The 56,709-nt window shown below is 48.2% G+C and carries 60 protein-coding genes, 1 pseudogene and 1 riboswitch (1 of these 62 only partly in view); of the genes and pseudogenes, 27 read left to right on the forward strand and 34 right to left on the reverse strand.

Translation table 11 applies throughout. From position 1 onward, the window contains the following. Nucleotides 1-241: 241 nt before the first annotated feature. Nucleotides 242-345, forward strand: a riboswitch (SAM riboswitch). Nucleotides 346-407: 62 nt separating this feature from the next. Further along, nucleotides 408-1,166 (forward strand): alpha/beta hydrolase, encoded by a 759-nt coding sequence (locus tag ABIC15_RS13290; protein ID WP_251138838.1) that lies wholly within the window; start codon nt 408-410, stop codon nt 1,164-1,166. Between the two features lie 67 nt (nt 1,167-1,233). On the opposite strand, the gene ABIC15_RS13295 is transcribed toward ABIC15_RS13290, so the two are convergent. Continuing rightward, nucleotides 1,234-1,854 carry a thymidine kinase gene (locus ABIC15_RS13295; RefSeq protein ID WP_131502427.1) on the reverse strand — a complete coding sequence of 207 codons (621 nt, stop codon included), beginning with the start codon at nt 1,852-1,854 and terminating at the stop codon, nt 1,234-1,236. Between the two features lie 177 nt (nt 1,855-2,031). Between ABIC15_RS13295 and ABIC15_RS13300 the strand changes: the two genes are divergently transcribed. After that, complete coding sequence (locus ABIC15_RS13300; protein WP_214855864.1) at nt 2,032-2,682, forward strand: DedA family protein; 651 nt, start codon at nt 2,032-2,034, stop codon at nt 2,680-2,682. Between the two features lie 35 nt (nt 2,683-2,717). Here ABIC15_RS13300 and ABIC15_RS13305 read toward each other — a convergent pair whose 3' ends face one another. Both ABIC15_RS13305 and rho read right to left on the reverse strand, forming a co-directional pair. Then, nucleotides 2,718-2,963, reverse strand: coding sequence for a type B 50S ribosomal protein L31 (locus ABIC15_RS13305; RefSeq protein WP_012371588.1), 246 nt, complete (start codon nt 2,961-2,963; stop codon nt 2,718-2,720). A gap of 97 nt (nt 2,964-3,060) precedes the next feature. Then, complete coding sequence (rho, locus tag ABIC15_RS13310; RefSeq protein WP_131502429.1) at nt 3,061-4,425, reverse strand: transcription termination factor Rho; 1,365 nt, start codon at nt 4,423-4,425, stop codon at nt 3,061-3,063. A gap of 360 nt (nt 4,426-4,785) precedes the next feature. On the opposite strand from rho, the gene ABIC15_RS13315 reads away from it, so the two are divergent. Together ABIC15_RS13315 and ABIC15_RS13320 are read left to right on the forward strand one after the other, a co-directional pair. Then, nucleotides 4,786-5,469, forward strand: coding sequence for a C40 family peptidase (locus tag ABIC15_RS13315; RefSeq protein ID WP_131502430.1), 684 nt, complete (start codon nt 4,786-4,788; stop codon nt 5,467-5,469). Nucleotides 5,470-5,541: 72 nt separating this feature from the next. Continuing rightward, the gene (locus ABIC15_RS13320; protein WP_354020914.1) at nt 5,542-6,315 is read left to right on the forward strand and encodes an SDR family NAD(P)-dependent oxidoreductase; all 774 of its coding nucleotides are present in this window, start codon (nt 5,542-5,544) and stop codon (nt 6,313-6,315) included. A 648-nt stretch (nt 6,316-6,963) separates the two neighbouring features. On the opposite strand, the gene glpX is transcribed toward ABIC15_RS13320, so the two are convergent. From glpX to ABIC15_RS13345, 5 genes are all read right to left on the reverse strand, one after another. Continuing rightward, the gene (glpX, locus tag ABIC15_RS13325) at nt 6,964-7,929 is read right to left on the reverse strand and encodes a class II fructose-bisphosphatase (RefSeq protein ID WP_114597299.1); all 966 of its coding nucleotides are present in this window, start codon (nt 7,927-7,929) and stop codon (nt 6,964-6,966) included. Nucleotides 7,930-7,960: 31 nt separating this feature from the next. After that, on the reverse strand, nt 7,961-9,208 hold the full coding sequence (gene murA, locus ABIC15_RS13330) for a UDP-N-acetylglucosamine 1-carboxyvinyltransferase (RefSeq protein ID WP_114597298.1): 1,248 nt from the start codon (nt 9,206-9,208) through the stop codon (nt 7,961-7,963). Between the two features lie 27 nt (nt 9,209-9,235). After that, complete coding sequence (fsa, locus tag ABIC15_RS13335) at nt 9,236-9,883, reverse strand: fructose-6-phosphate aldolase (RefSeq protein ID WP_012371594.1); 648 nt, start codon at nt 9,881-9,883, stop codon at nt 9,236-9,238. Between the two features lie 164 nt (nt 9,884-10,047). Beyond that, nucleotides 10,048-10,902, reverse strand: a complete 855-nt coding sequence (gene fba / locus ABIC15_RS13340; RefSeq protein ID WP_012371595.1) for a class II fructose-1,6-bisphosphate aldolase — start codon at nt 10,900-10,902, stop codon at nt 10,048-10,050. Between the two features lie 132 nt (nt 10,903-11,034). After that, on the reverse strand, nt 11,035-11,409 hold the full coding sequence (locus ABIC15_RS13345) for a response regulator (protein WP_026827306.1): 375 nt from the start codon (nt 11,407-11,409) through the stop codon (nt 11,035-11,037). Between the two features lie 93 nt (nt 11,410-11,502). Between ABIC15_RS13345 and ABIC15_RS13350 the strand changes: the two genes are divergently transcribed. Beyond that, entirely contained in the window at nt 11,503-12,012 is a 510-nt protein-coding gene (locus tag ABIC15_RS13350; protein ID WP_354020915.1) for a DUF2529 family protein, read from the forward strand. A gap of 80 nt (nt 12,013-12,092) precedes the next feature. On the opposite strand, the gene ABIC15_RS13355 is transcribed toward ABIC15_RS13350, so the two are convergent. Together ABIC15_RS13355 and rpoE are read right to left on the reverse strand one after the other, a co-directional pair. Beyond that, nucleotides 12,093-13,688, reverse strand: coding sequence for a CTP synthase (locus tag ABIC15_RS13355; protein ID WP_114597297.1), 1,596 nt, complete (start codon nt 13,686-13,688; stop codon nt 12,093-12,095). A 254-nt stretch (nt 13,689-13,942) separates the two neighbouring features. Next, entirely contained in the window at nt 13,943-14,467 is a 525-nt protein-coding gene (gene rpoE, locus ABIC15_RS13360; RefSeq protein ID WP_114597296.1) for a DNA-directed RNA polymerase subunit delta, read from the reverse strand. Nucleotides 14,468-14,637: 170 nt separating this feature from the next. Between rpoE and ABIC15_RS13365 the strand changes: the two genes are divergently transcribed. The 4 genes from ABIC15_RS13365 to ABIC15_RS13380 all read left to right on the forward strand — a co-directional run bounded on the left by ABIC15_RS13365 (nt 14,638) and on the right by ABIC15_RS13380 (nt 16,431). Next, entirely contained in the window at nt 14,638-15,087 is a 450-nt protein-coding gene (locus tag ABIC15_RS13365; RefSeq protein WP_354020916.1) for a GNAT family N-acetyltransferase, read from the forward strand. A gap of 36 nt (nt 15,088-15,123) precedes the next feature. Continuing rightward, nucleotides 15,124-15,441 carry an ArsR/SmtB family transcription factor gene (locus tag ABIC15_RS13370; protein WP_012371601.1) on the forward strand — a complete coding sequence of 106 codons (318 nt, stop codon included), beginning with the start codon at nt 15,124-15,126 and terminating at the stop codon, nt 15,439-15,441. Between the two features lie 69 nt (nt 15,442-15,510). Next, nucleotides 15,511-15,939: a DMT family transporter gene (locus ABIC15_RS13375; RefSeq protein WP_026827301.1), complete on the forward strand. Its 429-nt coding sequence runs from the start codon at nt 15,511-15,513 to the stop codon at nt 15,937-15,939. 12 nt (nt 15,940-15,951) lie between these two features. Further along, nucleotides 15,952-16,431, forward strand: a complete 480-nt coding sequence (locus ABIC15_RS13380) for a DMT family transporter (protein ID WP_026827300.1) — start codon at nt 15,952-15,954, stop codon at nt 16,429-16,431. A gap of 57 nt (nt 16,432-16,488) precedes the next feature. Here ABIC15_RS13380 and ABIC15_RS13385 read toward each other — a convergent pair whose 3' ends face one another. From ABIC15_RS13385 to ABIC15_RS13395, 3 genes are read right to left on the reverse strand one after another with little or no spacing between them, the layout of a single operon-like run. Next, nucleotides 16,489-16,941 (reverse strand): heme-degrading domain-containing protein, encoded by a 453-nt coding sequence (locus tag ABIC15_RS13385; RefSeq protein WP_354020917.1) that lies wholly within the window; start codon nt 16,939-16,941, stop codon nt 16,489-16,491. Beyond that, the gene (locus ABIC15_RS13390; protein ID WP_354020918.1) at nt 16,938-17,978 is read right to left on the reverse strand and encodes a Gfo/Idh/MocA family oxidoreductase; all 1,041 of its coding nucleotides are present in this window, start codon (nt 17,976-17,978) and stop codon (nt 16,938-16,940) included. The genes ABIC15_RS13385 and ABIC15_RS13390 overlap by 4 nt, the downstream gene beginning before the upstream one ends. A 2-nt stretch (nt 17,979-17,980) precedes the next feature. Beyond that, the gene (locus ABIC15_RS13395; protein WP_354020919.1) at nt 17,981-18,736 is read right to left on the reverse strand and encodes a DeoR/GlpR family DNA-binding transcription regulator; all 756 of its coding nucleotides are present in this window, start codon (nt 18,734-18,736) and stop codon (nt 17,981-17,983) included. Nucleotides 18,737-18,867: 131 nt separating this feature from the next. Between ABIC15_RS13395 and ABIC15_RS13400 the strand changes: the two genes are divergently transcribed. The 5 genes from ABIC15_RS13400 to ABIC15_RS13420 all read left to right on the forward strand — a co-directional run bounded on the left by ABIC15_RS13400 (nt 18,868) and on the right by ABIC15_RS13420 (nt 22,761). Continuing rightward, entirely contained in the window at nt 18,868-19,707 is an 840-nt protein-coding gene (locus ABIC15_RS13400) for an SDR family NAD(P)-dependent oxidoreductase (protein WP_012371607.1), read from the forward strand. Nucleotides 19,708-19,726: 19 nt separating this feature from the next. Then, on the forward strand, nt 19,727-20,116 hold the full coding sequence (locus ABIC15_RS13405) for a diguanylate cyclase (protein ID WP_354020946.1): 390 nt from the start codon (nt 19,727-19,729) through the stop codon (nt 20,114-20,116). Continuing rightward, nucleotides 20,113-20,439 (forward strand): potassium channel family protein, encoded by a 327-nt coding sequence (locus tag ABIC15_RS13410; protein ID WP_071500571.1) that lies wholly within the window; start codon nt 20,113-20,115, stop codon nt 20,437-20,439. The genes ABIC15_RS13405 and ABIC15_RS13410 overlap by 4 nt, the downstream gene beginning before the upstream one ends. 14 nt (nt 20,440-20,453) lie before the next feature. Then, nucleotides 20,454-21,086 carry a hypothetical protein gene (locus ABIC15_RS13415; protein ID WP_131502443.1) on the forward strand — a complete coding sequence of 211 codons (633 nt, stop codon included), beginning with the start codon at nt 20,454-20,456 and terminating at the stop codon, nt 21,084-21,086. A 106-nt stretch (nt 21,087-21,192) separates the two neighbouring features. Continuing rightward, the gene (locus ABIC15_RS13420) at nt 21,193-22,761 is read left to right on the forward strand and encodes a glycosyltransferase (protein ID WP_354020920.1); all 1,569 of its coding nucleotides are present in this window, start codon (nt 21,193-21,195) and stop codon (nt 22,759-22,761) included. A 71-nt stretch (nt 22,762-22,832) separates the two neighbouring features. Here the strand turns inward: ABIC15_RS13420 and mgtE are convergent, their stop codons facing one another. Beyond that, nucleotides 22,833-24,185 carry a magnesium transporter gene (mgtE, locus tag ABIC15_RS13425; protein WP_131502445.1) on the reverse strand — a complete coding sequence of 451 codons (1,353 nt, stop codon included), beginning with the start codon at nt 24,183-24,185 and terminating at the stop codon, nt 22,833-22,835. Nucleotides 24,186-24,420: 235 nt separating this feature from the next. Here mgtE and ABIC15_RS13430 point away from each other — a divergent pair, with 235 nt between their 5' ends. The 4 genes from ABIC15_RS13430 (at nt 24,421) to ABIC15_RS13445 (ending at nt 27,523) form a co-directional block, all read left to right on the forward strand. Then, on the forward strand, nt 24,421-25,161 hold the full coding sequence (locus tag ABIC15_RS13430; RefSeq protein ID WP_131502446.1) for a metal ABC transporter ATP-binding protein: 741 nt from the start codon (nt 24,421-24,423) through the stop codon (nt 25,159-25,161). Beyond that, the gene (locus ABIC15_RS13435) at nt 25,158-26,018 is read left to right on the forward strand and encodes a metal ABC transporter permease (RefSeq protein ID WP_131502447.1); all 861 of its coding nucleotides are present in this window, start codon (nt 25,158-25,160) and stop codon (nt 26,016-26,018) included. The genes ABIC15_RS13430 and ABIC15_RS13435 overlap by 4 nt, the downstream gene beginning before the upstream one ends. After that, the gene (locus tag ABIC15_RS13440) at nt 26,015-26,932 is read left to right on the forward strand and encodes a metal ABC transporter substrate-binding protein (RefSeq protein WP_354020921.1); all 918 of its coding nucleotides are present in this window, start codon (nt 26,015-26,017) and stop codon (nt 26,930-26,932) included. Before ABIC15_RS13435 ends, ABIC15_RS13440 begins: the two co-directional genes overlap by 4 nt. Before the next feature lie 93 nt (nt 26,933-27,025). Continuing rightward, on the forward strand, nt 27,026-27,523 hold the full coding sequence (locus ABIC15_RS13445; RefSeq protein ID WP_354020922.1) for a PCYCGC motif-containing (lipo)protein: 498 nt from the start codon (nt 27,026-27,028) through the stop codon (nt 27,521-27,523). Nucleotides 27,524-27,576: 53 nt separating this feature from the next. Here ABIC15_RS13445 and ABIC15_RS13450 read toward each other — a convergent pair whose 3' ends face one another. Beyond that, entirely contained in the window at nt 27,577-28,014 is a 438-nt protein-coding gene (locus ABIC15_RS13450) for a hypothetical protein (RefSeq protein ID WP_354020923.1), read from the reverse strand. Nucleotides 28,015-28,194: 180 nt separating this feature from the next. Between ABIC15_RS13450 and ABIC15_RS13455 the strand changes: the two genes are divergently transcribed. Next, nucleotides 28,195-29,208, forward strand: coding sequence for a zinc-binding alcohol dehydrogenase family protein (locus ABIC15_RS13455; RefSeq protein WP_354020947.1), 1,014 nt, complete (start codon nt 28,195-28,197; stop codon nt 29,206-29,208). A gap of 55 nt (nt 29,209-29,263) precedes the next feature. Here ABIC15_RS13455 and ABIC15_RS13460 read toward each other — a convergent pair whose 3' ends face one another. Then, the gene (locus ABIC15_RS13460; protein WP_188004817.1) at nt 29,264-29,437 is read right to left on the reverse strand and encodes a hypothetical protein; all 174 of its coding nucleotides are present in this window, start codon (nt 29,435-29,437) and stop codon (nt 29,264-29,266) included. A gap of 253 nt (nt 29,438-29,690) precedes the next feature. Here ABIC15_RS13460 and ABIC15_RS13465 point away from each other — a divergent pair, with 253 nt between their 5' ends. Next, nucleotides 29,691-32,129: an ATP-binding protein gene (locus tag ABIC15_RS13465; RefSeq protein ID WP_354020924.1), complete on the forward strand. Its 2,439-nt coding sequence runs from the start codon at nt 29,691-29,693 to the stop codon at nt 32,127-32,129. Between the two features lie 44 nt (nt 32,130-32,173). Here ABIC15_RS13465 and wrbA read toward each other — a convergent pair whose 3' ends face one another. The 3 genes from wrbA to ABIC15_RS13480 form a co-directional block, all read right to left on the reverse strand. Continuing rightward, nucleotides 32,174-32,776: an NAD(P)H:quinone oxidoreductase gene (gene wrbA, locus ABIC15_RS13470; protein ID WP_131502452.1), complete on the reverse strand. Its 603-nt coding sequence runs from the start codon at nt 32,774-32,776 to the stop codon at nt 32,174-32,176. 105 nt (nt 32,777-32,881) lie between these two features. Continuing rightward, entirely contained in the window at nt 32,882-33,916 is a 1,035-nt protein-coding gene (locus ABIC15_RS13475) for a DUF2332 domain-containing protein (protein WP_354020925.1), read from the reverse strand. Nucleotides 33,917-34,023: 107 nt separating this feature from the next. Next, the gene (locus ABIC15_RS13480; RefSeq protein WP_188004819.1) at nt 34,024-36,057 is read right to left on the reverse strand and encodes an acyltransferase family protein; all 2,034 of its coding nucleotides are present in this window, start codon (nt 36,055-36,057) and stop codon (nt 34,024-34,026) included. Nucleotides 36,058-36,328: 271 nt separating this feature from the next. On the opposite strand from ABIC15_RS13480, the gene ABIC15_RS13485 reads away from it, so the two are divergent. Beyond that, nucleotides 36,329-38,131, forward strand: a complete 1,803-nt coding sequence (locus ABIC15_RS13485; protein ID WP_354020926.1) for an LTA synthase family protein — start codon at nt 36,329-36,331, stop codon at nt 38,129-38,131. 142 nt (nt 38,132-38,273) lie between these two features. On the opposite strand, the gene ABIC15_RS13490 is transcribed toward ABIC15_RS13485, so the two are convergent. From ABIC15_RS13490 to groES, 10 genes and pseudogenes are all read right to left on the reverse strand, one after another. After that, entirely contained in the window at nt 38,274-39,056 is a 783-nt protein-coding gene (locus ABIC15_RS13490; protein ID WP_114597274.1) for an SDR family NAD(P)-dependent oxidoreductase, read from the reverse strand. A gap of 26 nt (nt 39,057-39,082) precedes the next feature. Continuing rightward, nucleotides 39,083-40,084 (reverse strand): NADP-dependent oxidoreductase, encoded by a 1,002-nt coding sequence (locus ABIC15_RS13495; protein ID WP_354020927.1) that lies wholly within the window; start codon nt 40,082-40,084, stop codon nt 39,083-39,085. 33 nt (nt 40,085-40,117) lie between these two features. Beyond that, on the reverse strand, nt 40,118-40,966 hold the full coding sequence (locus tag ABIC15_RS13500; RefSeq protein WP_354020928.1) for an alpha/beta fold hydrolase: 849 nt from the start codon (nt 40,964-40,966) through the stop codon (nt 40,118-40,120). Between the two features lie 71 nt (nt 40,967-41,037). Then, nucleotides 41,038-41,613: a TetR/AcrR family transcriptional regulator gene (locus ABIC15_RS13505; RefSeq protein ID WP_354020929.1), complete on the reverse strand. Its 576-nt coding sequence runs from the start codon at nt 41,611-41,613 to the stop codon at nt 41,038-41,040. 194 nt (nt 41,614-41,807) lie between these two features. Next, a pseudogene (tnpB, locus tag ABIC15_RS13510) lies at nt 41,808-42,980 on the reverse strand (IS200/IS605 family element RNA-guided endonuclease TnpB). A gap of 161 nt (nt 42,981-43,141) precedes the next feature. After that, entirely contained in the window at nt 43,142-44,077 is a 936-nt protein-coding gene (locus tag ABIC15_RS13520; protein WP_354020931.1) for a HEAT repeat domain-containing protein, read from the reverse strand. Next, on the reverse strand, nt 44,064-44,639 hold the full coding sequence (locus ABIC15_RS13525) for a GNAT family N-acetyltransferase (RefSeq protein WP_354020932.1): 576 nt from the start codon (nt 44,637-44,639) through the stop codon (nt 44,064-44,066). Before ABIC15_RS13525 ends, ABIC15_RS13520 begins: the two co-directional genes overlap by 14 nt. Before the next feature lie 85 nt (nt 44,640-44,724). After that, nucleotides 44,725-45,270, reverse strand: coding sequence for an ATP-binding protein (locus ABIC15_RS13530; RefSeq protein ID WP_354020933.1), 546 nt, complete (start codon nt 45,268-45,270; stop codon nt 44,725-44,727). Nucleotides 45,271-45,584: 314 nt separating this feature from the next. After that, complete coding sequence (gene groL / locus ABIC15_RS13535; RefSeq protein ID WP_214855828.1) at nt 45,585-47,222, reverse strand: chaperonin GroEL; 1,638 nt, start codon at nt 47,220-47,222, stop codon at nt 45,585-45,587. Nucleotides 47,223-47,241: 19 nt separating this feature from the next. Then, the gene (groES, locus tag ABIC15_RS13540) at nt 47,242-47,526 is read right to left on the reverse strand and encodes a co-chaperone GroES (protein ID WP_012371631.1); all 285 of its coding nucleotides are present in this window, start codon (nt 47,524-47,526) and stop codon (nt 47,242-47,244) included. Between the two features lie 220 nt (nt 47,527-47,746). Here groES and ABIC15_RS13545 point away from each other — a divergent pair, with 220 nt between their 5' ends. Continuing rightward, a complete protein-coding gene (locus tag ABIC15_RS13545; protein WP_214855826.1) occupies nt 47,747-48,439 on the forward strand; it encodes a CPBP family intramembrane glutamic endopeptidase in 693 nt (230 codons plus the stop codon). Between the two features lie 21 nt (nt 48,440-48,460). Further along, nucleotides 48,461-48,694: a DUF4305 domain-containing protein gene (locus ABIC15_RS13550; RefSeq protein WP_026831839.1), complete on the forward strand. Its 234-nt coding sequence runs from the start codon at nt 48,461-48,463 to the stop codon at nt 48,692-48,694. Between the two features lie 50 nt (nt 48,695-48,744). Here ABIC15_RS13550 and ABIC15_RS13555 read toward each other — a convergent pair whose 3' ends face one another. The 4 genes from ABIC15_RS13555 to ABIC15_RS13570 form a co-directional block, all read right to left on the reverse strand. Next, nucleotides 48,745-49,038 (reverse strand): DUF2089 family protein, encoded by a 294-nt coding sequence (locus ABIC15_RS13555; protein ID WP_354020934.1) that lies wholly within the window; start codon nt 49,036-49,038, stop codon nt 48,745-48,747. 20 nt (nt 49,039-49,058) lie between these two features. Continuing rightward, nucleotides 49,059-49,346 (reverse strand): hypothetical protein, encoded by a 288-nt coding sequence (locus tag ABIC15_RS13560; RefSeq protein ID WP_114597265.1) that lies wholly within the window; start codon nt 49,344-49,346, stop codon nt 49,059-49,061. A gap of 366 nt (nt 49,347-49,712) precedes the next feature. Continuing rightward, nucleotides 49,713-51,008, reverse strand: coding sequence for a cation:dicarboxylate symporter family transporter (locus ABIC15_RS13565; RefSeq protein WP_214855822.1), 1,296 nt, complete (start codon nt 51,006-51,008; stop codon nt 49,713-49,715). A 156-nt stretch (nt 51,009-51,164) separates the two neighbouring features. Beyond that, a complete protein-coding gene (locus ABIC15_RS13570) occupies nt 51,165-52,223 on the reverse strand; it encodes an NAD(P)/FAD-dependent oxidoreductase (protein ID WP_354020935.1) in 1,059 nt (352 codons plus the stop codon). Nucleotides 52,224-52,407: 184 nt separating this feature from the next. On the opposite strand from ABIC15_RS13570, the gene ABIC15_RS13575 reads away from it, so the two are divergent. The 4 genes from ABIC15_RS13575 to ABIC15_RS13590 all read left to right on the forward strand — a co-directional run bounded on the left by ABIC15_RS13575 (nt 52,408) and on the right by ABIC15_RS13590 (nt 56,190). Then, nucleotides 52,408-53,199, forward strand: coding sequence for an ABC transporter ATP-binding protein (locus ABIC15_RS13575; RefSeq protein ID WP_354020936.1), 792 nt, complete (start codon nt 52,408-52,410; stop codon nt 53,197-53,199). Nucleotides 53,200-53,203: 4 nt separating this feature from the next. Further along, nucleotides 53,204-54,115, forward strand: coding sequence for an iron-hydroxamate ABC transporter substrate-binding protein (locus ABIC15_RS13580; protein ID WP_012371637.1), 912 nt, complete (start codon nt 53,204-53,206; stop codon nt 54,113-54,115). A gap of 63 nt (nt 54,116-54,178) precedes the next feature. Beyond that, nucleotides 54,179-55,186: a FecCD family ABC transporter permease gene (locus ABIC15_RS13585; RefSeq protein ID WP_354020948.1), complete on the forward strand. Its 1,008-nt coding sequence runs from the start codon at nt 54,179-54,181 to the stop codon at nt 55,184-55,186. Further along, nucleotides 55,183-56,190 (forward strand): FecCD family ABC transporter permease, encoded by a 1,008-nt coding sequence (locus ABIC15_RS13590; RefSeq protein ID WP_012371639.1) that lies wholly within the window; start codon nt 55,183-55,185, stop codon nt 56,188-56,190. Before ABIC15_RS13585 ends, ABIC15_RS13590 begins: the two co-directional genes overlap by 4 nt. Before the next feature lie 251 nt (nt 56,191-56,441). Here the strand turns inward: ABIC15_RS13590 and ABIC15_RS13595 are convergent, their stop codons facing one another. After that, nucleotides 56,442-56,709: the 3' portion of a hypothetical protein gene (locus ABIC15_RS13595; protein ID WP_354020937.1), read on the reverse strand. 218 nt of this gene lie beyond the right edge of the window; only the last 268 of its 486 coding nucleotides appear in the window; its start codon lies beyond the right edge, outside the window; its stop codon occupies nt 56,442-56,444.

The raw sequence follows: 56,709 nt of genomic DNA on the forward strand, positions 1-56,709 counted from the left end.
CAACAATTACGATACCGGGGTTTTCGCTTTTTTTCTATGTTCGATTTAAAATCCGATGGATTTTATGTGTCAACCACACCTTATGGTGATGAGCCAAAATAAACCATATGACCCATATCGATTTTTGTCCCGGGACAAACCGGATCGTTGTCTGAATTTTGACGCCTGTTCAAGAGAGTTTGACAATTCATTTCCGCCAATGCTATCATCTTCTCAATGATTAATCCGACAATTCCTATACGATATATCAAGAGTGGACGAGAGACCTGGCTCTAGGACTCCACGGCAACCTGCTGTTATGCAAGGTGCTCCGACCAGCAAAGCGGTTGCTTTGGATGATACACACGAGAAACTCGTTTGCGTCCAAAGCCAAACGGGTTTTTATTTTTGAAATGGAGGACGAGATGATGAGTATGGTTTATCCTGTTATACCGGGTGCGGAAGCCTTTTCCTTAGGACGCGGATCCGTCGGCATTTTGCTCTGTCATGGTTTTAACGCAACGCCGCAAAGCGTTCGGGCTGTAGGAGAACAGTTCGCAGAACAAGGTTTCTCCGTCTATGCCCCTCGCCTGCACGGTCACGGGACCGATGTCCGGGAATTCGAAGCGACGACGGCAGATGACTGGAAACAGAGCTTGCGTGACGGCTTCGAACAGTTAGCCGGACGGTGCGAATCGATCTTCATCGTCGGACAATCGATGGGGGCGACACTTGCCCTGTCACTTGCCGCTGAAGGTCTCCCGATTGCAGGAATCATCACGATAAATGCCGCCTTGTCCGTCCCTGCTTACGAAGCCTTATCCTTCACCGATTGTCCGGTCTATCTGCCGGAAAGCACCCCTGATATCAAGCAGACCGCTTTTGAAATCATCTATGATCTTGTCCCCGCAGTTTGTGCTTCGGAACTGTTACGACTCATTGATGACACGCGACTACACTTAGCGACGATTCAAATTCCGACACTTATTTTATATTCTGCTGAGGATCACGTCGTCCCGCCGGCCTGTTCCGATTATTTGTACCGGACGATTGGGGCAACAGATAAACGCAGTTATTGTCTGCTCGACTCGTACCATGTCGCGACGCTTGACCATGATCAAAAGACGATTGTCCGTGAGACCTTACAATTCATCGAACAGTTCAGCCGGTTGACACGAACCGGTTGATAAAAAAAAGCGAACGATTCCCGGCCGTGAGGCCAAAGAATCGTTCGCTTTTTCAAATCGTCTATTCTCAATTTTGCTGTTGTTTTTTCCATTCCTGTAACGGTTGCGGTTTGCCCGGAACTTGATGACAATGACGGCAACGCGGTTCATAGGATTCAGACGCCCCGACGAGAATGATTGGATCATTGTAGTTTGCCGGCTTCCCGTCAATCAATCGTTGTGTCCGTGACGCCGGATCTCCGCATGACAGACAAATCGCCTGTAATTTCGTCACGAATTCCGCACGTGCCAGTAATTCAGGCATCTTGCCGAATGGCTCGGCCCGAAAATCCTGATCGAGTCCCGCACAAATAACGCGTTTGCCATCTTGAGCCAGTGCTTCGATGACTGCGACAATCTCATCGTCAAAAAATTGAACTTCGTCAATCGCGACGATTTGCGTCTCTTCCGCCACTGCTGCATAGACATCACGGCTCGTCGCCATCGGAATCGCAATGACCGAGTTGCCGATATGCGACACGACATGCTCTTCATGATACCGGTCATCGATTGCCGGCTTGAACACTTGAACCGGTAACTTTCCATACTGTGCCCGTCTGACACGACGGATCAGTTCTTCTGACTTGCCGGAAAACATACTTCCGCAAATCACTTCAATCCAACCATATTGATTGATCACATGCATCATCGTAAACACCGTCCTCTAAATTAGTCACTTTAACGAGTATAGCCCGAATCTAAATTGAGAAAAAGGATTGACTTCTAAAAATCAAAAACCCTTGCCAAATTCGCCACTTTCTTCATCTTCTCATTTCAACTGGTATGTATTTCCTGTACACTGAAAGAGAAGTTTCTTTGAAGGAAGGTGACTCCGATTCATCACATATTACATGAAGTCCTCCATCAATATGGAGCGTTCGGACTCGCAATTCTTCTGGCCGGTGGAATCGTCGGTCTTCCGGTTCCAGACGAGACGTTACTCGTCATGTCAGGATTCTGGATGCATCATGGTGATTTGCCGCTCGTCGGGACAATTCTTGCTGCCTATGCCGGCAGTTGTATCGGAATGACAATCAGCTATGTGCTCGGTCTGAAACTTGGAATGCCGTTGCTCCATCGAATGGCTCCGAAGTTACGTATTTCTGAAAAACATATTTTCAAAGCAGAAGCCGGATTTTTACGTTACGGAAAAACGGTTTTAATCATCGGTTATTACATACCCGGTCTCCGGCAACTGTCCGCTTTTTTTGCCGGCGTCTCGAAAATGCCGTTCCGGATCTTCGTTACTTATGCCTATACCGGTGCTTTAATTTGGATCAGTGTCTTTTTAGGAGCAGGTTATTTCCTAGGTCGTCATTTTTCCTTCAGTCTTTTACTCGAACATTTTGCGAACAATCCGGATACACTTCCGTATCTGATTGGTGCTGCCGGTGGAATCGGTCTATCCTTCGTTTTAAAAACGTATCTGGCGTACCGTGCCAAGTTCTGTCTATACAAAAACAGCCTGCTCCAGTAATGGAGACAGGCTGTTTTTTAATACTGAAGTCGCAATTACTTGCGGCCGTATTTTTTGTTGAAGCGATCGACACGACCGTCTGCAGCGTTGAACTTTTGACGACCAGTGTAGAATGGGTGCGAGTCCGAAGACACATCCACACGGATGAGTGGGTACTCGTTTCCATCTTCCCAAGTGATTGTCTCGTTCGAAGAACGTGTAGAACCAGTCAAGAATTTGTACTCAGTAGTTGAGTCCATAAATACAACTTTGTTGTAGTTTGGGTGAATTCCTTGTTTCATGGTTGTTTTCTCTCCTTCCGCCCTGGTTCATTTGCTGAGCCAGAGTAAGTTACCTTCCTATACTAAACGATTTTTTCATGTCCCGCAATACCTATTTTCAAGTCGTTGTGTCGGTTTTCGTCACACGTGGTTTAACAGGTGCGCGCCGTACGGGTTTCTTCTTTTCTTTCTCCAGTTCGACAAAAAATTCTTCGTTATTTTTCGTGTCCCGAATCTTGCGTAAGAAGCTGTCGACGAACTCATTGGACTCGTTCATCGTCCGGCGGATCGTCCACAAGGCATCGAGCTGATCTTGCGGTAACAGCAACTCTTCTTTCCGTGTTCCGGATTTCCGGATATCGATGGCCGGGAAGATCCGGCGCTCGGATAATTTTCGGTCCAGATGCAGTTCCATATTGCCGGTTCCTTTAAACTCTTCATAGATGACATCATCCATCCGTGAACCGGTTTCGACGAGTGCCGTCGCAAGAATCGTCAGACTGCCACCGTGTTCGATATTCCGGGCGGCACCGAAAAAGCGTTTCGGTTTGTGGAAGGCTGCCGGGTCAATCCCTCCGGACAATGTCCGACCGCTTTGCGGAACAGTTAAGTTATAAGCCCGCGTCAACCGTGTAATCGAGTCCATTAAAATAACGACATCTTTTTTATGTTCGACGAGACGCATCGCCCGCTCAAGGACAAGTTCCGAAATCCGGACGTGGTTGTCCGGTGTTTCGTCAAACGTTGAACTGACGACATCCGCTCCGGGGACAGAACGTTCGATGTCCGTCACTTCTTCCGGCCGTTCGTCAATCAACAGAATAATCAATTCAACATCCGGATGATTCACCTGGATCGAATTGGCGATTTCTTTTAATAGAGAAGTCTTACCTGCTTTTGGCGGCGCGACAATCAAACCGCGTTGGCCAAATCCAACCGGGGCAATCATATCCATCACCCGGACCGACAAATGACGCGGTTCTGTCTCAAGACGCATCAGACGATCTGGATAGATCGGTGTCAATGCCGGGAAGAACAGACGATTGCGCGCCGTATCCGGTGCTTCTCCATTGACGGCTTCCACACTTAAAAGACCTTGGAACCGTTCATTTTCTTTTGGCGGCCGGACTTTTCCAGTCACGACGTCTCCGTTACGGAGATTAAAGCGGCGGATTTGTGAGGCGGCGATGTAGATATCTTCAGAGGATTGCGAATAGTTGATAGGACGAAGGAAGCCGAAGCCGCCATCATTTTGCATTTGTGGGTTTCCGGGGATAACTTCGAGTACCCCTTCGAGGAAATAAAGACCGGTGGATTCTGCTTGCGCTTTAAGAATCTTGAACATCAATTCACGCTTACGCGCCTCTCGGTACTGTGGTACGTTTTTTGTTTTTGCAATCTCATATAAATCTTTTAATGTCAGGTTGCTGAGTTGAGCGAGTGTATAGGAACGTTCTGGTTTGTCAGTTTTTTCAGTTGGCATATGCATTCACCTATTCTTCGTATAAATTCAGGAGCAAAGGATGTAATCATCATGGTGCGATGATCATGTTGTATATTCTTCGTGAATTAAAGGTATCACATTTCATCCATTTCGTCGTGATTTAAGAAATGGGAATTTCTTCTTTGTAATATTCGAGTATATTATTGCATTTATGTTACAAAAACGTCATGTTTTGTAGCGGAACTGAAAAAACGTTTTCATGTCTCCGCATGCTAAGATAATCGTGCAGAGAAAAACTTACACAGTTGTAAGGCAAACTGCTTAAACAAACACTTAATGAGATACATCATATAACTCGGTTTTCAAAACTACTTTAAAATGACATGGAGGATTTCACATATGAAACGTTTTCTAGCATCGGTCGCAACGGCAGCATTAGTGGTTTCAGGATTTGCATCAGTGGGAACAGATAAGGTTGAGGCAGCTTCTACAGTAACGAAAGTTAAAATCACAGACAGCGGATTACGTGTTCGGACGGGTCCTTCTACAAAAGCAAGCATCGTTGGTAAAGTAAACGCAGGCCAAACATTTACATACAAAGGTAAATCAGGCAGCTGGACTAAAATTTCATACGGTGGAAAAACACGTTATGTTTCTACACAGTATACGAAAACATACAAGTCTTCTACTTCAACGGCTAAAAAATCAACAACTTCATCTTCAACACGTACACGCCTTCTAAGCGAAGCAGCTAAACATAAAGGAACTCCTTATGTATGGGGCGGAACGACAACTCGTGGATTTGACTGCTCTGGTTTCACAAGCTACGTCTACAAAAAAGCAGCGGGCAAAACATTGCCACGTACGTCTTCTTCACAATATTCTTCTTCTAGAAAAGTAAGTGTCTCAAACGTTCAACCTGGAGATCTTGTTTTCTTCTCACACGGTAGCGGCATTCAACACGTCGGTATGGCAACAAGCAAAACAAGCATGGTGAACTCAGAAACAGGTGGCGTCAAGTACTCAAGCTTCAAATCAGGTTACTGGGGTTCACGCCTTGTCGGCGCGGGTTCATACCTATAATTGAACAAACCAAGCGGTTGAGCATCGGCTCGATCGCTTTTTTTCTACCCTATTACATAAGGAGGACGGATCATGAACGTATTAATTACCGGCGCTTCTGCCGGAATCGGGCGCGAACTGGCCTATCTGCATGCCGAACAAGGACATCACCTGTTACTGGTCGGACGGAACGTCGAACAACTTTTCGAAACGAAACACTTTGTCGAACAACGCGACGGATCTGCCGTCGTGCTTCCGTATGATATCGGGCAAACCGTTCAAATCGAAGCCTTGTTACGTGCGACAGAAAACATTCCGGTTGATATCTTGATCAATAATGCCGGGTTTGGTCTGTATGGGGAGTTTGTCGAAACTGATTTATCCCGTGAACTTAACATGATTGACGTCAATATTCGGGCACTGACGCATTTGACGAAAGCGTTTGCCCGACGGATGAAAGTTCAAGGTAGCGGACGGATCATTCAGATTGCTTCGACTTCTTCTTTTCATGGCGGTCCTTTCATGAGCGTCTACTATGCGACAAAAGCGTACGTCCTCAGTTTTTCAGAAGCTTTGGCCGATGAACTCGCTCCTTACAATATTCAGGTGACGGCTGTTTGTCCGGGCGCAACGCATACGGACTTCGCTAAAACAGCCGATCTTGCAACATCCGGATTGTTTAAACGACCGGGTATCATGGATGCCAAAACAGTTGCAAGGCTTTCCTTCACCGGATACATGAAAGGAAAAACGCTTGTCATCCCCGGTCGCAGTAATGCAGTGTATGTCTTTATGACACGTTTTTTCACACGTCGTAAACTCGTCCAGATGACACATCAATTGCAGGCTCCGACAGACAGTCTTTAATACAGTTTTATAATTTCCATGCGATTGGACTTTTATAAATTTGATATCAGAGCCTGACTCATCCGTCACTCCAAAATCAATTCTCATGACGAACGTTTCCTACATCCTCGCTTTCCACGGGCGGGAGACAAGCCGCGGCAGCTCGAATTAATATGCAATAATCTGCCGGGTCTTCCCTATCCCTGACGGAAGTACTAATCGCGCTTCCTTTTCCCGTAGGAGTCGAGAATGTATGTCTTCGTTCTACAGGAATCAAATAGCCGATGATCCTTTTCATGGGACCATCGGCTGTTTCTATGCTCATTTACGACAGTTTGGTGAGTAATTGAGATACCTCATACAAATGCTCTTATTTCTTGTACAACAAGAAAAAAGAAGCAGATTTCCGGATTAAATACCGAAAATCTACCTCCCTCCATTCATTTTTTGAATCACGACTCGCATACAGCATCAAACTGCATTCCCTTTTCGAAAAGAATTACGTTCTTCACTCGACTCCTACGGGAAAAAGCGTGGTGTTCCGCGCTGTCAGAGACAAACAAGACCCGACTACTTGTCCATTTGGACAAAGTAGGCGCGGCTTGTGTCTCGCCCGAGGAAAGCGGGTGAAGAAAATGTAGATTCTTTTGGATAAGCCCGTCATCCCAATTACTTAATAACGAGTTTCGGTTTTTTCTTGAACGAGTGAATTCCTTCAACGAAACGAACTGTTCCCGACTTCGCACGCATGACGACCGAGTGCGTTTGACCGCCTTGTGCCGTGAACTGAACACCTTTCATCAACTCGCTGTCCGTGACACCGGTTGCTGCGAAGATGCAGTCATCTCCCGTGACAAGATCATCCATCATGAGGATTTTCGACGGATCTTCAATCCCCATCTTCTTGCATCGTGCGACTTCCGCTTCATCTGCCGGTAAGAGCCGGCCTTGAAGTTCTCCGCCGAGACATTTTAACGCAACGGCTGCCAGAACACCTTCCGGCGCTCCGCCTGAACCGAGCAGAATATCAATCCCTGTGTGCGGGAAAGCCGTATTGATGGCTGCTGCGACATCTCCGTCCCCAATCAGACGAATCCGTGCCCCTGTTGCGCGAATCCGTTGAATGATTTCTTCATGACGTTCCCGGTCAAGAATCGAGACGACGACGTCTTCGATTTCTTTGTTTTTCGCTTTTGCGACGGCCGCGATGTTTTCTTCAATCGTCGCATCCAGGCTGACGTGTCCTGCTGCTTCCGGTCCGACAGCAATCTTATCCATGTACATATCCGGTGCATGTAATAAGTCTCCCGCATCGGCGACCGCAAGAACTGCGAGTGCGCCCCATGTTCCTTTAGCGACGATGTTCGTGCCTTCGAGCGGATCGACGGCGACGTCAAGACGGGGTCCGTATCCATTTCCGAGTTTCTCACCGATATAAAGCATCGGTGCTTCATCCATTTCCCCTTCGCCGATGACGACCGTTCCTTTCATCGGGATCGTATCAAATACATCACGCATGGCGCTTGTTGCTGCGTCATCTGCCTCGTTTTTCAAGCCCTTCCCCATCCAGCGTGCCGAAGCCAGTGCTGCTGCCTCCGTTACGCGTACGAGTTCCATTGATAAACTTCTCTCCATGTGTATAATCCCCTCTCCCTAACTGAAAACCTTAAACCGTTTCGCGCCAAACAAGAGCCCCGAGTCCTTTTAACTTCTCGACGAACTGTTCATAGCTTTGATCAAGTACTTCTGCATGGTGTAATGACGTCTCACCGGAAGCAAGCATTCCACTTAACACGAGTGCCGCTGCACCGCGCGGATCATGAGCTTCAATTTCCGTACCACGTAACGCTTCACCACCACGGATGATGATCGAAGCGTCTTCGTGGGTAATTCGTGCATTCAACCGCCGCATCTCCTGGACATGCCGGAAACGTTGAGGATACAACTTATCGACGACGACACTCGCGCCTTTCGGTTTCAACAGGACAGCCGAGATGACCGGTTGCAGATCGCTCGGAAAGCCGCCGTAGTGAAAAACACGAATATCGATCGGTTTCGCCATATCGATGGACGCTGTGACCGAATCATCCGCCAACTCGATGTTAGCCCCGAACCGTTCCAGCTTTTGAATGATGCTTTCAAGATGTAACGGAATGACGTTATCGACGGTCACACGACCGAGGACTGCTCCCATTGCCAGGAACGTACCCGCTTCCATCCGGTCGGGAATCAAAGTATGGCGGCATCCTTGAAGCGTCTTGACGCCTTTGATTCGAATCTCATCGGTCCCTGCACCTTTGACACTCGCACCCATATTCGTCAACATCGTACTGACGTCGATGACTTCCGGATCACACGCTGCATTTTCAATGACCGTCGTCCCTTCCGCCATGACGGCGACCAGCAAAGCACTGATCGTCGCACCGAATGAAGGAAGATCCAAATAGATTCGGTTTCCCTTCAACTCTTCGACATGCATGTAGTAAACCCCTTGTTCATTTCGCATCGCGACACCAAGTCGTTCCAGTGCCTTGATGTGTAAATCAATCGGTCGAGGACCGATGGCATAACCACCGGGCAGACCGACGACCCCCTGTTTGAATCGCGCCGCGAGGACACTCATCAGATAAATCGATCCACGTAACTTTCGTGTATCTGTCCCTGTGAGCGGCATCGGTTCGACATGACTCGGGTCAATCGTCACCATATCGCCTTGACGTGTTACGACGGCTCCAAGCATCTCAATGATTTGGATCATCGTCGCAACGTCGCCAATGTCCGGTACCCCCTCAAGAATGACCTGTTGATCGGTCAGTAATGCTGCCGCGAGACACGGAATCGCACTCTGTTTCGATCCACTGATCATGACGGTTCCTTCAAGACGTTGTTGTCCTACGATATGCAAAATGTCCACATTCCATCAACCTTTCTCTACAATCTATTATTGCTGCGCTTTTTCCCAGTCAGCAAGGAAACGTTCGATCCCCTGTGTCGTTAACGGGTGTTGCGTCAGTGACTCAATGACATTGAGCGGAATCGTCGCGATGTCAGCTCCGGCGAGTGCCGCATTCGTGACGTGCACCGGATTACGGACAGAAGCCGCGATGATTTGTGTCGGAATATCATGAATGACGAAAATTTGAGCAATCGTCTCGACCAGTCCCATTCCATCTTGACCGATATCATCCAGACGACCGAGGAACGGTGATACGTATGTCGCACCGGCACGTGCCGCGAGCAAGGCCTGGTTCGGGTTGAAAATCAATGTGACGTTCGTCGTGATGTTTTCTTTCGAAAGAGCTGCGACGGCTTCGAGTCCTGCCGGTGTCATCGGAACCTTTACCGTAATGTTCGGTGCAATCTGAGCAAGTTCCTTCCCTTCCCGAATCATTCCTTCTGCATCAAGCGCAATGACTTCGGCACTGACGGAGACGTCTCCGACGATCTCACAAATTTCGCGCAGTCGTGTATGGAAATCGACGCCTTCTTTCGCGACGAGTGACGGGTTTGTTGTGACCCCGTCCAAAATCCCCATTTTATGTGCTTTTTTAATATCCTCTACGTTTGCTGTGTCGATAAAAAATCTCATCTCTCTCTTTCCCCTTTCATCCCTTAAAATATCCCTTGAAATCGCTTACTCTTCCATTATAAATTTTTTCGCTGAGAAGTCCTAACGTTTTCCAAAACAATCTGCTGATTTAGATGAAAAAAAGCACGATAGACGAGTGTCTACCGTGCTTTAGGCATGGAAAATTAAGCTTTGTTGCTTGAACCGAACTCACGCATCTTACCGATGACAGTTTGTTTGATTGCTTCGCGACCTGGTGCGATGAATACGCGTGGGTCATATGCTTCTGGTTTCTCAGCTAAGACTTCACGAACCACTTTCGCGAACGAAATCTGGTTTTCCGTGTTGACGTTGATTTTCGAAGTACCAAGCGAAATGGCTTTTTCGATATCGTGTGTCGGGATTCCTGTTCCACCGTGAAGAACGAGTGGAAGGTTTGTTGCGTTACGGATTTCTTCCATTTCAGTGAAACCAAGGTTTGGTTCACCTTTGTATGGTCCGTGAACAGAACCGAGTGCAGGAGCAAGCGTGTCGATTCCAGTTTCTTTGACGATACGAACGCAGTCGTCAAGTTTCGCGTACATGACATCACCGATGACGTCGTCTTCTTGTCCGCCAACTGTACCAACTTCCGCTTCGACTGAAACACCTTTCGAATGCGCATACTCAACAACAGCTTTTGTTGTTTCGATGTTTGTGTCGATCGGGCTATGTGAATCGTCGATCATTACAGATGTAAATCCAGCGTCGATCGCTTCTTTACATTTTTCAACGCTCGAACCGTGGTCGAGGTGGATTGCAACAGGAACTGTTACTTTCATGTCGTGAACGAGACCTTCTACCATTTTAACAACAGTATAGAATCCGCCCATGTGACGTGCTGCACCTTCAGATACTCCAAGAATAACCGGCGACTGCTCTTCTTGAGCCGCACCGAGTACTGCTTGAGTCCACTCGAGGTTGTTGATGTTGAATTGACCTACTGCGTACTTACCTTCGAGAGCTTTGTTTAACATGTCTGTCATAGATACTAATGGCATAATGACATCCTCCTCTGTTTTGATCGCTACTTACACGTAAACGTGCATTTTCAGACTGATTATAACACACTGATTCACCGGAACGTACAGCATTTCACTCCGAATTTAGGATTGTGACGACGACGTGAAGGATTAACCGCTTACATCGTTCGAAATTTGCACAGTCACTTCTTTTTTTAATTCAAAGATGTCAAACGGCTTTCCGAAGAAGGCGACGACACCGAGTCGTTTCGCTTCTTCCATCGCTTCTGTTTCGTCCAAAGCGGTCATCAGAATCGTCCGGATCCGTCGTCCGACCTCGTCCTGATGACGCAATACTTCAAGACCGGTTCGGCCCGGCATATTGACATCCATCAATAATAAGTCGTATTCCGTCTCTTTCAGCCGTTCGATCGTCTCAAGACCATCGACAGCGACATCGGTCGTATATCCTTGCGCCCGAAACAATTGTGCCAGTAAATTCCGAATCCCCGGTTCATCTTCCGCGATGAGTAATCTTCCTTTCATCTCCCACACTCCTCCTCTAGTTATTTCCATTCTACATGAAAGCAAAACTTGCTATATACTGTGTGTGAGAGAAATTTAGAGAGGATGTTAGAAATGCTGAAAATTTTAGCGACACAATTCAACGGAAAACTACAAACGCTTACAAAACAGGAAGACGAATTGTTCGATGTCGTCCGCCTGCTTGCACAGGCACTCGTCGGTCAAGGAAAAGTCTATCTCGATGCCTATGGCGAGTTTGAAGGACTGTATCCAATGCTGTCCGACGGTCCGGACCAGATGAAGCGTGTCACGAAAATTAAGGATCATAAAACCCTCCATGCGGTCGACCGTGTGTTGATTTTCACACCGGATACGGAACGCTCCGATCTGCTCGCCTCACTCGCCCGCTATGACGCCTGGCACACACCGTATTCAATCATCACGCTCGGCGACATGACCGAAACACTCGAACGTTCGATTGCACCGCTTGCCTTAAAATTCGATAAGGGACTGCTTCCGGCTGAAGACGGTTCCCGTCACGGGTTGCCGAGTCTCGCGCTTGGCGCCTTCTTGTTAACGCACATCCTGACGCAGTTACAGGAGATGACGGAAGAGTGGGAATGACGCTTTTCTTCTATAATAATAAACAGAACACCCCTGTCTCCAATTTGGAAACAGGGGTGTTTAATCGTTTGCTTTATTCCTTATTCACCAAGTGATGCTTGGATGAAGTCATGGAACAGAGCTTGCGGACGCTCTGGACGCGAAATCAATTCCGGGTGGAACTGACATGCGACGAACCATTTGTGTTCTGGAATCTCGATGATTTCAACGAGACGGCCATCCGGGCTTGTACCGGAGAAGATCATGCCGTTTGCTTCGAACTGCTCACGGAATTCGTTGCCGAACTCATAACGGTGACGGTGACGCTCGTACACGAGTTCGCTTGAATACGCGGCACGTGCTTTTGAACCGTCTTCGAGCTTACACGGATACAGACCAAGACGAAGTGTTCCGCCGAGATCCTCGATGTCTTTTTGTTCCGGAAGCAAGTCGATGATCGGATACGGTGTCGCCGGATCGATTTCTGCCGAGTGCGCTCCTTGTAAGTTCAGGACGTTACGGGCGAACTCAACTGTCGCCAATTGCATACCGAGACAAATACCGAAGAACGGTACATTGTTTTCACGGGCAAAACGTGTTGCTTCGATTTTCCCTTCGATTCCACGCTCTCCGAATCCACCCGGGACAAGGATTCCGTTTGCTGAACCTAGGAGTTCTTGAACGTTTTCACGTGTGACGTCTTCTGCATTGATCCAGTCGATTTCAATGTCGCTGTTAAATGCAAAACCGGCATGCTTCAACGCTTCTGCAACCGAGATGTACGCATCACGCAATTCAACGTATTTCCCGACAAGTGCGATTTTCGTTTTCTTCTCGAGATGTGTCACCGTGTGGACGAGTTGTTTCCACGCTGTCATATCAGCAGCCGGTGTATCGAACTTGAAGTAGTCACAGACAAGCTGGTCCATACCTTGACGTTGCAGGTTAAGCGGTACTTCATAGAGTGTCGATGCATCCTTCGCTTCGATGACGGCTTCCGGACGTGTATCACAGAAGAGAGCAATTTTATCTTTCATTTCTTGTGGTACATCATGCTCGGCACGAAGCACGATGATATCCGGCTGAATACCGTAGCTGCGGAGTTCTTTGACACTGTGTTGTGTCGGTTTTGTCTTCAGCTCGCCTGCAGCTGCAAGATAGGGAACAAGCGTACAGTGAACGTACATGACGTTCTCTTTTCCGATATCGTTTTTCACCTGACGAATGGCTTCGATGAACGGAAGCGATTCGATATCCCCTACTGTTCCACCAATCTCCGTGATGACGACATCTGCACCTGTTTCTTTTCCGGCACGGAAGACACGGTCTTTGATTTCATTCGTGATGTGCGGAATGACCTGAACCGTTCCCCCGTTGTAATCACCGCGACGTTCTTTTTTAAGAACCGTCGAGTAAATCCGGCCGGATGTCACGTTCGCATTCTGGCTGAGATTGATGTCGATGAACCGTTCGTAGTGACCAAGGTCAAGATCGGTTTCAGCGCCATCATCCGTGACGAATACTTCCCCGTGCTGGTACGGGCTCATCGTTCCCGGGTCGATGTTGATGTACGGGTCGAATTTTTGGATTGTGACGTTGAGGCCACGGTTTTTCAAGAGGCGGGCGAGTGATGCTGCCGTGATCCCTTTACCGAGTGAAGATACTACCCCACCGGTTACGAAAATATACTTTGTCATGATTAAATTGCTCCCTTCCCGAGTCCAAAAATCTGTCAGAGGTCGTTAAAAAATAAAAAAGCAAAAGTGCCCCCATTCACAGGAGACACTTTTGCTGAAATTAAGCACGTTGCTTAAAGAAGCCCATGACTAACTTACGTCATTCCGAAAACTTCGTCAAGCAGATTTTTTAAAGAAAAAAATCACACGTACTTGTGTCAGCCGTCAACGAAAAAACTACCATTTTCATGTTCAAAAATGGCAGGTTGCGGTTGTTAAACTTCTTCGTCATCTTCCTCGAAATCTTCGAGGTCTTCTTCATCCAAATCGTCTTCAAGGTCATCAATGACCGCAACTTTTTTGAATGTGTCTTCTTCGCTGTCGTCTGCTGCATCGTAATCAGCTGTTTTCGCGAACGTATCGAGATCATCTTCGATCGTCTCGAATTCATCTTCTTCTGCATCGTAGTTGAACTCTTCTTCGAACTCATCGAGTTCACCACGTTGACGGGCTTCGATGACCAAATCCTCATCGGATTTATCAAACGGGTACCAAGCACGAAGCGACCAACGGTTAGCTCCGACGTTAACGAAGTTCCCATCGATGTTCATATCCGTATAGAGTTGGGCAAGTTTCTCGAACTTATCCTCTTCATTTGTAAACGTATGATATTTTTCGATTTCTTTCGTGATGTCATCGAAAGTGATAGGCTGTTCGCCCGCTTCTTGCAGCATTTCATTGACGAAGTTAATCAGTGAAAGATCAGTAATTTCTTCTTTACTTAAACGGCTGAGGCTCATTGTGACGGCCACTTCCTTTCATTTGCGTTCAATCCATTACTTCTCATTATACGCAAAAGGGCTTTTAAAAATCCAGTCCCTCGCAAAAAAAGATTCATCAAAAAAGAAAATCGGGTTTTTGACAGGGCCGAAAAAGGAATAATCCAAAAGAAAAGAAGGAGGAATCGCGGATGGATGTGACAATCGAACGGGTGAACGATTTTGATGGATACAACTGGCTTCCGTTGCTCGCTAAAAGTTCCCAGGAAGGATTCCAACTCGTCGAGCGGATGTTACGAAACCGTCGGGAGGAATCATTTCAAGAAGACGGGGAAGCGATGTTCGTCGCCCTGTCGACGACTAATCAAGTCCTCGCGTGCGGCGGATATATGAAGCAAGCCGGTCAAGCCCGAACAGGCCGGATCCGTCATGTCTATGTATTGCCGGAAGCCCGGTCGCACGGAATCGGGACTGCCTTACTGGAAAAAATCATGTCTGAAGCATTTTTGACGTATGACCGACTCGTATTGTACAGCGAACAGGCTGATCCGTTTTATCAAGGTCTCGGATTTCAGCTCGTTTCCGGCGAAAAAATCACGCACACTCTGGATAAAACATCTTTTGCGAAGACAAACCGATGAATTGACATATCGGAAAGTATCGATTAGATTGATGGCATGACACAACAAGTAGATCTTTTTAAAGCGTTGTCGAACGAAGTCCGACTCGACATCCTGCGCTGGCTCAAAGATCCAGAGACTCATTTCAATAAACCGGCTGCCCACTTGTCAACGAATCTCGCTGAAAAAGGAGGCGTCTGTGTCGGTGATATCCAGGAGAAGGCGAATTTGTCCCAATCCACGGTATCCCAGTACTTGGCGATGTTACAAAAAGTCGGATTGCTCGAATCCGAACGTCACGGCAAGTGGACGTATTACCGTCGAAATGAAGAAAAGATCAACGAGCTGGCAGAGTATCTAAAAGGAGAACTCTAAGGGGTTTTCCTTTGTTCATGTATCGACAATTCTCGATATATAGATTCGAAAAGAAAGAAGGAACGGATTGTGAAATTTATTTATTACCTGCTCGCTTTACTCGCCGGTATCGCACTCAGTATTGAAGGCGCGATTTATGGGGAGCTTGGCAACAGCATCGGGAAACTCGAAAGCAGTTTTTATAATTTCTTCGCCGGTACGATCATCATTGGCATCATCACGCTTTTTTTCGGAAAGGGTTCGCTCGGCTATACATTCAAGGCACCGAAATGGACGTTGCTGGGCGGATTACTCGGGAGCATCTATTTGACAATCCTGATCATCAGCATCCCGCTTGTCGGTGTCGGACTCGCCATGATCAGTGTCATCATCGGTCAGATGATTGCCAGTATGATCATTGAACATAAAGGCTGGCTCGGGAGTCCCCGTGTCGCCATCAACAAAGACAAATTGATCGCATCCGGCCTGATGGTCATTGCGCTATTTTTGATTTTCTAAGGAGGAAACTTGATGAATATCGCATTACTCGGCATGACGCTGCTCGGAGGAATTCTTCTCAGCGCCCAGTCTTCAATCAACGGTGCCTTCGGTCAAAAAGCCGGCGCACTCGAAAGTACGTTTTTAACTTTTTTCACCGGCATGCTCCTGCTTGCACTCGCTGTCCTCTTTTTCGGACAAGGAGATGTCCTGCTGATTCTTGATGCTCCCCGGTGGCAACTCAGTGCCGTCTGGTTTGGTGTCAGTTATCTCTTCCTGACCATCCTCGCTGTTCCGAAAATCGGGGTCACGGCAGCCAGTATCGCAACCGTCATCGGACAGTTGTCAGCCGGAATGGTGCTGGATCACTTCGGGACATTTGGTGGCGTCGAAGTGGCGTTTGATCTGAAACGTTTTGCCGGTCTGTTGTTTATGCTCGCCGCCTTGTTCTTTATCTATCGCGGGAACAAGCGACGTGTCGAGGCACCCGCCTCCGACTCGATGGCTTCTTGAGACCATACAAAACCGGGAGTGTCTTCAACTCGAAGGCACTCCCGGTTTTTCGTCTGCTTACTTTTTTAAAAAGGCTAATGCATCAACCGCCAGCTGATGATCGGCTTCCTGCGACAAACCGGATACGGTAATCGTTCCGATGACACCAACACCTTCGACCCGGACCGGAAATGATCCGCCGGCATCGGCATAGTCGGCCGGATCGACGGCATACATTGTATGGTAGGAGCGGTTTTTACTTTCGTTATATAGCCGCATGTAGAGTGAGCTGTGTCCGTGCCGGAGGACGACGTTTGATTTTCGCCGGATCCACTCTTCCTGATCCGGTGCCGTCCCATCAAGTGCCGCATAAAACAGTCGTTGTCCGTTCCGTTTCAACTCGACGGCGACGCTGAGTTGCTCCTGCATGGCCCGGTCGATGACATACTGTCCGGCACGAAGCGCATCCTGATTCGTAAAGCTGCGCAACGTCAGTGTCTCTTCTTGCGCCAATAATTCCGTCAGATTCATTGATCCCACTCCTTCCGGAAAACTTTCCGTCCCGTCTCACTGCTCAAGCGAACGGCCTCGATGAGTTGCATCGTCTTGAGCGCATCCGTCAAATCGACCGGCATGTCACCCGTCTTCAGCCCTGCAGCAAGTGCTTTGTAAAACCCAAGATAATTCCCCGAAAGTGTCGCCAATCGTTCAGCCGGATGATCCGCAATTTGCAGACATCCGTAATTCACAGCTTCCTCTTGACCGATCGCGGCATCAACCGTCTGTCCGGACGCGAGGCGTGCTTCCTGCGGATCCATTCCGTATTTGATGTAACTGCCGCGTGTGGCATGCAGTTCAAACCGTGGTGTTGCTCCTTGGATAAAGGAATTCGACCGTAAGATGACCCGGCGTTTCCCGTAACATAACGTAATGTGGAATCCGTCATCCGTCTCCGCTCCGTCACGCTGGAATAAAACATCGCCGACGACCGCATCCGGTTCACCGAACAAAGCGAGTGCCTGATCAATCAGGTGTGAACCGAGATCAAATAAAATACCGGAACCCGGTCCTGCCTTTTCCCGCCAGCGATCCCGTACGACCGGACGATAGCGGTCAAACCGTGATTCGAACAATTGCCAATCTCCGATTTCATTCATCTCGATCAATTGTTCCACCGTCAGGAAATCGCCGTCGTAACGGCGGTTTTGATAGACGGCGACATAGACGCCGTGATGCGTCGCGAGACGTTGCAGTTCAATCGCTTCTTCCATCGTCACGACCGCCGGTTTTTCGAGCAGGACATGTTTTTTGGCTTCGATGGCCTGTTTCGTCATCTCGAAATGTAAAGCTGTTGGTGTCGTGATGATGACAAGTTCCGTCTGTTCATCCTGTAAGGCCTCTTCAAGTGTCCCAATCACGTCGGCTTCCGGGAAAACGGCCGCTACTTTATCGGCTTGGCTGGATACGACTTGCCGAACCGTATATTCGGGCAACGCCTGAATCAACGGCGCGTGAAACGTTACGGCTGAAAATCCGAATCCGACCAATGTCGTTTGAATCGTCGTCATGTTTATTCCTCCTCTGCTGTTTCGAGCAAGATATCGGCTTCTTGCAGCCACTTTTGCCATTGTTCGGTTGGACGTTCATCCGTAATCAGGACATCGATCTGATCCAGATCACAGACTTTGTGCAGAAAACGTTTCTCGAACTTCGTATGGTCCGCCAGTACGATCACTTCCGCGCTACTGCGGATCATCGCCTTTTTCACGATTGCTTCTTCCAGATTTTCCGCGAATATCCCCTGTTCCGTCAGCCCGCATGCTCCAAGGAATACACGGTCGACCTGATAGTTCAAAATATCATCCGCTGTCTTAATCCCGACGAGACTGCGTGCATGCCGGTCCCATTTTCCTCCGGTCACATACAAATCAATTTCCGGACGGGCCTCCAGTTGTTCGACGACAGCTAGTGCATTCGTAATGATTTGGAGCGGTTGCGCCGGCAGATGAACCGTCATCCGGGCGACCGTCGAAGCTGCATCGAGGATGATTGTTTGGTCCGGCTGAACGTACCGGACGGCGTGTTTCGCAATCCGGTTCTTTTCCGGCTGTTCGGTCCGCCGGTCATACTGAACGGTCGTATTTGTCCCGACACGGATCAAACCGTTTTTGACCCGGATGATTTTCCCTTCTCGCTCGAGCTGAATCAAATCACGCCGGGCTGTGTCCCGGGAAATCCGGTACTCTTCCATCAGCTGATCAAGTGAAATTTCAGGTGTCGTCTTGATCCATTCGCGCATTTGTTGAAGTCGATCCTGTTGAGCCATCTTCCTTTTCCTCCTGCTCTTTTTCTTCATTTTAAGTTTTTACATTACATAATGCAATTTTTACTTAAAATAACTTCGCTCAATTCGGGTAAAGAATGGTATAGCCTGGAATTCAAGAGGAGGAATGACGCATGCGTACGATTTTCATTACCGGTGCTTCGTCCGGGATCGGTCTCGCGACGGCGACACGTTTTGCTGAAGAAGGATGGACGGTATATGCCGGAACCCGTGAACTGACTCCGGCACTGGAAAAAGCCGCCTTACCGCATTTGCATTTCCTTGAAGTCGATGTCACGGACCTGATGAGTTTAAAACAGGCCGTCTCCGTCATTGAGCAAGAAGTTGGTCATTTGAATGCTTTATTCTGCAACGCCGGACAAGGCTTGTTACGCGCACTCGGACAAGCGACGAGTTATGAAATCACTCAGCTGTTTGATATCAATGTGTTTGGTGTCATGCGGACGATTGAATGTTGTCTGCCGCTCCTGAAAGCCGCTCCGAACGGCAGTCATTTATTAGCCACCTCGAGCATCAGCGGACTGGTCGGTCAGCCGATGAACGAAATCTATTGTGCCAGCAAGTTTGCACTGGAAGGGTTGTTCGAAAGCTTAGCTACTTATTACAAACCGTTTTTCTCGATCGATGTCACGTTGATCGAACCGGCTGCCGTCGAGACGAACTTCACAGCAAGCGTCCTCGACCGTCTTGAGCAGACAGGCGGATTGCACGAAGATGATTTCAAACCGATCATCGAAAGTTATTTACGGACGTACCGCGTCCGGCACGCCGAGCGCCAGTCGCCGGAAACGATCGCCGAGTTGATCTTTAAACTCGTCCATGCCGATGAGAAGCCGTTGCGTGTCCGGACCGCTCCGGAAGACGAAGCCTTCGTCGCCCATAAAACGGCAAACGATCCGTCCGGTCTCGTCGGGACACTCAAAACCCGGCAACTGACACTAAATTTAGACTGATTCCCCTTTTGTTCAAAACATATCAGATTCGTCCTTTTCTTCTTTTTATGAACGGACCGGGCAAGCGATTCTCAAACAAGACAGTATCATGGTCGTCGTCGTTGACCTGGATGGTTGCAAAGGCATCAATGATACGTACGACCATCAAATCGGCGATGCCTTTTTGATTCACTTAACCCGGTTGCTCGAACAGACCGTTAAACCACTCGGTTTCGCTGCCCGCGTCGGCGGCGATGAATTCTTTTTGCTACTGCAGAATCAAACACCGGACCATGGCATTAGTTTGGATACACTGATTCATCATGCCGATCAGGCCATGTATCATATCAAATACAATGGTAAAAACGGATACCGGATTCATGATACACTCTATTCGGTCCAGCGACCGTCCGAAGGAGGTACACGATGATTTCGATGCTTGCGATTTTTTCACGGTTATTCAAAGGATTACGCCATGCTTTCCAGTTATCATATTTCCGTGGTCTATTGATCCTTTGTCTGTTGACATTGCTGTCCGGAACGATTTTTTACAGCACTCAGGAAAATTTAACCGTCATCGATGCGCTGTATTTTTGTATCACGACGCTTAGCACGGTCGGGCATCCGACGTTTGCTCCTGTCACGACACTCGGGAAAGTCTTTACGATGGCTTATATTACAATCGGATGTGGTTTATTCCTTACGTTGATTGCCACACTCGCCTATGTCTTAATCAAGGAACAGGAAGACTGAAAGGAGATGTCGGGATGCGGCAAGCAGCCATTCAAAATAACTTCGATTGGTGTCGCCTGATTTGTGAACTGAACGGATGTACCGTCACGGAAACACTCGACAGTTGGAAAGCGACAGGTAACGTCCCGCCGCTCTATCCGGAAATGATGGTCCGGGCGCATCAACAGCAGCTCGATCTGACTGGCGTCATGAGTATCAAGGACTGTACCGCCAGCTATGATTTTTCACTTGCGGGACTGACACATCTGTTCACAGCGGAATGGATCGTCCGTCCGCCGATTCTCGACCGGCGCGCACTGCCGGCAGACTGGACCGTCGTGACGACTTCCGAGGACGCGGCACGTTTCTTCGCCCTCATCGAAACGCATGACTTGCCGGATACGTTATTCGAACGAACAGATGTCCGGCTCTTCTTTTCTGATGCCCAACAGGCCGGTTTCATTGCCTATTCCAACGGTCAAACGACCGGACTGTCGCATCTGACATCCGACTATCTCGATGAACGGTTGTGGGATGACATCATTCGTCTCAGTTCCGCTCACTTTCCGGGACAACACCTCGTCGGCTATGAGTATGGCGACCAATTGATTACGGCACTTGAAGCCGGGTTTGATGATATCGGTCCACTCGCCGTCTGGATGCGTTGAACATGTTCTTTTACTCACGTCCTATTTTTAGGATGTTATGCTATAGGGAAAAGAAAGGAGGTGAAGGCTAACCACATATTCCATATGTCCGTTAGCTGATATACCTATGAAAAGAACTACTTTTTTCACATTGAATACACTGGGAACCAAACGCGGCGGTCTCGTCAAAGCCGTCATCAAGCGGGCGAATACGATTGCGGCTGCCGAAACGGACCGCTCAGTCCACCTCCTGACGATTGGATTGCAGACACAAATCGACAGCATCCGAGAAGAGATGATACAGCTTGACCTTCTAAATCCGAATGTCCAGGTCACGAACCTGATCCATACATTAGGACAGCAGAAGGCAAACGAAAAGCAGACGAAAACTCGTCTCTTGAAACAACTGAACCGGCAATTCGTCGTCTTTGATGACGCCAGCCGGACAGAAAACGACTCCTATCGTGTTTTCGACAACGGAGTGTACGTTCAGTATCTTCGTTTTGATGCGATGGATCGCCTTCTTTTCATTGATTACTTCTCAGAGACACGTCATCGTCTGAAACGGGAAGAATATTTGGAAAACGGACAACTGTTCCAAATCATTCATTATTCCACGACGACGAACAAACCTGTCTCACGCCAGTTTCTTCATGGTAACGGTACCTGTTATTTAACGCTTTGGCACAAGATGAATTCCGTGGACTGGAGTCATCTGTTCTATTTCGGAAAAAACGAACAGCTCCAATTCAATGACCCTGCTGCTTTTTATACCTTTGCGCTCAATCGTTTGTTGGGGCAATATCCGGCCGTCATGCTGTCGTCCGAATTCCGGGACCGTCTGCCGAACTTACCGAAACAGAATTTAGATGCCGTCGTGCTTAACGTCAATCATCCAAACATCCGAAAAGTTGCGTTTGGACACAGTAACCACTTTGTCTCACCTTTTGATGAAACCGCCACAGTCAGTGGTGTCTGGAATACTTTGTTCAAACGGATTGATGAGTGGAGCGCTGTCATTACAGCGACATCCCGACAGGCCGACCATATGAAACAGCAGTTTGGTCACGCGTCCCTGTTCCATTCCATCCCTCATGCGTTTACGAACACAGCCTCGGGCGAACTTGTTGATCCCGTCAATCCGAATCGGTTTGTCGTCGTATCACGGATTCAAGTCAAAAAAGATGTCGCAGAAAGCGTTCGAGCGATGCGCCGGATCGTCGATCACAATCCAAACGCTTTCCTTGATTTTTATGGGTTTGGTTATAACGACCAACTCGAAAAAGATCTTTTGGCATTGATCAAGGAATTGGCTTTGACCGATCACATCCATTTCAAAGGATTCGTCACTGATATGCGGGAAGCGTATGCCGGTGCCGTCGCCACACTCTTCACTTCACAATCCGAAGGGTTTGGGATGGCAATTCTTGAGAGCATGAGCTATGGTATCCCGGTCATTGCTTACGATATTTGTTACGGTCCGGCGGAAATCATCGAGGACCGGGTGACGGGACGTCTCATTCCTAAACGAGATACGGCCAAGTTCGCCGAAGCCGCAATCGACTTGATGACACATCCCGATGCCCGACAACTGATGGGATCACGTGCCGCTAAAGCACTTGAACCGTTCTCGGATCAACACTATGAAACGCGTTGGGTGAACTTGTTAGAGACACTTGATGCCCAGACCGACTGATTTCCAGTCGATAAAAAAAGTATCGTTCTGCCGAATCTGTTGAGATCCGGCGAAACGATACTTTTTTTGTGTTACATCAAACGGCTGATAAAGGCTGTCGCAATCCCGAAATAGACGAGCAACGACAGGATATCGTTCAGCGTCGTGATGAGCGGACCGGATGCAATCGCCGGGTCGATGTTCAGACGATGCAAAATCAACGGGATGATCGTTCCGGCCAATGTCCCGAAAATCAACGTGATAATCAGTGAACTGCCGACGACGAGACCAAGAATCGGATCCCCTTGCCAGACATAGGCGATGATGGCAATCAAGATTCCACATGTCACACCGATGATCAGACCGACACGTAACTCCCGGAGAATCAGCCGGGTGACGACTTTTTTGTCGACTTCACGCGTAATCAAACCACGAACGACGACAGCGAGCGACTGCGTCCCGGTATTTCCGGTCATCCCGGCAATCATCGGCATGAAGAATGCCAACGCGACCACTTTGGATAACGTTTCTTCAAACTGACTGATAATCGATCCGGAAACCAGTCCAATGAATAATAACAAAATCAACCACGGCAGACGCCGGGTCGCGGCCACCCAGGGCTTCGTATCAAAATCAATCGATTTACCGGACGCGGATAACTTCTCGATGTCTTCGTTGGCTTCTTCCCGTAAGACGTCGAGGGCATCATCGACCGTAATCAATCCGACGAGGACGTCCCCTTCGACGACCGGCAACGAAACTAAGTCGTAGCGTTCAAACATTTTCGCGACATCTTCCTGATCGGTCTCGGACGAGACGCTGATCACTTTTCGGTCCATGACGTCCGCAATCCGCTCGTCGTTACTCGCGAGAATCAAATCACGGTACGAGATGACGCCGACGAGCTGACTCAGCTGATTGACGACATAGACGTAATTGATTGTCTCCGAGTATTCGATATAGTCCCGCATCTTCTCGATCGTCTCGCCAATCGTCGACTCCTCCGTTACCCAGATGAACCGGTTCGTCATCAGGCGGCCTGCTGTCTCTGCCGGGTACGTCAATAAATTGCGGACGACAAGTGCCTCATCCTGACGCATGCCGGACAACAATCGGTCGACTTCTTCTTTTGGTAATTCTTCCAGTATGTCCGCTAAATCATCATTTTCCATCAAGTCCATCACATGACCGGCATGCTCGACATCAAGGCGTCGTAACACCTCGAGTTGCTGTTCAAGTTCAAGTTCCTCGATGACGTCTGCCAAACGCTCATGATCGAGATAACGGAGGAGCCGTTCTTGCTCTGTCGCACCGAGCTCACCATACCAGTTCGCTAAATCGTATGGATAGACTTCTTCAATCACTTGCTGCGCATCTTCACGCCGCTCTTTTACCAATGCCTCAAGTAACAGCAACTTCCATTGTTGTTCCTCTGACTGACTCATCCTCTCACCCCCGCGTTTTTCTCCTCTTCCATCTTAGCACGATGTTTTCAAAAGCACTTCTACGAAAGCAGTTGACATTTATTTCGTCTCACCTTAAAATTTGCCTAAAGGAAACATTATTAGTTAGTAGAACAATATATGCGATAAGGCAATCTCTTTTTTTAGACTTTTTCTTTCCCTAAGGAAACATTTGTTTTCACACTAAAATTCAAGCAGTTGAAAGGAGTGTCTTCACATGTACGCAATAGAAGTAGAACAATTAAACGTTTCGTATTTCGAAAACATCGCCTTAGAAAAAGTGTCGGTTCGCTTCACGCCGGGTCAACTCATTGGAATCATCGGTCCGAACGGTGCCGGGAAATCAACCTTCATCAAAGCAATCATGGGCTTGATTCCGGCAGAAGCAACTACGATCCGTTTGCTTGGTCAATCGATGAAAGAGGCTCGGACGCAGGTCGCTTATGTCCCGCAACGCAGTGCGATCGATTGGGATTTTCCGATCCGCGTCATCGATGCCGTTCTGATCGGCTGTTTTCCACAACTTGGTCTATTCAAGCGTCCGACGAAGCACCATCGGATGCATGCCCGCTCCTGCCTCGAACGGGTCGGGATGCTCGATTACGCTGACCGTCAAATCGGGGAACTGTCCGGCGGTCAACAACAACGTGTCTTTTTGGCCCGTGCCTTAGCGCAGGAAGCCCACCTGTTATTGCTCGACGAACCGTTTGTCGGCGTTGATGCCGGCAGTGAAGGAGTCATCATCGACTTGTTACGCACGTTGCGTGAGGAAGGAAAGACAATCATCGTCGTCCACCACGACTTAAGTAAGGCGGCCGATTACTTTGATACACTGTTACTCCTCAATCGACGGGTCATTTCAGTAGGTCCGCCAACCGATGTCCTGCAGCCGCATATCATCGAAGGCGCATACGGCAATCCGCTTGCCTTCCTTCAGAAAGTGGAGGTTTCGTCATGAATGTCCTTGATTTCATTCAAGCTTTGACCGAATATGATTTTCTCCAGAAAGCACTTGTGACGTCCGTTATGGTCGGCATCATCTGTGGTGTCATCGGCTGCTTCATCATTTTACGCGGGATGTCGCTGATGGGGGACGCGATCTCCCATGCTGTCCTGCCGGGTGTCGCCATCTCGTACCTGCTTGGGATTAACTTCTTCATCGGCGCCGTCGCGACCGGTCTTCTGACCGCACTCGGGATCGGTTTCGTCAGTCAAAACAGCCGGATTAAAAATGACACGGCCATCGGCATTTTATTTACGTCAGCCTTTGCGCTCGGGATCATCCTGATTTCTTTTTTACGCAGCAGCAGCGACCTGTACCATATTCTGTTCGGAAACGTCCTTGCCGTCCGTCCAAGCGATATGTGGATGACGCTCGCCATCGGTCTGATTGTCCTTGGGGCAATTTTTCTATTCTACAAAGAATTGCTTGTCACCTCATTTGATCCGACGATGGCGGCAGCATATGGTCTGTCGACCCGATTAATTCATTACCTGCTGATGACGATGTTGACGCTCGTCACGGTCGCATCGCTTCAGACAGTCGGTATCATTCTCGTCGTCGCGATGTTGATTACACCGGCGGCGACCGCCTATCTGTTAACGAACCGGTTGTCGCGGATGATTTTTCTGTCTGCCGGTCTCGGGACGATTTCTTCCGTCGTCGGTCTATACTTCAGCTTCACCTATAACCTGTCGTCCGGAGCCTCGATCGTCTTGGTCGCGACCGCCTTGTTTGCGCTGGTCTTCATCTTCTCACCGCGCCACGGATTGCTCCGGAAATGGAAATTACCGAAAAAGGAGCTCACGCCATGACCTTCAAACGATTCATCCCCTTAGCCGGTCTCGCCGTTTTGCTGGCCGGCTGTTCTACCGATTCTGCCGACGACGACAAAATACAAGTCGTTACGACCTATTCGATTTTAGAAGACATGACCCGGGTCGTCGGCGGTGAACACGTCGACGTCCACAGCATGGTCAAGATCGGCAAAAATCCGCACGAATACGAGCCGTTGCCAACCGATGTCCGGAAGATGGCGGATGCCGATGTCGTCTTTTACAACGGTCTGAATCTCGAAGCCGGCGGATCCTGGTTCAATAAACTCCGCTCGAGTACGAATAAGGACGAGAAAGATGCTCCGGTCTATGCTTTAAGTAAAGGGGTCGAACTAAAGTATTTGACGGCAGCCGGAAAGGAACAGGAAACCGACCCGCATGCCTGGCTCGATCTCAGCAATGGCATCCAATACGTTGAAAATGTCAAAGACGCATTGATTAAAGAAGACCCGGCGAACAAAGCGGATTATGAGAAAAATGCGTCGGCTTATGTTAAAGAACTGCAAACACTCGACATGAAAGCAAAAGAACGCTTTACTGCGATACCGGATGCCGAACGTCATCTGATTACGAGTGAAGGCGCCTTTAAATATTTCAGCTCTGCCTATGATTTTAAAGCGGATTATATTTGGGAAATCAATTCCGATAACCAAGGGACGCCCGACCAAGTCCGGCGGATTGTTGATTTAATCAAACAACAGGACATTCCGGTGCTGTTCGTCGAAACGAGTGTCGACCGGCGCAGCATGGAGACGGTCTCCCGTGAAACCGGCATTCCGATCGGCGGAACCCTCTACACCGATTCCCTCGGGGCAAAAGGAACAGACGCCTCAACATACTTGACGATGATGGAAACGAACTTCGAGACAATCGAACAACAGTTAACGCGATAAGAACTGTCATCGAATCGCCATTACCTCCTTACCTGCCGTTGAACCTTCCACCGTATACTAAGGAAAGAATCAACGAGTGATGGAGGAATGAAGATGCCTGGGAAAACCGGATGGATGATCATGACACTGTCGGCGACGCTTGTCCTCGGTGCGTGCGGACAGACGGAACAAAAGAGTGCGCCGCATACTGACCACGAGGCCCATGCGACGCACACAAGTGCCGATCAGCTGGAACAGACGACGTCGTCGGCGATTGCACCGGCGTTCTTAAAAGAAACGGATTCTTCGATTCAGACGATTTACCTGTCTGTCGCCAAACATCAGGATCTGTTGGAAAAGATGCCGTGTTATTGCGGGTGCGGGGAATCGGCCGGACACACGAGTAACTATGATTGCTTCATCGCTGATCAAACAGCAGATGGAAAAACGACTTGGACGACACACGGCATTACGTGCGGAACGTGTCTCGATATCGCCGCCCAATCAATCGTCGCTTACCAACAAGATACTCCGGTCAAACAAATCCGTGCTGACATTGATGCGGCCTATGCAAAGACGGGTGCCAAGCCGACACCGACAACGGCCCTCTAAATCAAAAAGCTGCTTCGACATCACGTCGAGGCAGCTTTCTTTGGAGTAAAGACTTATCCTTGTCGGCGAGCCGTCGCATGGAGAACAAACGTTTTACCGGACAGCAATTCCTCCAGCTGATAATACGTATGGGCCCGAAGCGGTTGACTTGTCCGCGGAAGATGCCGTAATTCATAAGCGATTTCGAGCAGATAAAATTTGTATGTCTCGGCCTCGCCAAACCCGAAACTATTTTTTCGGGCTTCCATATAACCAATCAAACGCTGTTGTTGCTCAAGCGACAGGCGCTGGACTTGCGGAGCAACCGATTCGCTCGGACGGAGAACCAGTTCCCGTTCTGTTCGGTACAACCGGTTCATGACCCCTCGTTCCCGTCGAAGCGCAATCAATTTCGCCGGTTGATACGAACGGGGATAGGGATGCGCATGGACTAAATACTGTTCAATGATCGATTGTGTCGGGGCAGCCGGAAAAGAAATGACATCATGCATACAATTCGACTCCTTTTAATAAGATCTACACTCTGCATTCTACTACAAATTTCCAATTCAACGCATGGACCTTACAGGAAGGAAACGGGTTTTCTAATTTTGGACGGGTTTCGTTTTTCATGACGCGTGGAAAAGTTCAAAAGATACTTATCTCTGAAAGGATGTTTTGTCATGCAACAGATGAAAGCCATTGGATTCCACAAACATTTACCGATTACGGAAGCCGACAGTCTGATTGATCTTGAACTGGAACGTCCCGTCGCAAAAGGACACGATCTGCTAGTCGAAATTAAAGCCGTTTCCGTCAATCCGGTCGATACGAAAGTCCGGGCTAAGGGCGCGGACGAACAGGAACCGAAAATCATCGGCTATGATGCAGCCGGCGTCGTCGTTGAAGTCGGTGATCACGCCTCCCTCTTTTCCGTCGGGGATGAAGTCTACTACGCCGGTGCCATCAATCGTCCCGGTTCCAACAGTGAATTCCAGCTCGTCGACGAACGGATTGTTGCGAAGAAGCCGGAACGTTTGACGTTCAGCGAGGCGGCGGCGCTTCCCCTCACTGCCTTGACGGCTTACGAAGCTTTAACTGACCGGATGCATATCACGTTTGATGCCAAATCAAATCTCGAGAAGACGATTCTAATCATCGGTGCAGCAGGCGGTGTCGGATCGATCGCGACACAACTTGCGAACCATGCCGGCCTGACCGTCATCGGGACCGCTTCCCGTCCGGAAACGATTGACTGGGCGAAAGCACACGGCGCCCATCATACGATTAACCACCACAAAGATTTCCGGGAACAACTCGAACAACTCGGTTATTCGTACGTCGACTACATTTTTTGTCTGAATGCGACCGATCAGCATTTTGATGCGATGGTCGATGTCATCACACCGCAAGGGACCATCTGCAGTATCGTCGAGACGGAGCAGGCACTCAATCTCAGCGCTTTGCAACAAAAGAGTGCCACTTTCGCCTGGGAGTTCATGTTCACCCGCTCCCTGTTCGGGACACCGGACATGATTCGCCAACATGAAATTCTGACCCGCATCGCGACTTGGCTCGAGGAAGAAACACTTGAGACGACTGTCACTCAGACGTTGATCGGACTGAATGCAGAGAATTTAAAAGAAGCCCACCGTCTCGTCGAAAGTGGCAAGACGATTGGTAAGATTGTCGTCGAACAGCATTAATCTAAAAAAAACAGGACGTTCTTCTCGAAAAGAGAAAGAACATCCTGTTTTTCGATTATCTGCTTTTTTGACGTTTCATTGAAAAGACGATGGCAGCAAGCAATGACAGGAGTCCTCCCGCCCAGCCGATGACCGGTGCGTACTGAAATGTATCGCGCAGCAACATTCCTCCGATAATGAGGATGGCAGCATCCGCTGCAAACAGCACCGCTAAAAATCGATAATTCATCCTTCTTCTCCCCTTTCATTTCAAAATGTTAATACTTCTGCATTCTTCCTGCCAAAGGACATCTGCCCTTCAACTTCTTAATCCTTACCCTTGATTTAGCACTTTCTGGTATGAATTTCTTGTATTTAAGATAATTTTCTAATAACACTGTATTTCTGAGTCTAAAAAATGTACGATTACGGTAAGAAATAAGTATAGTAATTACATCTATGTTCAATACGGAACGCTGAAGCAAAGGGGCATCCACAATCATATGAAAAAATGGTTCAATCAAAAAATCAGCCGGCAAATCATGTCCGCTTTTTACCTTATACTGATCACGTTATCAGTCTCTTCGATTGCCGCTTACTTTTATACGAATCATCAGGTGATAAGCGCCAAGACAAGTCTCGATGCGATCAGTGAACGGCAGGAACGGGCGACGTCCTTATGGGACGATTGGCAGTCCTTACAATATGAAATGCGCGGATATATCGTCTTCGGTGATGACGCCGTTCTTGAAACCATTAATGAAAAAAAATCATCTCTTGAACAGCAAACCAAATGGTTCGAGAAAAACGGAAAATATCAAGCGGATCAGATTTACGCGTCTGATGTCCGCTCCCTGTACACGTCCTACACGACATTCGTCATGCCGAGCCTGATTAAATATGTCAAAGCCAAACAGGACGGTACCGTGGACGAAACGTTTTTACAGATGCCGAGTTTGAAATCGATGATGCCGCAGGTCAAGCGGGATCCGAACCGGAAATTCAAGATGAATGCATCGAACAGTGAAACGATGCGCAAAAGCGTTAATACGATGGAGAGTGTCTTCACCAGTTACCGGACGAGTCTCCAGGCGAAAGAAGAAATGGCGAAAGAGAAACTGATCAAACAAACGAAATACGCGGAATGGATTTGGCTCATCAATCTGTTGGTCCTGTTCCTTGTCATTCTGTTGATCATTCGACCGTTCATCGCACGGACGACACGTCAAATCCAGCTCCTCAGTAAAGAAAGTAAACTGCTTGCCCAAGGGCAACATACCGCACCGCTGATTCCCATGAATCGGACCGATGAAATCGGTGAGCTCAGCAAATCTTTTCATCAAATGGCGACGGCCCTGACCGACAATAAACACCGGTTGATGTCATCCAATGATAATTTAGAACAAGCGTTGCGAATCACTTTACGGAACGAAGCACACTTGAAAATCCGGAATCAGCTGACGGAAACTCTTGCTTCCCGTGATACAGTCACCGCTTATCCGGCCGTCATCGAAAAAATGGTCGAGATTACCGATTCAACGAACGGTTCCTTGATTTTTAAGGAAGGAACAACGGTGACGAATATCATTTCCTACGGTCTGACGGAACAAGAACAAGACGATTTAATTGCGACAATCGAACCTGTCATCCGCCGAGCACGAAAGGATAAAGTCCCGCACATCGCTCAGTTTGCCCAACGCGCGATTGCCGTCACACCGGTTCTTGATGCCAGCACTGATGAGATCATCGCCTATATCTACCTGATGCGTCTCCATCATCCATTTGACCCGCAGGAACAAGAGGAGCTTGCTGCCTTTGCACGTCAGCTGGCCTTATCGTTACTCCGGATGCGGACGTTTGACGAGATTGGACGGGAACGGGAAAAAACGGCACGCTTGCTGAACTCGATTCGCGAATCGATTGTCTACATCGAACCCGACGGACCGATTCAATTAATCAATCGTCCGTTACTCGATTTATTCGATCATCCATCTGCCGTCGACTCGAAAGCAGAATGGTTGATTGAAATCGATGACTCGATCACCTATCTGAAAAATCGAGTGGATCAGCTCTCTGAATTCGAACGATATCTGCACCAAACATTCATTAATCGTGAAACCGGAGAAGGTATTACCTTTTCAATCGATCGTGAAAAACGTTTCATCAAGACATACTCGGAAGAAATCCATTACGGCGGAAAATTCCGCGGGATTCTTCTCGTTTTACGTGATGTGACGAATGAAGTCGAAATTGACCGAATTAAAAACGAACTCGTCTCAACAATTTCCCATGAATTACGCACTCCGTTATCCTCAATCTACGGGTTCACGGAACTGATGATCCAACGTAATTTACCGCCACATCGTCAAAAGAAATATCTAGCAGCCGTCCATTCGGAGACGGAACGATTATCACTTTTGATCAACGATTTTCTTGACCTCCAACGCATGGAGGCGAATCACCAAAAGTATACGTTCGAACCATTTGACTTGATTCCGGTGATGCAAGATTTGAGACAACTCCATAGCCTGTCTTCGTCCGATCATGATATCCAGATTTTCTCAGATATCCCGGTTCAGGTCATCCAAGGGGACTCGAAGAAAATCCGGCAGATGTTCGGGAACTTGATTAACAATGCCATTAAATATTCGCCGGCAGGAGGTCCGATTGAGATTCGATTGGAAGAACATCATGATCGTATGACGGTCGCGATTACCGATCACGGAATCGGAATTCCTGCTTCCGCGATGAGCGAACTGTTCCAAAAGTTTTATCGTGTCGATAATTCGGATACCCGAAAAATCGGTGGAACAGGACTCGGGTTATCAATTTGTCGCGAAATTGCCCGTGCCCATGATGGCGAAATCCATGTCGAATCAATCGAAGGACAAGGTTCGACCTTCACCGTCGACTTACCGCTTAATCCGATGCCACCGTTATAACAACAAACCGCGCCAGTTCCCTTGCGGAACGGCGCGGTTTTTGCTTATCCTTTAATACGGCTTGCGATATCGACCGTCCGTTTCGCCTGGTGACGAACAGCCGGTTCAACCGATTCGACCATGTTTCCGTCCTGGTCGACAGTGACCGTTGTTCCGTACGGGTTTCCGCCTGCTGCGAACAGGACCGGATCCGAATACCCTGGTGCTGCGACGATCGCACCCCAATGGAACATCGATGTATAAACAGCAAGAACTGTCGCTTCCTGACCACCGTGCGGATTTTGTGCAGACGACATCGCACTGACGACTTTATTGACGAGTTTCCCTTGTCCCCAAAGTCCGCCTGTCGTATCGAGGAACTGCTGGAATTGTCCAGGAACGTGTCCGTAACGGGTCGGGACGCTGAAGATGATCGCATCTGCCCAGTCAAGCAAGTCGGGTGTCGCTTCCTCGATGTCACGCGTAGCATCGGTATGTTTTTGCCAAAGTGGATTCGAGGCAATTGCTTCTGCCGGTGCCGTCTCCTTGATTTTCGCAAGACGGACTTCAGCACCGGCGGCTTCTCCTGATTCTTTCGCCCACATGGCGAGTTGATGATTGGTTCCGGTCGAACTGTAATAGATGACAGCCAGTTTCACATTAGACATGACTTCGCTCCTTTTTTCGAAAACAGTGACGGACGATGGATGTACATGTCGTCTTTTCCCGTTTTTTGGATAAAGTAACGCCTTTCCTTTGAATCCAAGATAATTTTATACTTCTTGTGTCACGAGCCATTTGAACCAGCGACCGTGTCCGTCCGTCTCGGCAATCGTCTGTTCCGTCAACACACCGTCGATGTAGGCATCGAGATGCAGGTAACGGTCCTGGACATTGTTGTAGACGTGATAGAGATTACGCGTCCGCCCGATTTCCCTGACGACCTGCAGCAATTCTTTTTTGACCGCGAGCGGCATCTGGTTCGCAACATGCGTATGGAAAATACAGAGGATACTATCGTCCGGTGTCTGTGCTGCATAGAGCGACAACAACTTCACTCCGTCCCCTTCGACGAGTTCCAGCGCGTACTCTTCTACGTAACGCGCTGCCGCCTCGAACATCTCGAGCCGTTCCCGGTGCTCCGTCCAAATCAGTGCTTTCAGCCACAACTGTTCATCGGCATCATGTAAGTCGACGATGTTCAGATCAAGTCCGATCCGGCTTGCGACCGGCGGCGGCGTTTGTGCCACGGCCGGCGTTTCCGTTCCTTCGATGACCGACGTCAAGTGCAGACGCGATACCGGGTTCCCGACGACTTCTCCGTTTCCGTACGCGTAGCTGTATTGATCAAACAGCAGCTGTAAGCCGGCACTTGTACCGATCTCAAGTAGAGCGAGCGGTCTCTGTGTCTGTTGATGAATCTGACTGAAGACCGGATAGAGATACGTACAGCGCCGAACTTCATTTGTTTGGACAAGGCGATGTGCCAGGAGCGGAATCAACTCGGCTTCATATGTCGCGCAAAATGACTGAAAATCGGCAAAGGCATCTGTAAACGGTTTTGGCCGTTCAGTCACGCTTGGATAATACGCGGCGAGCGGATGACCGACGCCTTTTAACAACAGATAATGGACGGCACCAAATAACAGGTTCGGAACCGGCTGACCGTCACGTGCGTGTTGGCATAATGCGAGAATTTCCGGGTTTTTCGCAATCTCGAGTGATAAGTATTCGTATAACGGACTGGAGTCGCGGCACTCCCGTTCCGCAAACGTTTGAAAACGTTGTGCGAGTTCTGTTTCTGTCATGTGTAGTTCCCCCTTTGTACGTTCCCTGTTGTATTCCCCAAATTATTCCAAAGACCTGTTTTCTCTACAAAAAACACCTCCACCCATAAGCGGAAGTGTTTCAGTTCTTACTTTTCTTCTTTTTTCTTCAGGATATCCGTCACGACTTCATTCAGTTTCTGTTTGAAGACCGGTCCGAAACTTTCAGCATATGAATTCGTCATATGACTGATATCACGATAGATGACGACATTCCCGATGACCGGACGGAATTCACCGTTGACGCGGAAGTAATCCGTCAAGTCGAGTTTGTAGAGCGATTTGTTCGTTTTTTCGAAGTTTTTCCAATACGCTCCATCACGTTGGTTGACTTCGGCATTCATCTTCTTCGTCGTCTCTTCGATGCTAGTCGTCTCGAGCGACTCGAGGACGTTGAAGCTGTAACGCGGATTATCCCGCAGTGCCAGACCGTCGATGCCGTACTCGTCTTTGACGTATTGCATTTGATCGACCATCTGTTGGTGAATCTTATCTTTCGTCGCATCCGCCGCCGTGACGTGCGAGATGATCAGATCGACATCGGCATCCTTCAAATAGTCGAGGACGTTTTGATTCCAGATGCCTTTTAGGACGTTATCGTCGTAGCCGGTCGAGAAGCGTGTTCCGGAACGGGTGATGTTCAAGATCCGGTACTTCTCACCTTTTGCGGCTTCATGAATCGCTCCGAACCATTGCTCCGAGTGCGAACTGCCGACGAGGGCAATCGTTGCGATGTAGTTTTTCGTTTCGCCGTATTCGCCGACTTTGACATCACTTTTGCTCAGTCCCTGATTACTGCCATCAGTATGGACGAGCGGCAGGTCATCAAAGACGTTGGCATAGGACGGAAACGGATCGCGCTCCGGCGTTTGATCCGGATTCTTGACTGCCATCGCTCCCGGATAATCGTTTGCGCTGACACCCTTCTTTAATTCCTGCTCTTCGAAATACTTGAGCCCGATCAGTGAACCGATCAACAACACGTTGATGCTCATCATGATGCCGAGCTTCTTGAAAGCGGACCGGTCGACTGTTGCACTGCGGATCGGTTTCTCAATAAATTCCGTCATCAGGTACGACAGAAGAATCGCCGACAGGATGATGGCAGTTCCTACCAGGAAGCCCGGTGTCTGCTGGACGTTGTACCGATAAAACTCCAGCAGGACCCAGTGCCAAAGGTAAATCCCGAACGCAATGCCTCCAAGTTTGACCATCGGCTTTGATCCGAGGAAACGTTTGATGCCGAACGTCGTGTCGCGTGTTCCGGACAGGACGATGAACAACGCACATGTCATCGGCCACAAGGCGATGTAGCCCGGGAACATTTGCGAGACGTTAAAGAGAATCCCGGTCAGGACAAGACCTATTAATCCGAGCCAGCCCATCAAAGTCGCCATCCATTTCGGAACATGGATCGACGACAGGTTGATGCAAAGCAGGCTGCCCAACGCAAATTCCCAAACGCGCGTCATCGTGATGAAATACGCCCACGGCTGGTTGACTTCCGTTAAATAAATCGAATAGCTTAACGATGTGACGAACAACACTCCTAAAATCGTATTGATCATCGGTTTGACGTTTTTAATCGTATACTTTTTGACCATCCATAAGATGAATGAGAACAGAATAAACCAAATCATATAGAACTGACCTTGAATCGACAGTGCCCAGAAATGTTCGACCGGCGATTTCATCTGACTCGCATCCAGATAATCCGTACTCGAGATGGCGAGTTGCCAGTTTTGATAGAAGAACATCGAGGCGACGACTTCACGAATCGTTTTCTCTAAAATCGATTGCGGCAGTAAAAATGAACTGAGAACGAGGACGACGGCTAAAATGAACAGGACCGACGGCAGTAACCGTTTAATCAGTTTCGTGACGTACGGCAAAAAGCGGAATTCACCGGTCCGGTTAATCGTCGAGATAATCGACGTCGTGATCAGGAATCCGGAGATGACGAAGAACACATCGACACCGCCCGATACGCGGTTGAACCAGATATGATAGACTGCGACCAGTAAGGCAGCAACGACACGCAACCCTTCGATTTCAGGCCGGAACTGGCTTTTGGTGTTAATGAGTTTTTGTTGCGGCACTTCTTTTTGATTCAGTTGATTCATTTTACATTAGCTCCTATACTTTTTGATTCATGACGGGACGACTGAAATTGAAAAAATTCCCTCAAACATTAAATACGCACCAATTCATCCTAATGTAAATTACTTATAAAATCTATAACATTCCTATTATTTCGATGTTTCTTTTCTCCTTCACTGCTTGAATCCCGGCTTTTTCAAATGCACAGCACATAACGACCGACTCAAACGTTCGTTCTCATTCGCTTCAGGGTATAGACTATTTCAAGACTATGACGAACGTTAGGAGCAAATCATGATTGTACTCGGCTACGCGTTTTATTTATTGTTGGGCACGTTAAAATTCGTGCTGTTTAGTTTTTATACCGATACGGCTTTTCCGCTCGATCTCTTTTTCATGAATCTCGGCGGTATGCTGGTGCTGTCGAGTTGGACCCTATTAATCGACTGGCAAAAACGCCGCTGGATTTGGCTCGGCCTTCTCATCGCCCACAGTTTTTTACTGATTTCCGATATGTGGTATTACCGTTACTTTGACGACTTCCTGTCCGTTTCGCTCATGTCACAGATGATGCAGATGGGAGATGTCAGCAGCGGTTTTGCTGCCTTGATTCTGCCATCGGACTTCCTGTTGTTTGCGGACAGTCTGATTTTCATCGGCTTTTTGTTCTTCATGCGAAAGCGGACATTTGCCGTTGCGAAAAAGACACGCCGAAAAACGGCCGGACTCGCTTTCCTTGCCGGTATGGTTCTGTTTGCGGCTCCGGTCACATACAGCGTCGTCAAAGAAGACCAACGGCTCAGCCGGTCCGTGTCCGACATGCGCGACTATTACCAGCTCGGATTTTGGGGATATCACGGCATTGATTTGTTGCGCGGTATCCAAGGCGCCATTGCGCCGGACAAAGCGTTGACCACGTCGGAACAACAACAGATCGACGAAACGAAAACTTCCGACACGAGTGGTGCCACGAAAAAACCAAACATCATTTTAGTGCAGCTCGAATCGTTTCAGGCATCGGTCATCGACCAACAAGTGAACGGTCAGACCTTAACTCCGAATTTAAACAAACTGAAAGAGGAATCATTGTACTTCTCGTCGTTTTACCACCAGACGCACGAAGGGCGGACTTCGGACGCCGAATTCATTACGAACACTTCGCTTTATCCGTTAAAATCCGGTTCTGTCTATACCCGGTTCCCGGACAACGAGTTTGACGCGCTGCCAGATCTGTTGCGTACGAACGGGTACGACACAGCTGCCATGCATGCGTATGAAAAAGGCTTTTGGAACCGCGATCAGGTCTATCAAAATATCGGCTTCAAACATTTTTTCAGCCAAGATGATTATCCGAAACAAAAGAAAATCGGCATGGCCCTGAATGACAAACAGTTTTTCACAAAATCGATTAAACATATGGAAATGCTGAAAGAACCGTACTTCTCCTTCCTTGTCGCCTTGACAAGTCATACGCCATACGAGATACCAAAAGACGAACGGCAACTCGACTTGTCCGGTTATGACGATCCGATGTTAAGAGGCTATTACCAGACCATCCACTACGTCGACGGAGCCGTCGGACAGATGGTCAAGGAATTGAAGAAAAAAGACATGTGGGACGACACACTTGTAATCTTTTACGGCGATCATGACAGCGGTCTGACGAACAAAGACAGTGAGATGCAACGGGAACTCGGAATCGACAATGCCGTCGATGCTTTTGAACTCGACCGTCGCGTACCGCTGTTCATCAAGAAACCCAATCAGGATACAGGTGAAATCATCCGAGAGAACGGCGGACAAATCGATATCGCTCCAACGATTGTTGATTTACTCAATCTTGAGTCACCGTATATGATGGGCAACTCCTTACTCGATGACGAACCGAATCTGACCGCCTTCCGCGACGGTTCTTTCCGCTACAAAGACTATTATTACGAAGCGAACCTGACGGAAAAAGCCGGTAACGGCACCTGTTATGACGTCTCGACGAAAAAACAGGTCGACCGTAAGATGTGCCAGTCACAAACGAAACAAGTACGAAAAGATTTGCGTCTGTCGGATGCGATCATCGAAAAGAACGGATTGGAGCAATAAGGTTTCACCTTTTGTTTAGGCAATCTGGAGAAATTGGTTGCATCAAGTAATCGCTAGAGTACCAAAAAGGAGGAGACGGACTGGTATCCGGCTCCTCCTTTTCGTATGCAAGCGATGATTGATCTACCGCTTATTACACTAGTTATGTTGTTGATCCATCCTGCATTTTCCGGATCATCCGGGTAAGCCGTTTACGCGGCAACAAACGCGGAATGAACGAAATGATTCGATTTTGTGTGCCCGGAATGATCAGCGTCTGACCCTTCAAGAATCCACGGTATCCGATTTCTGCGACGCGTCCTGCCTCCATCACTTTACCTTGAAGCATGTTCGATTTCCCCATGCCGGCACGGTCGACGAAGCCGGTGGCGGTCAGTCCCGGACAAAGTGCTGTCACGGTTACATTTGTACCGCTCACTTCATTTTCGAGTGCTTCTGTGAACGATAAGACGTACGACTTCGTGGCGTGATAGACCGACATTAACGGTCCCGGGAAAAATCCAACCATTGAAGAGACATTCATGACACCGCCTCGGTTTCGTTGCACCATACCGGGTAAAAACAGTTTGGTCATGACGGTCACGGCCTTGATGTTGACTTCAATCATATTCATTTCCTGCTCAAGATCCGTTTCTAAAAATGCTCCGTACAGCCCAAATCCGGCATTGTTGATTAAATAGTCGACGTGAATTTTTTTCTGTTGCAGTTCATTAAATATTTCCTGTGGGACACCGGGTGTTGCGACGTCTTTAGCGATGACGGTCACGTCGACACCATGAGTCATCTGATAGTCCGTCGCAAGTTCCAAAATCTTTGCTTCATTACGGGCGACGAGTACCATATTGTACCCATCTTGAGCAAACCGGTCGGCTAATTCTTTACCGATCCCCCCTGATGCCCCTGTAATCAAAACCGTTTTCTGCATGACGGTGTCTCCTTTTCGATATCTCTTCAAAACGTAATCATGACCTTTCCTTTTGGAGGTCCGGTCGCGACCAACTTCAATGCTTCATTGACCTGCTCAATCGTAAAGCGTTGCGGGTGAAGGGCCGGGACAATCTGATTGGCTTCGACGATTTGGGTGATGGCTCTTAATTGCGTCCCGTCTGCACGGACGAAGATGAACCGGTATTCGACACCCTGTTTTTTTGCCGCTCGATCATAACTGGCACCTGCGAGTGAACATAATGTTTGTTTCCAAAATGGAAACTTCCGGTCTTGGGCAAATCGTTTGTTTGGTCCGGTCCGCAGCGACAGCAACCGTCCTCCCCGTTTGAGGATGCTAAGTTCCTTTTTGAACTCTTTTGGTCCGAGCGTATCGATGACATAATCAACGTTCGTCAAAAGGTCTTCATAGTTTTGCGTCGCGTAATCGAGGTATTGATCGGCACCGAGCTGCATCGTTCGCTCACAGGATTCGGCATTTCCGCTGACAATCACTTTCAGCCCAAGTGTTTTCGCAATCGGAACTGCCATTTGACCAAAACTGCCGGACCCGCCCGGAATAAAGACCGTTTTACCGGACCGGACGTTTAATTCTTCGTGCAGTCCCTGGTAAGCCGTCAATCCGGTCAGTGCAACAGCTGCCGCCTCTTCGTACGATAAATTCTTCGGCATGATGGCAAGAGCTGCCGTATCGACAGCCGCGTACTCGGCAATCGCTCCGATTTTTTCAATCAACAAACGGCCGTAGACGTCATCGCCGACTGAAAAGCCGTGTACCTGTTTCCCGACCTTTTCGACGACACCGGCCAGTTCATTTCCGATTGTCAGCGGGAACGCGTAATCCTGGATGAGCTTGACGCTGCCCGTCATAATCAGCATCTCGAGCGGATTTATGGCAGCGGCTTTGACCTTGATCAATACTTCGTGATCGTTGATCTCAGGAACAGGTACTTCGTTGACCTGTGCTTCGATTACTTTCGAATACTTTGTAATTTGGGCTGCTTTCATAAGATATCCTCCTTCGTCTGTTTTGACCACGGCTTAAATCGCATCTGAATCCAGGAATAAGTTAACGTGTGCAGCAAACAGTTCAGGGAACTGAAACAAATGACCGTGTCCGGAATCCGGGTAAATGATTAACTGGGCATTCGGCATTTTTTCCGTCAGGATGTAACTGTTTTGTGTTGGAACCATGACGTCATCGACACCGTTTGTCACGAGAACCGGATGTTCGATCGTCCGTAACCATTCGTAGTCTTCGTCCGGCTTCGCCTGCGCCCATTTTCCAACAGACCGCATCTGTGCCTCTTTGACCTGATCCGAACTGTTAAACTGTTTCTGCGCAAAAATCCGTTTAAGCGATGCCATTCCGGCTGCCCGGCTCGTCTCGGTTGGTCCGTAGAAGAAGAACATGAAATCGTTGATGCCGTCCTCTTTCGTTCCTTCGTGCCGGTTCATCCGCTCAAAGATTTCCGCGCTCGGATTGACGCCCGCTTCCGGCGACGTTCCCGCCAAAATCATTTTCCGGACCAGGTGCGGTGCTTGAAGTGCGACTTCCTGTGCGACCATACCGCCGATTGAAAAACCAAGGACGTCGACTTGTTCATGACCGAGTGCCCGGATGAAGGCGATCGCGTCTTGTGCCATCTCCGTCACGCTGTCCGGTGTTTCACCTTCCGTCTCCCCGACTCCTTTATTGTCGAACAGGATGACCGGGCGTGTCACTGCGAGCGGTGCCAACAATTTCGGATCCCAGTTTTCGATCGTTCCTCTGAAGTGAACGAACAGGACGAGTGGTGTTCCTTCTGTTTGTCCCATTGTCCGGTACGCATAACGTGTTCCTGCTGCTTCGATAAATTGTGATTGTGTTGGTAGTTGAGTCGTAGTCATGATTATTTTCCTCCTTCAAATAGTAAAGCTGTTTTTAGAATGAACGTTCTAGAATGGGTAAAAAAAGAAAGTCAGTCCAGCACTTTGAGTGCCAGGGTGATGATACTTTCTAATTCTTTTTGACTGTAGTTCGTTTTGATCAAAACGCGCAGACCAATCAGATTGTTGTGCAGAAAACGCGCCGTCTGTACCGGATCAATATCGTCCGACAGTTCGCCGTTTTGCTGTCCATGCCGGATCAACTCCTCGAACATGCCTTCCGTCCGGTTGAACATCGCTGTCACAAGCCGGTCGATTTCCTGATCGAGTAAGGACAGTTCGACTGCCGCATTGACCGACAGACATCCTTTTGGATACTGGTCCGAAGAACGAAGGATGAACAGGAACACATCACGGATTGCCGCGTGAACCGAATCCTGTTGTCGAATGATCGTCTCCATCTCGTGCGTAATGAATTTTTCATATGCATCCAGAGCCGCCAGGAACAATGAGCGTTTGTCACCAAACGTGTCGTAGATACTTCTCCGGTGGATCCCCATGCGGTCGACTAAATCCTGCATCGATGTTTTTTCGTAGCCTTGCTCCCAAAACAACTCCATCGCTTTTTTTAAGACAACTGTTTCATCAAACTCTTTACTTCTAGCCATGTTATTTCTCCTTCAATCGTTACCTGAACCATCATCGCTGTTTTTTAGAATGAACGTTCTAAAAAGGGTGAGTTGATTTCTGATTACAAACCGATCATACCCTTTCTAGAACGATTAGTAAAGATTGAACTACCTCCACCTTCGCTTAGAGGTGGAGGATTCCTGAGTTATCCGACCTGACGGTCGAAAATTTATCAGGCTAACCCCGTCGTCCCGACGGTTGAAGAAGCTAAGATACGTTCAGCTTCTCGTTTGAGATTCAGTCCTGCGTTCACATCACGGTCGTGGTGGACCCGCAATTCGGACATGTCCATTCACGCATGCCAAGATGTTTCACGTCCTTGTGTTGATGACCGCCTCGAGCAGAGTTGACTCGATGCGAAGGTCTTTCCGACCTTCACGACGGTTTTCCCATACCAGTCCGCCTTGTACTCCAGCATGCGGAAGAACGCCGACCAGCTGACGTCCGAGATGGCCTTGCTCAATTTGCGGTTCTTCTGCATGTTCTTCACCTGCAAAGTCTCGATGCCGATGACGTCGTGGTTTTTGACGATCTCGGTCGATACCTTGTGCAGGAAGTCAGTGCGCTTGTTGGCAATCTTTTCATGGATGCGGGCGACCTTTCGCTTCTGCTTCTGGTAGTTCCTCGACTCGGAAAGCTTCACTTTCTTGGCCAGGGCGATTCGTTGAGGGCGGGAGAGCTTACGCTGTTCGCGCGCCAGCTTCTTCTCGAGCGAACGGAAGTAACGGTCGTTCTGGTACATCGTTCCGTCCGACAGGATGGCAAAGTTCTTGAGTCCGACGTCGACACCGACAGATGAACCGGTCTTCGGCAGTTCGTGGATTTCCTGCTCGACGAGCAGGGAGACGAAGTATTTTCCTGAAGCATTGCGTCGAATCGTGGCATTTAAGATACGGCCTGTAATCTGTTTCGAATGGGCAAAACGTACCCATTTCAGCTTGGGAAGTTTGATTTTCTTGCACACAATCGAGACTTCAGGAAGTTGAGACTTGCCCTGTATGTTGGTCTTGTACGACTGGACGGGATGGCGCTTGGACTTGAAACGAGGGCGTTCATTCTGCTTCTTGAAGAAACGGTCAAACGCATCGGGAAGATGTTTGACGCTGATCTGAACAGATGTACTATCGACTTCCTTCTACCAATCGAACTCTTGCTTCAACGAAGGAATTTCTTTGGAACAAGAGCCGTAGGACAGTCCTTGTCCAGTGGTCTTGTACATTTCATTCCATTTCGCTAGGAAATGGTTGAAGACGATACGCGAACATCCAATCGTCTTCGCGATCAGGATTTCCTGCTCTTTTGTCGGATAGCTTCTGAATTTGTAGGCCTTTTGCTTCAACACCATTTTTCTCCTCCTTCAAAGGGAATATACCCGAAAGGCAGGCTGGCGATTCATTTCCCACTTTCACTTTGTTTAGAAATGGGAGATGAATCGGCTAATTTTGATGAAATTTTGTTTTTTTACAAATCACAAAAGGTAACTTTAGCAGTTGCTAAAGTCACCTCTCACTCTGGATGGTTCATTTTTAACCACTGTTGCTCGTCGTCAAACAGGACATCCCATTTTTTCGTGATGATCCAATCAAATAACACCGGAATCGTCTTGTCCGATTGTCGATAGCGATTCAAAAAACGGAATGCGACCAAGATCTCGTCGCTTTGAATCTGCCGCTGTCGCTTCAACATGATCTTCAGCCGTTTGATGACCGGCTGAATGGCGGAGGCATCCCCGTGTTTCGCAATCCCAAGCAATGCATATGCTTTGACGTCAATCGACCGATCTTCTAAGCCTTTTATAAACATTGGAAGGAAGGTATCGTCTCCGAGTTCACTTATGGCATTCAGCACCGAGTGCCGGACATCACCTTTCGGATGATCGAGGAGCGGTAACAGATACGGAATCACCCGCTCTGTCCCGATGGTTGCTAACACAAAATTCGCACTCATGATTTCAAATGAATCGGTGGAGGTTGTAATGAATCGAATTAACGCATCCTCTGCTTCATCTCCCCGGCAGACACGCAGTGCCTCAATCGCCGAATTTCGAATAGCCGAACGGGCATCCTCGATATACTTGGTGATATCCGTCGCGTCATGTATCCGTTCCTGTTTCGCCAGTTCATCAAGGATTTTGACAATCAGTGTCGGCTTCGTCTCTTGCGCCAGTTGCTCTAACAATAAATCAGCAACACGTACGTCGCCTGTGTTCGTACCAATCATCCCAAGCATAAAGTAGAAACGCTGTTTCATGTCCAACCGTTTAGTCTGTTCAAGCAGGTCCATTAAAACAGGAAGCATTTGAACATCCTGAAAGCGACGTGCTATTTCATACGCCAAGTCAGATGGCGAACCTTCACTCGTGGAATAACCCCGTTCTTCATCGTACACATACTCATCAATCAACATCTGTTCCGCTAATGCGATTAATTCACTTTTGTTCATCGGCAGTTCCTTCAGTTTCTTGAAAAATTTTATACCAGTACAGTGTCAAATCAATCTTCGGATTAGCAGACTGTTTCAGCGTATCCACACCGCCGAGGACAAATCCTTCTTTGACGTAAAAACGGCAGGCAATCAGATTATCGTTTTGTGCTTCAAGCGATAAGCCGATTAACGACTGTTCCTTCGCCCAGGTTTCGGCTGCTTCAAGTAACAAGTGACCGACACCGCTTTTTCGAAAATCCTTTTTGACGGCGATGTTTTCAATATAGGCAAAACGGTTCCAGTCTTTGACGAGACGGATTTGACCAATGCACACGTCCTCGTAAAAGGTTAGTAAAATAATCTTTTCATTACTGTCGATATAAGTAGTCCAATCGAGATTGTCATCCGGAAAGCGTGTTTCCGATGGCGTATCATATAAATCTTCTTCGTAAGACCAAACGCCATCATAAAATTGGGGGATAATCTTGCCGATGATAGGAAATGGGTCGTTAGCTACGTTGACGATCGTTACGAACTGATCTTTTAACGGCTTGATTGTGATCTTTTCAAGTTGGTCCATTAATCTCATCCTTTTCTATATACTTTATACTTTCCAAACAAAACCCTTCACAAAGAAGTGTTGGAAAATTCTTTTTATTGCAAGATTAAATTGAGTTCCTCGAATCTAAACACTCCTTAACCGTAGTCACACATTCTTCAACTGAATAATCTCCTTCAATTCTCAATATCGGACAAGATAATCCAGCCATCCACTTTTCGTGCAAAACTTTACTTCTAACTTCCACACCAGCATTGTCATATAGAGCAGCCCATTCCAAAAAGGCTTGTGATTGTTCATATTTGCTACCACCGGGTAATACTGTTTCCCCATACCGATTTATTTCCCGTTGCTGTAGTCTTTCAAGTCTTATTTCTGGTGGAACCCATAAGAAAATAACGAGATCAAAATAAGACTCTAAGCATTCTCCCCACTTTACAACTGCTCCAGATAAAACCCATTGTTTGGAACACGACAAGTCATTTTTCAGCATTTCTATTCGATCAGGTATGGAACGTTGTTTAGTAAACTTAGATATCCAAAAATAATCATCTGTATCTAAAGAATTATGTGGAAGAACTTCTGCTAAAGCTTTGCCCAGTGTGGATGTTCCGGACCCCGAAGCACCCATTATATGAATCCTATTCTTCATTCTTCATCCCCCTTGAAGCGTTGCCTTTTATTTGATTTTAATTATATAGTTTTCCTGATTTACAATTCCATTTTCCGAAAAATATTTACTATTCTTTTTAAAGAATTTAAAAAATACTCATTCATACTCAATAGAAATTATCATGCATAAAATAAACTTCGAAAGAAGTTTTGTACTAATAGAGTAAAAAAAGAAGACCCTCTATAAGTTCAAAGAACTTACAAAGGGTCTCCCCAAAAGTTAATTATAAAATGGCGTTTCCTAATACAGTACAACTACAAACCTATACTAGTTAGCGCCGTTTTATGGTTAGATTACATCATTCCGCCCATTCCACCCATGCCGCCCATATCAGGCATTGCAGGTGTACCAGCTGGTTCCGGTTTATCGGCGATGACGGCTTCTGTCGTTAGGAACATCGCTGAAACAGACGCTGCGTTTTGAAGTGCTGAACGCGTTACTTTCGCCGGATCGACGATTCCTGTTTCGATCATGTCGACATACTCGTCTGTCGCGGCGTTGTAACCCATGCCTTGTGCTTCATGCTTGAGACGCTCGACGATGACTGAACCTTCTTGACCGGCATTTTCCGCGATTTGGCGGAGCGGTGCTTCGAGCGCACGAAGAACGATGTTGACACCTGTTGCTTCGTCGCCTGTTGTAACGGCAAGAATCGATTCGACGGCTTTCGTGACGTGGATGAAGGCCGTTCCCCCACCGGCAACGATTCCTTCTTCGACCGCTGCGCGTGTCGCGTTGAGTGCATCTTCAATTCGGAGCTTCCGTTCTTTCAATTCCGTTTCTGTTGCTGCTCCGACTTTGACGACGGCTACGCCGCCTGCGAGTTTCGCAAGACGCTCTTGGAGTTTTTCACGATCGAAGTCGCTTGTCGTTTCTTCGATTTGCGAACGGATCGCTCCGACACGCGCTGTGATTGAATCACTTTGTCCGTTACCTTCGACGATTGTCGTGTTGTCTTTTGAGACGACGACTTTCGATGCACGGCCGAGTTGCGTGATTTGTGTTTCTTTCAGATCAAGACCAAGCTCTTCTGTGATCAGTTCTGCGCCAGTAACGATCGAAATGTCTTCGAGCATCGCTTTACGACGGTCTCCGAAACCTGGTGCTTTAACGGCAACAGCGTTGAACGTTCCACGGAGTTTGTTGACGACGAGTGTCGCGAGTGCTTCGCCTTCGACATCTTCCGCGATGATCAAGAGTGGTTTGTTTTGTTGGACGACCTGCTCAAGCACCGGCAGGATTTCCTGGATGTTCGAAATCTTTTTGTCCGTGATCAGGATGTACGGGTTCTCAAGGACCGCTTCCATCTTATCGGAATCCGTGATCATGTACGGTGATGCATATCCACGATCGAATTGCATTCCTTCGACGACGTCGAGTTCCGTCGTGAAGCCGCGTGATTCTTCGATTGTGATGACACCGTCCTGACCGACACGTTCCATCGCTTCCGCAATCAATTGACCGACTTCTTCGTCAGCAGCTGAAATCGCCGCAACTTGGGCGATCGCTTCCTTGCCTTCGATTGGTTTTGCGATCGCGTGCAGTTCTTCGACGGCACGACGGACTGCTTTTTCGATCCCTTTACGGATGACCATCGGGTTCGCACCTGCAGTGACGTTCTTGAGTCCTTCACGAATCATCGCTTGTGCGAGGACTGTCGCTGTTGTCGTACCATCCCCTGCGATTTCGTTTGTTTTCGACGCGACTTCTGCGACAAGCTTCGCGCCCATGTTTTCGAAGTGATCTTCGAGTTCGATTTCTTTTGCAATCGTCACACCGTCATTCGTGATGAGTGGTGAACCGAATTTACGTTCGAGAACGACGTTCCGTCCTTTTGGTCCGATCGTGACTTTAACCGCATCCGCTAATGCGTCTACTCCGCGAAGCATCGCTCGGCGTGCTTCTTCACTGAATAAGATATCTTTTGCCATGACTGAAATCCCCCTTTGATTAGTTTGCTACTGCTAAAATATCGCTTTCGCGTAAGATTAAGTATTCGTTGCCATCGACTTTCACTTCTGACCCTGCGTATTGCGCATAGATGACGTGGTCCCCGACATTCACTTCAAGTGGTACACGGACACCCTGCTCCGTCACACGGCCTGTACCGACAGCGACGACTTTACCCTCTTGCGGCTTTTCTTTCGCTGACCCAGGAAGAACGATTCCTCCGAGTGTTGTTTCTTCTTTTTTAACGACTTCGATCACAATGCGATCACCAAGTGGTTTTAACATGCGAAACATCCTCCTTGAACATGACTGTTTTTTAGCACTCACTTAATTGGAGTGCTAACATATTTTTATCTTAAACGGTTTCCGGTTGGAATTCAAGCCCGAACCCTTATCCGTTTTCCCGAAATTGCCATCTTTGAACCATCACCATTCGTGCGCCCGGTCGGTTTGTTTGTTACAATCGGGACAGTACCTTCATTACAAAGGAGTTGTGTTCCGCCCGATGAAAAATTCCGTCAATCTGCCGTTTAATATGGCTGAGAAGTGGCAAATCCGTCACGTCATTCCGATCGTGATTTATTTAATCGTGCAACTTGTCCCGGCGACCTTTCCGAGTTTCCTGTCAAAAAGCCAAATTCCGAGTGTTCTCGGCTGGTGGCTCGCGATTGGTTTTACCGTAGCCGTCATCGTTTCCTTCTATTGTCTACGTCCTGACTGGCAGAAGTGGAAAGCAGAGGGCAACCAAACCGATACGATGGATACGTTAAAGTGGATCGGAATCGGGATTGTCTTACTGTATGTCTCTTTAATCAGTGTCAACTTGATTGATGCCTGGATGTCCGGTGGGATTGAAAACATCGCGAAATCACAAAATACGGATGACATCATGAAGGCGATTCAGGTCATTCCGATTCTTCAAGTCATGGTCGTCCTGCTAGGTCCGATCATGGAAGAGTTTCTGTTCCGGCACATCATGTTTGGAAACTTGTCGACGAAACTGAACTTCATCTTCAGCTTCGTTCTCAGCGGTGTCATCTTCGGTTTGATTCACGGAGATAATAAATTCTTGATTTACGTCGCGATGAGTTTCGTCTTCTCACTCGTCTTCGTCAAGACACGCCGCATCATCGCTCCGATCGCGATCCATGTCTTTAACAACGGCATCGTCGTACTTGCCCTATACGCAACGACTTAATTAACGAAAGGTAGTGTTTTCATGCGACAAGGTTCAAACTTCATGGCATTTTTCTATGCCATCTTCGGTATTCTTTTCATGTACCTCGCGTACAGTAATTCGATTGAGGCCGGAACGGTCTTCAACTTCTGGACAATCCTCTTGACGCTGTTCGCAGCGGTCGACTTTTACCGTCTCTACCTCATCTTCCGCTTCCGGATGGCAGCCAAGAAGATGATCAAAAAAGAACAGGAAAAAAAGGACGACAAGAAATAACGCAAAATGAGATCGCCGATTTTACTCGGTGATCTCATTTTTGTTTTCCTTCACTTTGCCTGATCTTTTTGGTAGGAATCGATAATCACCTTCGCGATATCAAGATTCAACCGTTCATCCAGAACAAGATTCTTGATCATATTGATGAACTCGACGTCCTCTTGTTGTACGGACTCGATTCGTTCAATCAACTGGTTTAACTTCGTCCGGACGGTCGGATAGGATACCTGATAAGAAGTTGCCATGTCTTTTAGCGAACCGGAGTTTAAGACGAACTTCCGGATGAATTCGAGATGTTCTTGTTCTAAAGCCAGTACCCAAGCAGGTACATCCTGTCGTTCCATCGTTTTCCCTCACTTCTCTCTTACAAATCTTGAATATCGAGGCGATCCTTTTCGCGTTGTAGTTTTTTCTTCCGGGACTTATTCCCCTCCACTGACATACTGACTAGGATTGATGTCAGCATAAGCGTTCCAATTCGAATCAATGATTCACGGTCATCGGAATGCTCTCCTGTATAGAAGTATATGTATGCTCCTGCCACTAAGACAAGTACAGGCATAATCACTCCGAGCCAATTACTTTTTCTTGAAAGGTAAAACTGTCCACCAAATAACCCAATCGTGATCATTAACGGAATAAATAGATTCACTTGTTTTCCTCCTTTTGTTGTTTATTCAACGTTCTATATTAATAATATTAATTTTTATATCAACATTATTCAACTTATTTTCAACAATCATGATAAATTAATTATTTTATTCATAAACGTTGCGATTTGATATATTTTGACAATCTGATATTCAACCCATTCAACAAAGGTATCGTTTGTTCATCGCCCGACTTCTACGGGAAAAGGAAGCACTGCTTCCGTCAGGAACAGGCGAGACCCGGTCGTCAGAGACGAGCGTGGCTTGCGTTCCGCCCGAGAAAATCGGTCGTGCCCAAAACGACACCATCGTTCTACGAATACAAAAAAAGACCAGATGACGATTCATCTGGTCTGCTGTCGTACCTATTATGCACTTTTCACTTTATCCTGCTTACCTTCCGTCGACATGAACTCGTCGAGTTGGTCGGAATCAAGGACACCTTCCCACTTCGCGATGACGAGTGATGCGAGCGTGTTCCCTGTCACGTTGACGACAGAACGCATCATATCCATGATCCGGTCGATCCCGGCGATGAAGGCGAGACCTTCTGGTGGAATCCCGACCGTTCCGAGTGTTGCGAGCAACACAACAAACGAAACTCCCGGTACAGCAGCCATTCCTTTTGACGTCAGCATCAGAACGAAGACAAGCGTCAACTGCGTGCCGATCGATAAATCAATGTTGTACATCTGCGCGATGAACAACGCAGCCATGGCTTGGTAAAGTGCTGATCCATCGAGGTTAAATGAGTAACCCGTCGGAACAACGAAGCTGACGATCGATTTTGGCACACCCATCTTCTCCAGTTTCTCCATGACGCGTGGTAACACTGTTTCCGACGATGCCGTCGAATACGTCAGGAGTAATTCATCCTTAAAGACACGGACGAAATCCGATACCCGGATGCCGACCCATTTCATGATCGAGCCAAAGACGATGACCATGAAAAGAAGCGCCGTGACATATAACGTTCCGATCAATTTAAATAATGAACCGAGTGATTCGATTCCGAACGTCGAGACAGTGACACCAATCAAGGCGAAGACACCGATCGGTGCGAACTTCATGACGATGTTAACCAGGTTGAACATCGCCGCTGCGACACCTTCGAAGAAGCGGACGACCGGCAAGCCTTTTTCGCCCGCAAATCCGACACCGAGTCCAAATAGGACCGAGAAGAAGATGATGGCGAGCATATCACCGCGTACCATCGCGTCCAAGATGTTCGTCGGCACGATATTGACGATTTTTTCGACAAGACCTTGATCTTTCGTCGTTTCTTCTGTCGCGACGTACGTTGAGATGTCCGTCTTTTCAAGCGTCGCCATATTGATACCGGCTCCCGGCTCAACAAGGTTTGCTGCGAATAATCCGGTAAAGATCGCAATCATCGTGACGATTGTAAAGTAACCGAGCGTCTTCGCGCCAAGGCGTCCCAGACTTTTTGGACTTCCGACCGATGAAACACCGAGCACGATTGTCGTAAAGACGATTGGGACGACGATCATTTTCATCATCCGGATAAAGATATCACCGATTGGCTTCAGCCACTCCGCGACATGTGGATTCCCGTAAAAGATACCACCGACGGTAATCCCGAGAATCAATCCGATTAAAATCTGCCAAGCAAGACCAAGTGGTTTGCGTTTCGTTGCTGCCATAATCTGCCTCCTTAATTTCACACATTTTAAAAACACATAAGTGAATTTTGTCCTAAATACAGCTAGATGTCAAATCGTTCTGTAGTAGTACAGAACAGACAAAAAACGTACTTCCGCAACCGAAAAGGCTGTAGAAATACGTTTTTGCTCTGTTTGTTAATGATTCTGGTTCACCATTTCCTGAATCAATTCCCGATTCCGTTTTTTAAAGACTTCATTATGCGACGACACCATCGCGACTTTTGGTGCCTCCGGTTCAATATATTTCTTCGCCCGGTTGACGGCGTTTGCCGCATCCTGAAAAGCACCGGAGATGAGATGGACTTTTCCTTCGTGCGACAGGATATCCCCTGCCGCGTAGAGACCAGGTACACTCGATTCACTTGATGCTGTTCCAGCAATATAAAAATCATCAACCTGTTGTAAATCGAGATCACAGTTCGCCAGCAGCTCGGCATCCTGCTCATAACCGTGGTTGATGATGACTTCATCAATTTCAAGCGCCACCGTCTCGTTCGTCGTGCAATCGATCAGTTCGACCGAGGCAATCCGATGGTGATCGTCGCTCGCAATCAGCTTATGGATCGTCGTGTTTAACAGACAAACGGCGGAGCTGTTGACAAGCTGTTCGACCTGGGCTTCATGCCCTGTGAAGCAGTCTTTCCGGTACGTGACGTAAACTTTTTTCGCGACAGGTTCCAGTTCATTCGCCCAGTCGATGGCCGAGTTCCCGCCGCCGGAAATGATGACCGTCTTATCCTTAAAGCGTTCAATCGATTTGACGGTGTAGTTCAAGTTCGACACTTCATACCGTTCAGCGCCCTCGATTTTCAGCTTCTGCGGATTGAGGATTCCGCCGCCAACGGCAACGATGACTGTTTTCGAATAGTGAATCACCCCAGATTCTGCTTCGAGCACGAAGTTGCCAAAAACATCCTTCGTGATGGAAATGATTTTTTCGTTTAAATGAACGGTCGGATTGAACGTCAATCCTTGTTCGACCAGCTGTTCCATCAGCTTTGCACCGGTAATGGGCGGCTGACCCCCAACGTCCCAAATCATCTTCTCCGGATAGACGTGAATCTTTCCACCCAGTTCTGCCTGATATTCGATCAATTTCGTCTTCATTCCGCGTAGCCCACTATAGAAAGTAGAGTATAACCCGGCCGGGCCTCCACCAATTACCGTTACATCGAACAATTCCTGCTGTTCCATCTCGCTCACTCCCTCACGATTCGATACGACTGATTATCATTCTCATTCCCAATGATAACGTGAACATGTCTTGAAGACAAGAAAAAATGTTGACAGCGTTTTTATGGAACTGGTATGGTTAGTTTGACGATAGTGATAATCATTATCAATGAAAACAGTTTTAAACGAAAAGGAGTCTGTGCATATGGTACGTCTAGCAACAGAAGAAATCAGCATCGGTTACGGAGATCGTACCATCGTCAAAGACTTGACGGTTCAGATTCCCGATCGGCAAATCACGACGATCATCGGGGCGAACGGTTGCGGAAAATCAACGTTACTGAAGGCGATGACCCGGATCATCCCCCATAAATCGGGGCGTGCGTTACTCGATGGTCTCGATATCGCGAAGGAAAGTACAAAACTGCTTGCCCGGAAAATGGCTATCCTGCCACAGACACCGGAAAGCGCAAGTGGTCTGACGGTCGCAGAGCTTGTCTCATACGGTCGCTTTCCCTATCAGAAAGGATTCGGACGTCTAACGAAACATGATTACGAAATCATCGACTGGGCACTCGAAGCAACCGACACGATGGCATTCAAACATCGTCCGGTCGACGCTTTATCCGGCGGTCAACGGCAACGGGTCTGGATCGCGATGGCCCTCGCCCAGGAAACGGACATCATTTTTCTCGACGAACCGACCACCTATCTTGATCTCGCCCACCAGCTCGAAGTCCTTGAGCTGCTCGAACAGCTCAACCGGACGCAAGGCCGGACCATCGTGATGGTGTTACACGATTTGAATCAAGCGGCGCGTTTCGCCGACTACATCATCGCCATGAAAGACGGTGAAGTCGTTAAAGCCGGAACGTGTGAGGAAGTCATCTCAAAAGACGTCCTGAAAGATGTATTCCATATCGATGCCGAAATCGGTCGTGATCCGCGCACGAACAAACCGATGTGCGTCACCTACAACTTAATTAAGGGAGATTGAAGTCATGAAAAAACTGTTATTACCGGTTCTTTTATTGTTAACGCTTGTCATTGCCGCCTGCGGCAACACGGATAAAAAGGAAGACACCTCGTCGGCCGATACCAAAAAAGAAACGATTACCTATAAATCCGAAACGGGAGACGTCGAAGTACCGGCGAATCCGAAACGTGTTGTTGTCCTCGCCGGTTTTGCCGGAAATGTCATGGCGCTTGACGTCCCGCTCGTCGGCGTCGACTCATGGTCTAAATCAAATCCGAAGTTTGATTTGAAAAACGTCAAAGAAGTCTCCGAAGAGAACGTTGAGAAAGTCATCGAACTCGAGCCGGATCTCATCATCGGCTACAACACGACAAAAAACATCGATAAATTCAAAAAAATCGCACCGACTGTCACATACACATACGGAAAAGTCGACTACTTGACGCAACACATCGAAATCGGAAAATTGCTCAACAAAGAGCAGGAAGCACGCGACTGGGTCAAAGACTTTAAAACACGCGCTGCGGATGCCGGAAAAGAAATTAAAGCCAAGATCGGGGAAGACAAAACCGTTTCCGTCATCGAAAGCTTCGACAAACAACTCTACGTCTTCGGCGACAACTGGGGCCGCGGCACAGAAATTCTCTACCAAGAGATGAAGCTGAAAATGCCGAAAAAAGTCACCGAGATGGCATTAAAAGACGGCTACTACGCGTTATCACCTGAAGTCTTACCGGAGTATGCAGGCGACTACCTGATCTTCAGCAAAACAGCGGAAGCCGATAATTCATTCACAGAAACAGACACGTATAAAAACATCCCTGCCGTCAAAAACAACCATGTCTTTGAAGTTGATTCAAAAGAATTCTACTTCAACGATCCACTCACGTTGGAACGTCAACTGGAGTTCTTCAAGAAAAGTTTTCTTGGCGCATAACGTATACTAAAGGAGGGAGCCTCATCGCTCCCTCCTTTTTTGGATTCATACCAACTGGAGGCGATACCCGTGTCATCCGCTCGACTGCCTTTTGGCTTAAAAATTTCATTCGGACTGATTTTGTTCGTCATCATGTTCTGGCTGTCGATGACCTTTGGTGCGGCCGATACGACCGTCCGTGAAGTCTGGAACGCCTTGACGTTCGGTCCGCTTAACGATAAAGCAAAAATCATTCAGGAAATCCGTCTGCCGCGTGAACTGGCAGCGATTCTCGTCGGTGCCGCCCTCGGCATCTCAGGAGCAATCATGCAGGCAATGACCCGTAATCCGCTCGCTGACCCCGGCCTGCTCGGTTTGACGGCCGGTGCCAACGCGGCACTCGCCTTAGCCATCGTTCTCCTGCCCGGCATTAACTACTACGGCATCATGCTTGCTTGTTTCCTCGGGGCAGCTCTTGGTGCGGCACTTGTCTTCGGGATCGGTGCTTCCCGAAAAGGCGGCTTCTCCCCGCTCCGGATCGTTCTCGCCGGATCTGCGATTTCCGCTTTCCTGTATGCGATCGCGGAAGGTATCGGGATTTACTTTAAGATTGCCCAGGATGTTTCGCAGTGGACGTCAGGCGGTCTCGTCGGGACGACGTGGGGACAGTTGCAGGCCATCACGCCGGTCATCCTGATCGGAACCGTCATTGCCCTGATTTTCTCACGCCAGTTGACGCTTCTCAGTCTGTCGGAAGAAGTGGCTCTTGGTCTTGGTCAGAATATCATCCGGATTAAAGCCGTCCTTTACGTAGTTATCATTCTCCTGGCCGGGGCCGCCGTCGCGTTGGTCGGCAACATGGCCTTCATCGGTCTGATGATTCCGCATATCGTCCGCGCCATCGTCGGCACCGATTACCGGTTTATTCTGCCGATGACGGCTGTCTTCGGAGCGACGTTCATGCTGCTCGCCGATACGATCGGCCGGACGCTGTTCGCACCGTACGAGACACCGGTCATTGCCATCGTCTCGATGCTCGGACTGCCGTTCTTCTTATTGATTGTCCGTAAAGGAGGCCACGCATTCTCATGATGGAAACCCGTTTACGCCGTCGTCAACGCTTGATCTTTTTATTATTAAGTCTGTTACTGCTCGGCACGATTGTTGTCAGCATCGGTCTTGGTCCGGCGTCCGTCTCCTACGACCGTCTGTTACCGACACTGTTTGGTCAGGGCTCCTTTAAAGAAGACTTTGTCCTGTTCTCGCTCCGTCTGCCGCGGATTATCATCACGTTACTTGCCGGAATGGCACTCGCCTTGTCCGGTTCGATTTTGCAGGGCATCACCCGAAATGAACTGGCCGACCCCGGAATCATCGGCATCAATACGGGAGCCGGGGTCGCGGTTGCGATTTTCTTCCTCTACTTTCCGGTAGATGTCGGCTCATTCATCTACGGATTGCCGGTTGCTGCATTCTTAGGTGCTTTAGTGACGGCCGTGGCCATTTATGCGCTGTCGTATGACCGGAATCGCGGCTTGCAACCAATCCGGTTGATTTTGACCGGTGTCGGCTTCTCAATGGCGTTGTCCGGCATCATGGTCATTCTAATTTCATCGACGAAACGCGAAAAGGTCGACTTCATCGCCAAATGGCTCGCCGGTAACATTTGGGGAACGGACTGGACGTTCGTCTATGCTTTACTGCCTTGGTTGATCGTCCTGATTCCGTTTACGCTCTATAAAGCGAATAAGCTCAATCTGCTCGCCTTAAACGAACCGGTTGCGATCGGCGTCGGCGTATCGATTGAAAAGGAACGGATTCAGCTGTTGCTGACGGCTGTCGCACTCGCGGCATCCGCCGTCTCTGTCACAGGCGGCATTTCCTTCATCGGTTTGATGGCGCCGCACATCGCACGGGCGCTCGTCGGTCCCCGCCATCAATGGTTCCTGCCGATTGCTTTATTGATCGGCGGTTGGCTGCTTGTCTTGGCGGATACGATTGGACGCAACATTGCCGGTCCGGACGGCGTGCCTGCCGGAATCGTCGTTGCGCTGATCGGCGCTCCGTACTTTATCTATCTCCTTCTGAAAAAGTAAGAACACTGATCAACCAATAAGAAATGATTTTTGGTTTCACTCGCTTTCCTCAGGCGAGACACAAGCCAGTTTTCCTGCCCATTTGAGCAGGAAAGCGGGTCTTGTTTGTCTCTGACAGCGCAAGTTACCTTGCGCTTTCTCCTGCAGGAGTCTCGTGAATCAAATCATTTCTTTAAAACACAACAGCAGCGAGAGGGATTTCAACTTCCCCTCGCTGCTGTTGTGTTTTACGTATCGTTTTATTACATCATTCAATATTTAACCCGCCGCGCTTCCCGTTCCGCGAGAATCAGCTCGCGCTCTGATAAATGCGTCGGATCAAGTCGTTTGATCCGGGAATCGACGAGACGGTCGAGTGACAAGACGGACAGTAACAAGACCAGAATCGGTCCGATCAGCGTTGGACGCAACACATACGGAATCAAGAACTGGGACGCCACGACAAGTAGAAGCTCCGTAATTGTAATGACGATGTACGGCAACCCGAGATGATCCCAGACTTCCATCCGGTCAAATCGT

The sequence above is a fragment of the Exiguobacterium sp. PvP048 genome, assembly GCF_040549175.1.
Taxonomy (GTDB): domain Bacteria; phylum Bacillota; class Bacilli; order Exiguobacteriales; family Exiguobacteriaceae; genus Exiguobacterium_A; species Exiguobacterium_A artemiae.

Coding starts and splice junctions, on each gene's coding strand:
- ABIC15_RS13455 (WP_354020947.1), top strand. CDS start 28,195: ATGAAAGCCATTGGATTCCACAAACATTTACCGATTACGGAAGCCGAC.
- ABIC15_RS13495 (WP_354020927.1), bottom strand. CDS start 40,084: ATGAAAGCAGCCCAAATTACAAAGTATTCGAAAGTAATCGAAGCACAG.
- rho (WP_131502429.1), bottom strand. CDS start 4,425: ATGCCAACTGAAAAAACTGACAAACCAGAACGTTCCTATACACTCGCT.
- ABIC15_RS13380 (WP_026827300.1), top strand. CDS start 15,952: ATGAATATCGCATTACTCGGCATGACGCTGCTCGGAGGAATTCTTCTC.
- ABIC15_RS13500 (WP_354020928.1), bottom strand. CDS start 40,966: ATGACTACGACTCAACTACCAACACAATCACAATTTATCGAAGCAGCA.
- ABIC15_RS13400 (WP_012371607.1), top strand. CDS start 18,868: ATGCGTACGATTTTCATTACCGGTGCTTCGTCCGGGATCGGTCTCGCG.
- ABIC15_RS13410 (WP_071500571.1), top strand. CDS start 20,113: ATGATTTCGATGCTTGCGATTTTTTCACGGTTATTCAAAGGATTACGC.
- fsa (WP_012371594.1), bottom strand. CDS start 9,883: ATGAGATTTTTTATCGACACAGCAAACGTAGAGGATATTAAAAAAGCA.
- ABIC15_RS13430 (WP_131502446.1), top strand. CDS start 24,421: ATGTACGCAATAGAAGTAGAACAATTAAACGTTTCGTATTTCGAAAAC.
- mgtE (WP_131502445.1), bottom strand. CDS start 24,185: ATGAGTCAGTCAGAGGAACAACAATGGAAGTTGCTGTTACTTGAGGCA.
- ABIC15_RS13485 (WP_354020926.1), top strand. CDS start 36,329: ATGATTGTACTCGGCTACGCGTTTTATTTATTGTTGGGCACGTTAAAA.
- ABIC15_RS13370 (WP_012371601.1), top strand. CDS start 15,124: ATGACACAACAAGTAGATCTTTTTAAAGCGTTGTCGAACGAAGTCCGA.
- ABIC15_RS13385 (WP_354020917.1), bottom strand. CDS start 16,941: ATGAATCTGACGGAATTATTGGCGCAAGAAGAGACACTGACGTTGCGC.
- ABIC15_RS13450 (WP_354020923.1), bottom strand. CDS start 28,014: ATGCATGATGTCATTTCTTTTCCGGCTGCCCCGACACAATCGATCATT.
- ABIC15_RS13315 (WP_131502430.1), top strand. CDS start 4,786: ATGAAACGTTTTCTAGCATCGGTCGCAACGGCAGCATTAGTGGTTTCA.
- ABIC15_RS13290 (WP_251138838.1), top strand. CDS start 408: ATGAGTATGGTTTATCCTGTTATACCGGGTGCGGAAGCCTTTTCCTTA.
- ABIC15_RS13580 (WP_012371637.1), top strand. CDS start 53,204: ATGAAAAAACTGTTATTACCGGTTCTTTTATTGTTAACGCTTGTCATT.
- ABIC15_RS13445 (WP_354020922.1), top strand. CDS start 27,026: ATGCCTGGGAAAACCGGATGGATGATCATGACACTGTCGGCGACGCTT.
- ABIC15_RS13575 (WP_354020936.1), top strand. CDS start 52,408: ATGGTACGTCTAGCAACAGAAGAAATCAGCATCGGTTACGGAGATCGT.
- groL (WP_214855828.1), bottom strand. CDS start 47,222: ATGGCAAAAGATATCTTATTCAGTGAAGAAGCACGCCGAGCGATGCTT.
- ABIC15_RS13570 (WP_354020935.1), bottom strand. CDS start 52,223: ATGGAACAGCAGGAATTGTTCGATGTAACGGTAATTGGTGGAGGCCCG.
- ABIC15_RS13490 (WP_114597274.1), bottom strand. CDS start 39,056: ATGCAGAAAACGGTTTTGATTACAGGGGCATCAGGGGGGATCGGTAAA.
- ABIC15_RS13555 (WP_354020934.1), bottom strand. CDS start 49,038: ATGGAACGACAGGATGTACCTGCTTGGGTACTGGCTTTAGAACAAGAA.
- ABIC15_RS13440 (WP_354020921.1), top strand. CDS start 26,015: ATGACCTTCAAACGATTCATCCCCTTAGCCGGTCTCGCCGTTTTGCTG.
- ABIC15_RS13480 (WP_188004819.1), bottom strand. CDS start 36,057: ATGAATCAACTGAATCAAAAAGAAGTGCCGCAACAAAAACTCATTAAC.
- ABIC15_RS13550 (WP_026831839.1), top strand. CDS start 48,461: ATGCGACAAGGTTCAAACTTCATGGCATTTTTCTATGCCATCTTCGGT.
- ABIC15_RS13465 (WP_354020924.1), top strand. CDS start 29,691: ATGAAAAAATGGTTCAATCAAAAAATCAGCCGGCAAATCATGTCCGCT.
- ABIC15_RS13545 (WP_214855826.1), top strand. CDS start 47,747: ATGAAAAATTCCGTCAATCTGCCGTTTAATATGGCTGAGAAGTGGCAA.
- ABIC15_RS13460 (WP_188004817.1), bottom strand. CDS start 29,437: ATGAATTATCGATTTTTAGCGGTGCTGTTTGCAGCGGATGCTGCCATC.
- fba (WP_012371595.1), bottom strand. CDS start 10,902: ATGCCATTAGTATCTATGACAGACATGTTAAACAAAGCTCTCGAAGGT.
- ABIC15_RS13415 (WP_131502443.1), top strand. CDS start 20,454: ATGCGGCAAGCAGCCATTCAAAATAACTTCGATTGGTGTCGCCTGATT.
- ABIC15_RS13505 (WP_354020929.1), bottom strand. CDS start 41,613: ATGGCTAGAAGTAAAGAGTTTGATGAAACAGTTGTCTTAAAAAAAGCG.
- ABIC15_RS13520 (WP_354020931.1), bottom strand. CDS start 44,077: ATGAACAAAAGTGAATTAATCGCATTAGCGGAACAGATGTTGATTGAT.
- glpX (WP_114597299.1), bottom strand. CDS start 7,929: ATGGAGAGAAGTTTATCAATGGAACTCGTACGCGTAACGGAGGCAGCA.
- ABIC15_RS13305 (WP_012371588.1), bottom strand. CDS start 2,963: ATGAAACAAGGAATTCACCCAAACTACAACAAAGTTGTATTTATGGAC.
- ABIC15_RS13390 (WP_354020918.1), bottom strand. CDS start 17,978: ATGACGACGATTCAAACGACATTGGTCGGATTCGGATTTTCAGCCGTA.
- ABIC15_RS13355 (WP_114597297.1), bottom strand. CDS start 13,688: ATGACAAAGTATATTTTCGTAACCGGTGGGGTAGTATCTTCACTCGGT.
- ABIC15_RS13320 (WP_354020914.1), top strand. CDS start 5,542: ATGAACGTATTAATTACCGGCGCTTCTGCCGGAATCGGGCGCGAACTG.
- ABIC15_RS13435 (WP_131502447.1), top strand. CDS start 25,158: ATGAATGTCCTTGATTTCATTCAAGCTTTGACCGAATATGATTTTCTC.
- wrbA (WP_131502452.1), bottom strand. CDS start 32,776: ATGTCTAATGTGAAACTGGCTGTCATCTATTACAGTTCGACCGGAACC.
- ABIC15_RS13565 (WP_214855822.1), bottom strand. CDS start 51,008: ATGGCAGCAACGAAACGCAAACCACTTGGTCTTGCTTGGCAGATTTTA.
- ABIC15_RS13475 (WP_354020925.1), bottom strand. CDS start 33,916: ATGACAGAAACAGAACTCGCACAACGTTTTCAAACGTTTGCGGAACGG.
- ABIC15_RS13395 (WP_354020919.1), bottom strand. CDS start 18,736: ATGGCTCAACAGGATCGACTTCAACAAATGCGCGAATGGATCAAGACG.
- ABIC15_RS13525 (WP_354020932.1), bottom strand. CDS start 44,639: ATGGACCAACTTGAAAAGATCACAATCAAGCCGTTAAAAGATCAGTTC.
- ABIC15_RS13590 (WP_012371639.1), top strand. CDS start 55,183: ATGATGGAAACCCGTTTACGCCGTCGTCAACGCTTGATCTTTTTATTA.
- ABIC15_RS13345 (WP_026827306.1), bottom strand. CDS start 11,409: ATGAAAGGAAGATTACTCATCGCGGAAGATGAACCGGGGATTCGGAAT.
- ABIC15_RS13365 (WP_354020916.1), top strand. CDS start 14,638: ATGGATGTGACAATCGAACGGGTGAACGATTTTGATGGATACAACTGG.
- ABIC15_RS13530 (WP_354020933.1), bottom strand. CDS start 45,270: ATGAAGAATAGGATTCATATAATGGGTGCTTCGGGGTCCGGAACATCC.
- rpoE (WP_114597296.1), bottom strand. CDS start 14,467: ATGAGCCTCAGCCGTTTAAGTAAAGAAGAAATTACTGATCTTTCACTG.
- ABIC15_RS13350 (WP_354020915.1), top strand. CDS start 11,503: ATGCTGAAAATTTTAGCGACACAATTCAACGGAAAACTACAAACGCTT.
- ABIC15_RS13295 (WP_131502427.1), bottom strand. CDS start 1,854: ATGATGCATGTGATCAATCAATATGGTTGGATTGAAGTGATTTGCGGA.
- ABIC15_RS13420 (WP_354020920.1), top strand. CDS start 21,193: ATGAAAAGAACTACTTTTTTCACATTGAATACACTGGGAACCAAACGC.
- groES (WP_012371631.1), bottom strand. CDS start 47,526: ATGTTAAAACCACTTGGTGATCGCATTGTGATCGAAGTCGTTAAAAAA.